The sequence below is a fragment of the Neomicrococcus lactis genome (genome assembly GCF_014200305.1).
Classification (GTDB): domain Bacteria; phylum Actinomycetota; class Actinomycetes; order Actinomycetales; family Micrococcaceae; genus Neomicrococcus; species Neomicrococcus lactis.
The window spans coordinates 2,527,065-2,584,735 of record NZ_JACHBL010000001.1; the positions used below are offsets into that span (position 1 = coordinate 2,527,065).

49 protein-coding genes, 1 tRNA gene, 2 pseudogenes and 1 riboswitch (2 of these 53 cut by a window edge) are annotated in these 57,671 nt (G+C 59.7%); of the genes and pseudogenes, 31 read left to right on the forward strand and 21 right to left on the reverse strand.

The window, feature by feature from the left end; translation table 11 throughout:
- On the reverse strand, nucleotides 1-978 hold the 5' portion of the coding sequence (locus BKA12_RS11480) for a ferredoxin reductase family protein (RefSeq protein WP_183643990.1). Its footprint begins 492 nt before the window's first position; 978 of the gene's 1,470 nt are visible here — the first part of the coding sequence; it begins with the start codon at nucleotides 976-978; the stop codon falls past the left edge of the window.
- Nucleotides 979-1,105: 127 nt separating this feature from the next.
- Here BKA12_RS11480 and BKA12_RS11485 point away from each other — a divergent pair, with 127 nt between their 5' ends.
- The 7 genes from BKA12_RS11485 to BKA12_RS11515 all read left to right on the forward strand — a co-directional run bounded on the left by BKA12_RS11485 (nucleotide 1,106) and on the right by BKA12_RS11515 (nucleotide 10,195).
- Nucleotides 1,106-1,870, forward strand: coding sequence for a GDSL-type esterase/lipase family protein (locus tag BKA12_RS11485; protein WP_183643993.1), 765 nt, complete (start codon nucleotides 1,106-1,108; stop codon nucleotides 1,868-1,870).
- A gap of 37 nt (nucleotides 1,871-1,907) precedes the next feature.
- Nucleotides 1,908-2,639 carry a VIT1/CCC1 transporter family protein gene (locus tag BKA12_RS11490; protein ID WP_246361688.1) on the forward strand — a complete coding sequence of 244 codons (732 nt, stop codon included), beginning with the start codon at nucleotides 1,908-1,910 and terminating at the stop codon, nucleotides 2,637-2,639.
- Between the two features lie 140 nt (nucleotides 2,640-2,779).
- Nucleotides 2,780-2,879: riboswitch (glycine riboswitch) on the forward strand.
- Nucleotides 2,880-3,051: 172 nt separating this feature from the next.
- The gene (gcvP, locus tag BKA12_RS11495; RefSeq protein WP_183643998.1) at nucleotides 3,052-5,940 is read left to right on the forward strand and encodes an aminomethyl-transferring glycine dehydrogenase; all 2,889 of its coding nucleotides are present in this window, start codon (nucleotides 3,052-3,054) and stop codon (nucleotides 5,938-5,940) included.
- A 32-nt stretch (nucleotides 5,941-5,972) separates the two neighbouring features.
- Nucleotides 5,973-7,094 (forward strand): glycine cleavage system aminomethyltransferase GcvT, encoded by a 1,122-nt coding sequence (gene gcvT / locus BKA12_RS11500; protein ID WP_183644001.1) that lies wholly within the window; start codon nucleotides 5,973-5,975, stop codon nucleotides 7,092-7,094.
- Between the two features lie 32 nt (nucleotides 7,095-7,126).
- Entirely contained in the window at nucleotides 7,127-7,507 is a 381-nt protein-coding gene (gcvH, locus tag BKA12_RS11505) for a glycine cleavage system protein GcvH (protein WP_183644004.1), read from the forward strand.
- A 5-nt stretch (nucleotides 7,508-7,512) separates the two neighbouring features.
- Complete coding sequence (locus BKA12_RS11510; protein ID WP_183644008.1) at nucleotides 7,513-8,934, forward strand: L-serine ammonia-lyase; 1,422 nt, start codon at nucleotides 7,513-7,515, stop codon at nucleotides 8,932-8,934.
- A 25-nt stretch (nucleotides 8,935-8,959) separates the two neighbouring features.
- The gene (locus BKA12_RS11515) at nucleotides 8,960-10,195 is read left to right on the forward strand and encodes an MFS transporter (RefSeq protein ID WP_338087518.1); all 1,236 of its coding nucleotides are present in this window, start codon (nucleotides 8,960-8,962) and stop codon (nucleotides 10,193-10,195) included.
- Here BKA12_RS11515 and BKA12_RS11520 read toward each other — a convergent pair.
- Nucleotides 10,192-11,148: an L-lactate dehydrogenase gene (locus BKA12_RS11520; protein WP_183644011.1), complete on the reverse strand. Its 957-nt coding sequence runs from the start codon at nucleotides 11,146-11,148 to the stop codon at nucleotides 10,192-10,194. The two genes, BKA12_RS11515 and BKA12_RS11520, sit on opposite strands and share 4 nt — an antisense overlap.
- Nucleotides 11,149-11,264: 116 nt before the next feature.
- On the opposite strand from BKA12_RS11520, the gene BKA12_RS11525 reads away from it, so the two are divergent.
- Nucleotides 11,265-12,641 carry an FAD-dependent oxidoreductase gene (locus BKA12_RS11525; protein ID WP_183644014.1) on the forward strand — a complete coding sequence of 459 codons (1,377 nt, stop codon included), beginning with the start codon at nucleotides 11,265-11,267 and terminating at the stop codon, nucleotides 12,639-12,641.
- 91 nt (nucleotides 12,642-12,732) lie between these two features.
- Here BKA12_RS11525 and BKA12_RS11530 read toward each other — a convergent pair whose 3' ends face one another.
- A complete protein-coding gene (locus BKA12_RS11530) occupies nucleotides 12,733-14,397 on the reverse strand; it encodes an alkaline phosphatase D family protein (protein ID WP_183644017.1) in 1,665 nt (554 codons plus the stop codon).
- A 62-nt stretch (nucleotides 14,398-14,459) separates the two neighbouring features.
- Entirely contained in the window at nucleotides 14,460-15,980 is a 1,521-nt protein-coding gene (locus tag BKA12_RS11535) for an NAD(P)/FAD-dependent oxidoreductase (protein ID WP_246361690.1), read from the reverse strand.
- 243 nt (nucleotides 15,981-16,223) lie between these two features.
- On the opposite strand from BKA12_RS11535, the pseudogene BKA12_RS11540 reads away from it, so the two are divergent.
- Nucleotides 16,224-17,504: pseudogene (locus tag BKA12_RS11540) on the forward strand (IS3 family transposase).
- A gap of 862 nt (nucleotides 17,505-18,366) precedes the next feature.
- Here BKA12_RS11540 and BKA12_RS11545 read toward each other — a convergent pair.
- Nucleotides 18,367-18,567: a hypothetical protein gene (locus tag BKA12_RS11545; RefSeq protein WP_183644020.1), complete on the reverse strand. Its 201-nt coding sequence runs from the start codon at nucleotides 18,565-18,567 to the stop codon at nucleotides 18,367-18,369.
- A 456-nt stretch (nucleotides 18,568-19,023) separates the two neighbouring features.
- Here BKA12_RS11545 and BKA12_RS11550 point away from each other — a divergent pair, with 456 nt between their 5' ends.
- From BKA12_RS11550 to BKA12_RS12715, 3 genes and pseudogenes are all read left to right on the forward strand, one after another.
- On the forward strand, nucleotides 19,024-19,239 hold the full coding sequence (locus BKA12_RS11550) for a hypothetical protein (RefSeq protein WP_183644023.1): 216 nt from the start codon (nucleotides 19,024-19,026) through the stop codon (nucleotides 19,237-19,239).
- A gap of 155 nt (nucleotides 19,240-19,394) precedes the next feature.
- Nucleotides 19,395-20,036 (forward strand): annotated as a pseudogene (locus BKA12_RS11555) (IS3 family transposase); the annotation flags it as partial.
- Nucleotides 20,026-20,202 (forward strand): integrase core domain-containing protein, encoded by a 177-nt coding sequence (locus tag BKA12_RS12715; protein ID WP_416375713.1) that lies wholly within the window; start codon nucleotides 20,026-20,028, stop codon nucleotides 20,200-20,202. The pseudogene BKA12_RS11555 and the gene BKA12_RS12715, both read left to right, overlap by 11 nt.
- A 55-nt stretch (nucleotides 20,203-20,257) precedes the next feature.
- Here the strand turns inward: BKA12_RS12715 and BKA12_RS11560 are convergent, their stop codons facing one another.
- From BKA12_RS11560 to BKA12_RS11570, 3 genes are all read right to left on the reverse strand, one after another.
- The gene (locus BKA12_RS11560) at nucleotides 20,258-20,437 is read right to left on the reverse strand and encodes a hypothetical protein (RefSeq protein ID WP_183644026.1); all 180 of its coding nucleotides are present in this window, start codon (nucleotides 20,435-20,437) and stop codon (nucleotides 20,258-20,260) included.
- A gap of 157 nt (nucleotides 20,438-20,594) precedes the next feature.
- Nucleotides 20,595-21,980: an aspartate aminotransferase family protein gene (locus tag BKA12_RS11565; protein ID WP_221228091.1), complete on the reverse strand. Its 1,386-nt coding sequence runs from the start codon at nucleotides 21,978-21,980 to the stop codon at nucleotides 20,595-20,597.
- 14 nt (nucleotides 21,981-21,994) lie between these two features.
- Nucleotides 21,995-23,488 carry a CoA-acylating methylmalonate-semialdehyde dehydrogenase gene (locus tag BKA12_RS11570; RefSeq protein ID WP_183644032.1) on the reverse strand — a complete coding sequence of 498 codons (1,494 nt, stop codon included), beginning with the start codon at nucleotides 23,486-23,488 and terminating at the stop codon, nucleotides 21,995-21,997.
- A gap of 102 nt (nucleotides 23,489-23,590) precedes the next feature.
- Here BKA12_RS11570 and BKA12_RS11575 point away from each other — a divergent pair, with 102 nt between their 5' ends.
- Together BKA12_RS11575 and BKA12_RS11580 are read left to right on the forward strand one after the other, a co-directional pair.
- Nucleotides 23,591-25,252 (forward strand): PucR family transcriptional regulator, encoded by a 1,662-nt coding sequence (locus BKA12_RS11575; protein WP_183644035.1) that lies wholly within the window; start codon nucleotides 23,591-23,593, stop codon nucleotides 25,250-25,252.
- A 38-nt stretch (nucleotides 25,253-25,290) separates the two neighbouring features.
- Nucleotides 25,291-26,082, forward strand: a complete 792-nt coding sequence (locus BKA12_RS11580) for a gamma-glutamyl-gamma-aminobutyrate hydrolase family protein (RefSeq protein ID WP_183644038.1) — start codon at nucleotides 25,291-25,293, stop codon at nucleotides 26,080-26,082.
- Between the two features lie 252 nt (nucleotides 26,083-26,334).
- Here the strand turns inward: BKA12_RS11580 and BKA12_RS11585 are convergent, their stop codons facing one another.
- Together BKA12_RS11585 and BKA12_RS11590 are read right to left on the reverse strand one after the other, a co-directional pair.
- Complete coding sequence (locus BKA12_RS11585; RefSeq protein ID WP_183644041.1) at nucleotides 26,335-27,729, reverse strand: aspartate aminotransferase family protein; 1,395 nt, start codon at nucleotides 27,727-27,729, stop codon at nucleotides 26,335-26,337.
- On the reverse strand, nucleotides 27,726-28,202 hold the full coding sequence (locus BKA12_RS11590) for an Lrp/AsnC family transcriptional regulator (protein WP_183645088.1): 477 nt from the start codon (nucleotides 28,200-28,202) through the stop codon (nucleotides 27,726-27,728). Before BKA12_RS11590 ends, BKA12_RS11585 begins: the two co-directional genes overlap by 4 nt.
- 338 nt (nucleotides 28,203-28,540) lie before the next feature.
- Here BKA12_RS11590 and BKA12_RS11595 point away from each other — a divergent pair, with 338 nt between their 5' ends.
- The 8 genes from BKA12_RS11595 to rpsN all read left to right on the forward strand — a co-directional run bounded on the left by BKA12_RS11595 (nucleotide 28,541) and on the right by rpsN (nucleotide 34,371).
- Nucleotides 28,541-29,785 (forward strand): ABC transporter substrate-binding protein, encoded by a 1,245-nt coding sequence (locus tag BKA12_RS11595; protein WP_183644044.1) that lies wholly within the window; start codon nucleotides 28,541-28,543, stop codon nucleotides 29,783-29,785.
- Nucleotides 29,786-29,788: 3 nt separating this feature from the next.
- A complete protein-coding gene (locus BKA12_RS11600; protein ID WP_183644045.1) occupies nucleotides 29,789-30,958 on the forward strand; it encodes an ABC transporter ATP-binding protein in 1,170 nt (389 codons plus the stop codon).
- Nucleotides 30,958-31,929 carry an ABC transporter permease gene (locus BKA12_RS11605; RefSeq protein WP_183644047.1) on the forward strand — a complete coding sequence of 324 codons (972 nt, stop codon included), beginning with the start codon at nucleotides 30,958-30,960 and terminating at the stop codon, nucleotides 31,927-31,929. Before BKA12_RS11600 ends, BKA12_RS11605 begins: the two co-directional genes overlap by 1 nt.
- A 20-nt stretch (nucleotides 31,930-31,949) precedes the next feature.
- Complete coding sequence (locus BKA12_RS11610; RefSeq protein ID WP_183644049.1) at nucleotides 31,950-32,747, forward strand: ABC transporter permease; 798 nt, start codon at nucleotides 31,950-31,952, stop codon at nucleotides 32,745-32,747.
- A 137-nt stretch (nucleotides 32,748-32,884) separates the two neighbouring features.
- On the forward strand, nucleotides 32,885-33,370 hold the full coding sequence (locus BKA12_RS11615; protein ID WP_183644051.1) for a MarR family winged helix-turn-helix transcriptional regulator: 486 nt from the start codon (nucleotides 32,885-32,887) through the stop codon (nucleotides 33,368-33,370).
- A 286-nt stretch (nucleotides 33,371-33,656) separates the two neighbouring features.
- On the forward strand, nucleotides 33,657-33,893 hold the full coding sequence (gene rpmB, locus BKA12_RS11620; protein ID WP_183644053.1) for a 50S ribosomal protein L28: 237 nt from the start codon (nucleotides 33,657-33,659) through the stop codon (nucleotides 33,891-33,893).
- Nucleotides 33,893-34,060, forward strand: coding sequence for a 50S ribosomal protein L33 (gene rpmG, locus BKA12_RS11625; protein WP_071894794.1), 168 nt, complete (start codon nucleotides 33,893-33,895; stop codon nucleotides 34,058-34,060). Before rpmB ends, rpmG begins: the two co-directional genes overlap by 1 nt.
- A 5-nt stretch (nucleotides 34,061-34,065) precedes the next feature.
- Nucleotides 34,066-34,371 carry a 30S ribosomal protein S14 gene (gene rpsN / locus BKA12_RS11630; protein ID WP_183644056.1) on the forward strand — a complete coding sequence of 102 codons (306 nt, stop codon included), beginning with the start codon at nucleotides 34,066-34,068 and terminating at the stop codon, nucleotides 34,369-34,371.
- A gap of 120 nt (nucleotides 34,372-34,491) precedes the next feature.
- On the opposite strand, the gene BKA12_RS11635 is transcribed toward rpsN, so the two are convergent.
- Complete coding sequence (locus BKA12_RS11635; protein ID WP_183639812.1) at nucleotides 34,492-35,652, reverse strand: IS1249 family transposase; 1,161 nt, start codon at nucleotides 35,650-35,652, stop codon at nucleotides 34,492-34,494.
- A 512-nt stretch (nucleotides 35,653-36,164) separates the two neighbouring features.
- Here BKA12_RS11635 and BKA12_RS11640 point away from each other — a divergent pair.
- From BKA12_RS11640 to BKA12_RS11660, 5 genes are all read left to right on the forward strand, one after another.
- A complete protein-coding gene (locus tag BKA12_RS11640; RefSeq protein WP_271395329.1) occupies nucleotides 36,165-36,449 on the forward strand; it encodes an HU family DNA-binding protein in 285 nt (94 codons plus the stop codon).
- Between the two features lie 156 nt (nucleotides 36,450-36,605).
- A complete protein-coding gene (locus BKA12_RS11645) occupies nucleotides 36,606-37,253 on the forward strand; it encodes a copper resistance CopC family protein (protein WP_183644062.1) in 648 nt (215 codons plus the stop codon).
- A complete protein-coding gene (locus BKA12_RS11650; RefSeq protein ID WP_183644065.1) occupies nucleotides 37,253-39,490 on the forward strand; it encodes a cytochrome c oxidase assembly protein in 2,238 nt (745 codons plus the stop codon). The genes BKA12_RS11645 and BKA12_RS11650 overlap by 1 nt, the downstream gene beginning before the upstream one ends.
- A 15-nt stretch (nucleotides 39,491-39,505) precedes the next feature.
- Nucleotides 39,506-40,309: a hypothetical protein gene (locus BKA12_RS11655; RefSeq protein WP_183644068.1), complete on the forward strand. Its 804-nt coding sequence runs from the start codon at nucleotides 39,506-39,508 to the stop codon at nucleotides 40,307-40,309.
- A 144-nt stretch (nucleotides 40,310-40,453) separates the two neighbouring features.
- A complete protein-coding gene (locus BKA12_RS11660) occupies nucleotides 40,454-42,451 on the forward strand; it encodes an NHL domain-containing thioredoxin family protein (protein ID WP_183644071.1) in 1,998 nt (665 codons plus the stop codon).
- A 70-nt stretch (nucleotides 42,452-42,521) separates the two neighbouring features.
- Here the strand turns inward: BKA12_RS11660 and BKA12_RS11665 are convergent, their stop codons facing one another.
- From BKA12_RS11665 to BKA12_RS11705, 9 genes are all read right to left on the reverse strand, one after another.
- Nucleotides 42,522-43,637, reverse strand: a complete 1,116-nt coding sequence (locus BKA12_RS11665) for a hypothetical protein (RefSeq protein WP_183644075.1) — start codon at nucleotides 43,635-43,637, stop codon at nucleotides 42,522-42,524.
- Between the two features lie 6 nt (nucleotides 43,638-43,643).
- The gene (locus BKA12_RS11670; protein ID WP_183644078.1) at nucleotides 43,644-45,293 is read right to left on the reverse strand and encodes a helicase HerA-like domain-containing protein; all 1,650 of its coding nucleotides are present in this window, start codon (nucleotides 45,291-45,293) and stop codon (nucleotides 43,644-43,646) included.
- 19 nt (nucleotides 45,294-45,312) lie between these two features.
- Nucleotides 45,313-46,239 (reverse strand): AEC family transporter, encoded by a 927-nt coding sequence (locus tag BKA12_RS11675; protein WP_183644081.1) that lies wholly within the window; start codon nucleotides 46,237-46,239, stop codon nucleotides 45,313-45,315.
- Nucleotides 46,240-46,312: 73 nt separating this feature from the next.
- Nucleotides 46,313-46,386 (reverse strand) — tRNA-Gly (locus tag BKA12_RS11680).
- A 45-nt stretch (nucleotides 46,387-46,431) separates the two neighbouring features.
- Complete coding sequence (locus BKA12_RS11685; protein ID WP_183644084.1) at nucleotides 46,432-47,625, reverse strand: cation:proton antiporter; 1,194 nt, start codon at nucleotides 47,623-47,625, stop codon at nucleotides 46,432-46,434.
- 4 nt (nucleotides 47,626-47,629) lie between these two features.
- Nucleotides 47,630-48,112: a cation:proton antiporter regulatory subunit gene (locus BKA12_RS11690; RefSeq protein ID WP_183644087.1), complete on the reverse strand. Its 483-nt coding sequence runs from the start codon at nucleotides 48,110-48,112 to the stop codon at nucleotides 47,630-47,632.
- Nucleotides 48,113-48,141: 29 nt separating this feature from the next.
- Nucleotides 48,142-48,657 (reverse strand): SseB family protein, encoded by a 516-nt coding sequence (locus tag BKA12_RS11695; protein WP_183644090.1) that lies wholly within the window; start codon nucleotides 48,655-48,657, stop codon nucleotides 48,142-48,144.
- 67 nt (nucleotides 48,658-48,724) lie between these two features.
- A complete protein-coding gene (locus tag BKA12_RS11700) occupies nucleotides 48,725-50,047 on the reverse strand; it encodes a D-alanyl-D-alanine carboxypeptidase family protein (RefSeq protein ID WP_183644093.1) in 1,323 nt (440 codons plus the stop codon).
- A gap of 101 nt (nucleotides 50,048-50,148) precedes the next feature.
- Nucleotides 50,149-51,033 carry a M15 family metallopeptidase gene (locus BKA12_RS11705; protein ID WP_183644097.1) on the reverse strand — a complete coding sequence of 295 codons (885 nt, stop codon included), beginning with the start codon at nucleotides 51,031-51,033 and terminating at the stop codon, nucleotides 50,149-50,151.
- Between the two features lie 89 nt (nucleotides 51,034-51,122).
- On the opposite strand from BKA12_RS11705, the gene dcd reads away from it, so the two are divergent.
- Nucleotides 51,123-51,704: a dCTP deaminase gene (gene dcd, locus BKA12_RS11710; protein WP_183644100.1), complete on the forward strand. Its 582-nt coding sequence runs from the start codon at nucleotides 51,123-51,125 to the stop codon at nucleotides 51,702-51,704.
- Nucleotides 51,705-51,751: 47 nt separating this feature from the next.
- Here the strand turns inward: dcd and BKA12_RS11715 are convergent, their stop codons facing one another.
- Nucleotides 51,752-53,104 (reverse strand): MFS transporter, encoded by a 1,353-nt coding sequence (locus tag BKA12_RS11715; RefSeq protein WP_183644103.1) that lies wholly within the window; start codon nucleotides 53,102-53,104, stop codon nucleotides 51,752-51,754.
- Nucleotides 53,105-53,270: 166 nt separating this feature from the next.
- Between BKA12_RS11715 and BKA12_RS11720 the strand changes: the two genes are divergently transcribed.
- The 3 genes in view from BKA12_RS11720 to BKA12_RS11730 are tightly spaced (each overlapping or abutting the next) and all read left to right on the forward strand, a layout consistent with a single transcriptional unit that may run on beyond the window.
- Complete coding sequence (locus BKA12_RS11720) at nucleotides 53,271-56,249, forward strand: Na+/H+ antiporter subunit A (protein WP_183644106.1); 2,979 nt, start codon at nucleotides 53,271-53,273, stop codon at nucleotides 56,247-56,249.
- Complete coding sequence (locus tag BKA12_RS11725) at nucleotides 56,246-56,758, forward strand: Na(+)/H(+) antiporter subunit C (RefSeq protein ID WP_338087519.1); 513 nt, start codon at nucleotides 56,246-56,248, stop codon at nucleotides 56,756-56,758. Before BKA12_RS11720 ends, BKA12_RS11725 begins: the two co-directional genes overlap by 4 nt.
- Nucleotides 56,755-57,671 carry the 5' portion of a Na+/H+ antiporter subunit D gene (locus tag BKA12_RS11730; RefSeq protein WP_338087520.1) on the forward strand. The gene runs 778 nt beyond the window's last position, so only the first 917 of its 1,695 coding nucleotides appear in the window; its start codon is at nucleotides 56,755-56,757; its stop codon lies off the right edge, out of view. Before BKA12_RS11725 ends, BKA12_RS11730 begins: the two co-directional genes overlap by 4 nt.

Consider the following 57,671-nt stretch of genomic DNA (forward strand, 5'->3'; position numbering starts at 1 on the left):
TCCGGGCTTGACGGACCCAATGGCGGCGGAACCGGAACCGAGATTACGGACCGTGAATCGCAAAGAGTTGCCAGTCGGTGCTGCCGAAAGCGAGATGGGGTGCTGCTGCCACCACAAGTGCGGGGTGAAGAAGCGCCAGCGAAAAAACTGTCCGGACTCCGCTTCGAGCGAGCGCACGCCGGGGCCGGTCATGGTGACTGTCCAAGAATCCGGCACCGAATCGCCGGAGGGCAGCGCCCTCCACGAAGACACGGTCACGTCGGAGACTCGCAGTGATGCTTGGAAGCTGCGCACTAGCGGCAGGGCTATGCGGAACACCAAGATGGCGCTCGCGGTCAGCAAATAGGCGGTGATCCAGTACCAGCGGGAGATGGTGCCGGAAGCAAGCACGGATCCCATGCTGAACTGGTGCGGGATGGAGGATGCCACAGCGGCATAGGACAAGAAATGCACGCCCATCCAGAACTCGCGCGGAAGCTTACGCTTGACCACCACGAGTGAGGACACCACTACCAAAACGAACAGCGCCATGGACACGTACGCCCAGACCATGTCTTCAATGCCGATTAAGGACATGGTCTCCGTTATCGGATCCACGCCTTCGGAGAGGCCATAACCCACCGTGATTAGCAGGCCGTGCGCCAGCAGTCCGTAGAGCGATGGCTTACCCAGCTGGTTGTGCAAGCTGATGGCTCGGTCTAGGCCGATGGTTTGGTCCACCCACGGGATACGGGCCGCGAGCAAGAGCATGATGAGTACCATTTGCGTCGCGATCAGGCCGGTCAGGATGCCAAGTCCGGTGACGATGTCGCCTGCGGTGTGCCACTCGAGGGGTGCGCCGGTTGCGAGATAGAGGGCGGTGGGCGCGGCCACGGCGAAACCGAAAGCAAGCGCGAATTGCGTTTCTTGGGACGTACGACGACGCCGCTTGCGTCGGTAGTCCACCGTGGGATTCGTGAGGGTGGGGGAAAGGGTCATGTTTCAAGAATTCGCCTGGTTGCTATGACGAGGCTGTGAAGGGTGCCAGTCCTTCTTGTGCATCCGTGGTGGCGTCCACTCAGCCGGGGTGAACCACCACACACTCATCACGACGTAGGCTATGGGCGTGGAATTTGAGAATCGTTATGTAGCAATCGGGGACTCTTTTACGGAAGGCGTGGGCGATCCTGACGACTCACGTCCCAATGGAGTGAGAGGTTGGGCGGACCGCGTCGCCGAGCAGCTGTGTGCGAGCGATGACTCGTGGGGCTACGCAAACCTGGCGATCCGCGGCAAGAAGATCAAGCAAGTAGTTGCCGAGCAGATCGAGCCGGCGTTGGCGCTCAAGCCCACCCTCGTGACGATGTACGCCGGTGGCAATGACATCTTGCGTCCCCAAGTGGATATCGACGCGCTCATGGAAGAGTACGCGGATGCCGTGCGGCGACTTCGCGCATCGGGCGCTCAAGTAGTGCTCTTTACAGGCTTTGATTCGTCCGCTTCCTCCGTGTTCGGCAAGACCCGCGGCCGCACGGCGATCTACAACGAATTCGTGCGCGAAGTCGCGGAAGAGACCGGATCTGTGATCGCCGACTATTGGCGCTGGCGAGAATTTCGGGACTGGCGCTACTGGGCGGATGACCGCCTCCACATGGGCACGCCCGGCCATATGCTCATGGCCAAGAAGGTTCTCGAGGTGCTGGCACACGCGGATTCCATCGACACTCCTCACTTGGACGAGCGTCCGGCGAAGACGCGTCGCCAAGAACTCGCCGACAACGCACGGTGGACCAAAGAGTTTTTGGGGCCGTGGGTACACCGCCGACTGACGGGCCGCTCCTCGGGTGACGGGCTGAGCCCGAAATACCCGGAGTTGGTTCGCCTAACCTAGCTAGAAATGCATGTCCATCTAGTGGATTATGACTGTCATGGCTTTTGAAAACCCTGACACACTTCACGCTGGTGAAGCGCACGCAAATGGATCCCAAGCGCACAAGTTGAACTGGCTACGTGCCGGTGTGCTGGGCGCCAATGACGGCATTGTTTCCGTCGCCGCTGTGGTGGTCGGTGTTGCCGGTGCCACGACGGAAGCATCACCTATTATCTTGGCCGGTGCTGCCGCCCTAGTCGGTGGCGCCATCTCAATGGCGCTCGGCGAGTACGTATCTGTCTCCAGCTCCGCCGACGCCCAAAAGGCGTTGATTGAGAAGGAGAAGTGGGAACTCGCGAACATGCCAGAGCATGAGCTCGAGGAACTCACGCAGATCTACCAGGGCAAGGGCCTCAAGCGAGACACTGCCGAGCAAGTGGCTCAAGAGCTCACGGATCATGATGCGCTGAGCGCGCACCTCGAAGCCGAGCTGCACCTGGACGAATCGGAAGTCGTGTCTCCATGGCACGCTGCTTTCGCCTCCGCCGTCGCCTTCTTCGTCGGTGCTGCGCTACCGTTCTTGACTGCAGTACTCCTGCCAGCAGGTCTCAAGGTTCCTGTCACCTTTATCGCCGTGCTCGTGGCCCTCGCCATCACTGGCGCTGTCGGAGCCAAGCTGGGTGGAGCACGCGTGGTCCCCGCAACGCTACGCGTGGTGATCGGTGGTGCGCTCGCGCTCGCCGTCACGTACTTCATCGGTGCTCTCATCGGCAACAGCGGAATGGTCTAAGCGCAAAAGCCTGAAGCACAGCGTTATCAAGCTGAAAATCGCACTGGAGCGGCGGCGTCGTCCTTTATAAGACGGCCCCGCCGCTCCTTTGTTGCTTTCTTGTGAACGGCTTCACTAGAATCGCAAAAGCAGTATGCCTTTGATGCGCGGCGGGAGAGTTCCGCTCGAATCCACGGGCGGACGCCGAAGGAGCAAGTCCCTCCCCGGGAATCTCTCAGGCATCCGTACCGCCGCGAAGAGGCACTCCTGGAAAGAAGCGCCATAGAGCGCTCACCGACGGTGCAAGCCCCGGAATCCGCGTTGACATGTCATGCGCGGGTGAAGGGTGGAATCTCTCAGGTATTGGGTACAGGATGGGGAGGAACGGTCATTTTTTGGCCGTCATCGCCCGCCCAACCTAGGGAGATTTCGTATGACTCTCACCCCACACATCTCTGAGTTCACGATTGACCAGGACTTTTCCGCTCGTCACATCGGACCTCGTGAAGACGACGTCAAGCGCATGCTTGAAGTTGTTGGATACTCGACTCTAGACGAACTGGTGGACACCGCCGTTCCCCAAGGCATTCGCATGGAGGGGGACCTCCAGCTCCCCGAAGCGCGGACCGAAATGCAGGTTCTCCAGGACCTTCGCAACTACGCCAACCAGAACGTCATCAAGACTCAAATGATTGGGCAGGGCTTCTCCGGAACCCTCACGCCGCGCATCATTTTGCGCAAGGTGCTTGAAAACCCAGCTTGGTACACCGCGTACACGCCGTACCAGCCAGAAATCTCCCAGGGCCGCCTCGAGGCGCTCTTGAACTTCCAGACCGCCGTGCAGGATTTGACCGGTCTGCCGATCGCTAACGCTTCCATGTTGGATGAGGCCTCCGCTGTGGCCGAAGCCGTGCTGCTCATGCGCCGTGCCAACAAGAAGAAGGAAGCTGGTAAGACTGTCATTGACCAGGACGTCTTCCCGCAGACCCTCGCCGTGGTGAAGGGCCGTGCCGAAGCTTTGGGCTTTGAGGTTGAAGTTGCTGACTTGTCCCAGGGTCTTCCTGAGGGCGACATCTCCGGTGTGGTCTTGCAGCAGCCGGGCGACTCCGGCCGCATCATGGACTACAAGGCCATCATCGAAGCCGCTCACGAGCGTGGCGCTTTGGTCACGGTGGCTGCTGACATCTTGTCCCTCACCTTGATCAAGTCCCCAGGCGAGCAGGGCGCTGACATTGCAGTGGGCAACACCCAGCGTTTGGGTGTTCCGCTGTTCTTCGGTGGTCCACACGCTGCGTTCTTCGCTGTCCGTGACGGCCTTGAGCGTCAGATCCCGGGCCGCCTCGTGGGCGTTTCCAAGGACGACGCCGGCCGCCCTGCGTACCGCTTGGCGCTTCAGACTCGCGAGCAGCACATTCGCCGCGAGAAGGCTACCTCCAACATTTGTACCGCTCAGGCGCTCTTGGCCATCACGGCCTCGATGTACGTGGTGTACCACGGTCCAGCGGGCTTGAAGGCGATTGCTCAGCGCACGCACCAGCGCGCTCGCGCTCTGGCGGCATTGCTCGCTGAGCAGGGCATTGCTTTGGCTTCGGATACTTTCTTTGACACGGTTCGTGCCAAGGTTCCAGGCCGAGCTCAAATGATTACGACGGCGGCAGAGCACCAGGGCATCAACATTCGCTTGATTGATCAGGACACGGTCTCGATCTCTACGGATGAGTTGACCACGCTCGAGCACGTTGCCGCTGTGGCCGGTGCTTTCGGTCTGCAGAACGCTATTGAGAAGGTCAAGGAAGCTGCAGCTGGCGCTCGCGAAGGTGATGCACTGGGCGGACAGAACCGTGAGTCTGACTTCCTGACGCACCCGATCTTCAACTCGATCAAGTCTGAGACCCAGATGCTGCGTTACTTGCGCAAGCTCTCTGACCGCGACTTGGCGCTGGACCGCACCATGATCCCGTTGGGATCTTGCACCATGAAGCTCAACGCAGCTACCGAAATGGAATCCATTTCTTGGCCAGGCTTCGCGGACATCCACCCGTTCGCTCCAGAGTCTCAGACCGCTGGCTGGCGCGCGCTCATCACGGACCTCGAGTCCCGCTTGACCGCGATCACGGGCTACGCAGGCGTGTCCATCCAGCCAAACGCTGGCTCCCAGGGTGAGTACGCGGGCCTCTTGGCTATCCGCCAGTTCCACCTCTCCAAGGGTGACACCGAGCGCGACATCGTGCTGATCCCTGCCTCCGCACACGGCACCAACGCCGCGTCGGCAGTGCTGGCCGGACTGCGCGTCGTCGTGGTCAAGACCGCTTCTGACGGAACCATCGATTCTGCTGACCTCGACGCGAAGATCGCGGCGAACGAAGGCAAGATCGCCGCCATCATGATCACCTACCCGTCCACGCACGGTGTCTACGACGCCGACGTGACCGAAGTGTGCCGCAAGGTTCACGAGGCCGGCGGACAGGTCTACATCGACGGCGCCAACATGAACGCTCTCGTGGGCTTGGCACAGCCAGGCAAGTTCGGTGGCGACGTGTCCCACTTGAACCTCCACAAGACGTTCTGCATCCCTCACGGCGGCGGCGGACCAGGCGTTGGCCCAGTTGCTGTTGCTGAGCACTTGGTGCCGTTCCTTCCAGGCGCTGCTGCAGGCCCGAAGAACGGTCGCGAAGGCACCCCGGTGACGGCCACCACGTACGGCTCCGCCGGCGTGCTGCCGATCTCCTGGGCCTACGTTGCGCTCATGGGTGCCGAAGGCTTGCGTCAGGCCACCATGATGGCGCTGTTGAACGCTAACTACATCTCCAAGCGACTCTCCGAGCAGTTCCCTACGCTCTACACGGGCAACAAGGGACTGGTTGCTCACGAGTGCATCTTGGATCTTCGCGAACTCACGGCCAAGACCGGCGTGACCGCTGAAGACGTCTGCAAGCGTCTGATCGACTACGGCTTCCACGCTCCAACCCTCGCGTTCCCGGTTGCTGGCACGCTCATGGTGGAGCCCACCGAGTCTGAGGACTTGGGCGAGATCGATCGCTTCATCGACGCCATGATCGCCATCAAGGCGGAAATGGATCAGGTGCTGGCCGGAGACTTCACGGTGGAGGAATCCCCACTGCGCAACGCTCCACACACCACCCGATCCCTCATGCACGGCGAATGGGATCGCAAGTACACCCGCGAACAGGGTGCGTTCCCAGGCAACGTGGACTTCACGGACAAGTACTTCCCACCTGTGGGACGTATCGACGGCGCGTTCGGCGACCGCAACCTCGTGTGCGAGTGCCCACCGCCAGAAGCTTTCGACGAGACCAACTAACCCGGTTCCCCACGTTTTAGAAAGAGACAAACATGACTGCACAACAGACTGTTCTGCATGACGTGCATGCAGCGCTCGGTGCCTCGTTCACGGACTTCGGTGGCTGGGATATGCCGCTCAAGTACGGTTCTGAACTTGCTGAGCACAAGGCCGTCCGCGAAGCCGCTGGCGTCTTTGACCTCTCCCACATGGGCGAAGTTCGCGTCACTGGCCCGGACGCCGGAAAGTTCTTGAACTCCGTGCTCGCCGGTAACCTGGCCGTGATCAAGGTGGGTAAGGCCAAGTACTCCTTGATGACCAACGCTGAGGGCGGCATTGTTGACGACCTCATCACCTACCGCTTGGGCGAAGAAGAGTACTTGGTAGTGCCGAACGCAGGTAACGCCAAGACCGTTGCTGGCATCCTCGCCGAGAGCGTTGAGGGCTTCGACGTGACCGTCAAGGACGAGTCCGCTGACACCTCTCTCGTAGCCGTTCAGGGCCCGAACGCGGAAGCCATCTTAGTTCCGCTCGCGGGCGAAGGACAGGCCGAGACCGTGTCCGGCATGGGCTACTACGCCGCAGCTCCGGTCACGATTGCTGGCATCGACATCCTGTTGGCTCGCACGGGCTACACGGGCGAAGACGGCTTTGAGCTCTACGTCGCTAATGACAAGGCTGCTGAGCTGTGGAACGCCGTCTTGGAAGCTGGCAAGGAGCAGGGCTTGATCCCTTGTGGTTTGGCTGCTCGAGACTCGCTGCGCCTCGAAGCCGGCATGCCGCTGTACGGAAACGAGCTGTCCGCAACAGGCTCACCGTTCGAAGCTGGTTTGGGACCGGTCATTTCCTTCAAGAAGGAAGAGAGCTTCCCGGGCCGTGAAGCACTCGAAGCTGCCAAGGAAGCTGGCTTGGGAACCACCTCAGGTCGCAAGCTCGTGGGACTCAAGGGACAGGGTCGTCGCGCTGCTCGTGGCGGCTACGCAATTTCGCTGGATGGCCAAGAAGTTGGCGCCGTCACTTCTGGACAGCCCAGCCCTACTCTGGGATACCCTGTGGCCATGGCCTATGTGGACGTTGCTGCAGCCGAGCTGGGAACCGTCCTTGACGTGGACCTTCGTGGCAAAGCAGAGAAGTTCGAGGTTATCGAGCTTCCGTTCTACAGCCGCAAAAATTAAGTACCCAACCAACAATTCCTTCAGGAGCAAATATGAGCAAGGTTCTTTCTTCCCTCCGCTACTCCGTAGAGCACGAGTGGTTGGATAACTCCACTCCAGCCAAGGTCGGCATCTCGCAGGTTGCTGCAGACGCTTTGGGCGACGTTGTGTACGTTGACCTTCCAGAGGTTGGCGCACAGCTCACCGCTGGCGAGACTTGCGGTGAAGTCGAGTCCACAAAGTCCGTTTCTGACTTGTACTCCCCAGTGACCGGCACGGTCGTGGAGATCAACCAGGAAGCAATCGACAACCCAGGCATCCTCAACGAGGACCCTTACGGCGCTGGCTGGTTGTTCACGGTTGACGTCACCGAAGAAGGCCCACTGATGTCCGCTGCAGAATACGCTTCTGCAAACGGCGGAGATGTTGAGTAACCCCCATGGCAATTAGCGTTTTCGACCTCTTTACGGTGGGTATCGGTCCATCGAGCTCACATACCGTGGGCCCAATGCGGGCCGCCTACCAGTTCGCTACCGCGTTGGTTGCGGAAGAGGCTGGAGCGCGCCATATTGATCGGCTGGCTGGACTGCGAGTGGATCTGTATGGTTCGCTCGCAGCCACCGGCCGCGGTCATGGAACCTTCACGGCCGTGCTCTTGGGCATTGAAGGCTTCCAACCGCACCTCATCCTCCCCGAACAGGTGGATGAGCGCATTGCAGATATCGAAGCGGGCAAACCGCTGCGCGTCTGCGCTGAACTGGGACACCGCAAGGACATCCAGTACGGCGTCCCAGACATGATTCAGCACCCGCTGACCGTTCTGGCGCGCCACACGAACGGCATGAAATTCCAAGCACTTGCCGAAGACGGCAGCGTGCTGGTGGAAGAAACGTACTTCTCCATTGGCGGCGGTTTCATTGTCAAAGAAGGCGAAGAAGACGCCCCCGCCAACGAAATCGAAGAGGATCTCAAGCAGATCCCGTACCCGTTCCGCACCGCCAAGGAACTCCTGGGCCACTGCCGGGACACCGGCTTGTCCATCTCGGAAATCATGATGGCCAACGAGGAAACCTTCCGTTCCAAGGAAGAAATCCGCGAAGGCTTGTTGCATATTTGGCAAGTCATGGAGGACTGCAAGGATTCCGCGCTCAAGCGCGACGGAATCCTGCCCGGAGGACTCAAGGTGCGTCGTCGTGCTCCCGAATGGCACGAAAAATTGCGCAAGGAAGACAAGGACCGGGACCCCAAGTATTGGCAAGAGTGGGTGAACCTCGTAGCGCTCGCCGTGAATGAGGAGAACGCCACCGGCGGCCGCGTGGTCACCGCGCCCACCAACGGCGCCGCGGGAATCATCCCGGCCGTGGGCTTCTACGCCACGCACTACTCGCCGGGCATCAGCTGGGCCACGAAGGAAGACAAGCAGGACGTGGTGGTCAAGTACTTGCTGGCCTCGGCCGCTATCGGCGTGCTGTACAAAGAGCAGGCTTCCATTTCTGGCGCCGAAGTGGGCTGCCAGGGTGAAGTGGGCTCGGCTTCCTCGATGGCGGCAGGCGGACTCGCGGAAATCCTCGGCGGCACCCCCGCGCAAGTGGAGAACGCGGCCGAAATCGCCATGGAACACAACCTGGGACTCACGTGCGATCCCATCGGCGGCCTGGTCCAGGTCCCGTGCATCGAGCGCAACGCGATCGCCGCATCCAAGGCCATCAACGCCGCGAAGATGGCGCTCATGGGCGACGGCGACCACCGTGTATCCCTCGACGAAGTCATCATCACCATGCGGGAAACCGGCAAGGATATGAGCGACAAGTACAAGGAGACCGCTATGGGCGGCCTCGCCGTTAACGTCGTGGAATGCTAAACGCTTCGAGGACGTTGTCGAAAAAGTGAATAATTCAACTTCAGGAGTGGCCTCTCGCGGGCTACTCCTGACCCTTTTGTGCCTCATGGGCGCCGGCCCGCTGCTCAACTACGGTCTGAGCACCACGTCCTCGCTCATCATTGATGATCTGCATATCACCGAGTCGCAGTTTGGATTGCTCGCGAGCATCGTGTTCGCAACCGCTGCGCTGTCAAGCGCTTGGCTAGGCAAAGTCGCCGACCACATGACGTTGCGCCGTCAGCTCTGGCTGATCTTCGGCGGAACGATGGTGGCCTTGGTGATCGCGGCGCTGTCACACTCCTATTGGCTGGTGCTCGTGGCCGCCGTCATCGCCGGCCCCACGCAAGCGATCTCCAACCCCACGACCAACAAGATCATTTCCCAATACGTCCCGGCGGAGAAGCGTCCAGGGTGGATCGGCGTCAAACAGTCCGGCGTGCAGGCCAGCCAGCTCTTCGCGGGGATCTTCTTCCCGCTCGCTGCACTGGTTGCGGGCTGGCAAGGCGCCATGGTTCTGGGCGCCGTGGTGGTTGCGTGGATGCTGTGGTTTGGCTTGCGGCAATTGCCGTCCGCGGCTCCCGAAATTTCTGTGAAGAACGACGCCGCCGCGTCACCTCTCGCGGCGAGCGCTTCAGGACGCTTGCCCTCCTTTGTGTGGTTGTTTGCGGCTTTCTCGCTCTTGTCCGGGCTGGGTATGCAAGCCACGAACGTTTACTTGCCGTTGTTCGCTGTGCGAGAGCTGAACTTTACGTTGGTGCTTGGTGGTCTGGCGGCCGGCTTGTCCGGCCTGATTGGCGTGGCTTCGCGCGTGTGGTGGGGCCGGCGCATGGCTACTGGCGGAACCGCCGGAGTATTGCTGTTGTTCATTGCACTTGGGGCCGTTGCAGGTGGCGCGAGTTTCTGGGCGGCGAGCGAATTCCGTCTTCCCGCACTGCTGTGGCTGGGCGTTGCCTTGCATGGTGTTACCGTCCTCGGCGCCAACGTGGTGGTGATGTCCGGCGTTATGAAGTACGTCCCGACCGAACGCGTGGGCGCTGCAACTGGCATTGTTTCCATGGGCATGTACACGGGCTTTGCTACAGGTCCGTTCCTCATGGGACTCCTGTTGCAATCCACATCCAATTTCACGGTGGGCTGGCTTGCCGTGGCGGGATGCTACGTCCTCTGTGGTGTGGTGGCGTTGGCGCTTATTCGCTCGCGGCGTCGTCGTATGGCAAGTGCTGAAGCGAGCGCACGCTAGCCAACCGCAACTTTCCCATATGCGTCCGTGACTGCCTCCGCGGAAGCGAGCAAGCGTCGTCGTTCTTCATCACCCCACGGCGTTCCCGCAACCGGAATGGCGCCCGCTGAACCCACACGGCACGGGACAGAGAGCGCCGCGCCACTGACGCCCTGATAGTCAGTGAGAACTGTTGAGACGGGCAGGATGGATCCTTCATCGCTCAGGATGGCTTCGACGATCCGCGCGCCGGACAGTCCAATCGCATAGTTGGTAGCTCCCTTGCCACGAATGACTTGGTAAGCGGCGTCGCGGACGTCAGTGGCAATGTGGTCCAGTTCCGCAGGGGAGAAGCGGCTCCCGTCAGGGTTGACCCAGTCCAGGATGGGCGACTGGCCGATGGTGGCGGATCCCCAGAGCGGAAACTCACTGTCTCCGTGTTCGCCCACAATCAGCGCGTGAACGCTCGACGTGGAAACGCCCGCCTTCTTCGCAAGCAGCCAGCGTAAGCGGGAAGTGTCCAAAACCGTGCCGGAAGAGAGGACACGTTGCGCGGGAAGCCCCGTGGCTTCTTGGGCCACCATGGTGAGGACATCACACGGGTTTGTCACGAGCACATAGATGGCATCCGGTGCGCGTTCAATCAGCTGGGGCATCAAGGACCGGAGCATCGCGGCGTTGGTGGCCGCTAGGTCCAAGCGCGTTTGACCGGGCTTTTGCTTGGCGCCGGCGGTAATGACCACCACGTTTGCGCCGGTGAGGACGTCAATGTCCGTGCCGCCAGTGATGTCACTCGAGCCAGTAAACTGCGTTCCGTGCGCGAGATCAAGCACCTCAGATGTCACTTTGGGGGCGTTGATATCAAAGAGCTGCACGTGGCGAGCGGAGCCTCTGATCAAGGCGGCGTAGGCCAACGAGGCGCCCACACTTCCGGCGCCCACAATGCCAAGCGTGGAGTTTTCGATCTGCGTCATAGTCCCCAGCTTGGCACATTCCGGTTACGACCGGGTGAACAGTGCGAATATTGTTTTCAGCAAGCGTGGTCTGAACCGCTCAGGTTTAGGCTCTTTCCTTTCCCCAAGGAGTCACCGTGCCGGTCAATGGCAATGTTTCATTTTGGTTCACGCAGACGGGTCTGCCCGTCGCCGCCAACGAGCTCGCGGGTAATGCGACCGCGGATGTGGTGATTGTGGGAGCGGGATACACGGGCTTGTGGACCGCCTACTACCTCAAGAAAGCGCGGCCGGAGCTGACCATTCGGATTCTGGAGTCGCGCTTCGCTGGGTTTGGTGCTTCGGGGCGCAACGGTGGCTGGCTGGCTAACACGATTACTGGCGGGCGCTTGGACTATGAGAAGCAGTATGGTCATGAGAAAGTGGCGCGTTTTCAAGAAATCCTGAATGAGTCCATTGACGAAGTCATCGCGGTGACGCAGCGCGAAGGCATCGACGCGGACATCGTCAAGGGCGGCGAGCTCTTGGTGGCGCGCAATCCGGCGCAGCTCGCGCGGCTCGAGAGCTACTTTGCCGAGGCTCAGCGCTGGCCAGAGGACGCGGTGCTTTTGGATGCTTTGCAGACGACGGCGCGCGTCAACGTGGCAGGCGCCGTGGGCGGCATGCACATTCCGTATTGCGCGCGGATCCACCCGGCGAAACTTGTGGTGGGTTTGGCGCGAAAAGTACGCGAGCTTGGCGTCCACCTTTATGAAAACACCACCGTCCTGGAAATCAAGCCGGGGGAGGCCGTCACGGACAAGGGCACGGTGCGGGCACCGCGTATTTTGCGAGCCACGGAAGGATTCACTGCCAATCTGAAGGGGCTGCACCGGGAGTGGTTGCCCATGAACTCCTCGATGATCGTCACGGAGCCGCTGACGCCAGAGATGTGGGACCAGATTGGGTGGGACGGCAAGGAAACCCTCGAGGACATGGCACATGCGTACGTGTACCTCCAGCGCACCGAGGACGGTCGTATAGCCATTGGCGGACGAGGCGTTCCATACCGGTTCGGTTCCAAGACGGACACGGACGGCACCACTCAAGACAGCACCATTGAGCTGCTCAACGGAATTCTCGTGGACATGTTCCCGGCGGTTGCTGGGGTTCGGATTGATCACGCGTGGTCCGGTGTTCTGGGCGTCCCACGGGACTGGAAATCAACGGTCTCGTATGACCCGGAAACTGGGCTGGGCTGGGCTGGCGGCTATGTAGGCACGGGCGTTACGGCAACCAATCTTGCCGGCCGGACGCTCCGAGACCTCGTGCTGGGGGAGCAGACCGAGATCACCACGCTTCCCTGGGTTAACCGTAAGGTCCGCAAGTGGGAAGTGGAGCCTTTGCGATGGGTGGCGGTGCAGGCCATGTATGCCATGTATTACCGTGCAGACACGGCAGAAAAGAAGAGCGGACATCCGCAAACGGCACTCCTTGCCCGAGTCGCGGACGCGGTATCCGGACGCGGGCACTGAGTGCCGCAGTGCGTGCCACAGTGCCTATCACAGTGAACAGGTAGTTTGAGGGGGAAGCGTGCGCGGCTCTACGCCGCGCACGCTCTCATACTTAGCGCTCGCGTGGCAATACGTTCGTGTACTGCACGTCACCGTTGGCGTTGACGAGCTTCACCGTGAACGTGGAGCCGTCGCCGGCTACGTCAACCTGGCCGAAGAACTGCCATTCGCCGTTGCGCGGTGAACCCATGACGGGGCCAGCCTTTTCGAAGACAGCCTTAGGGCCGAAGGTCCCATCAAGCTTGTTCGGGCCGAATGCTCCAGCGTTGATGGGGCCCGCAACGAACTCCCAGAACGGTTTGAAGTCCTTGAACGCTGCGCGCTCAGGGGAGTAGTGATGAGCCGCGCAGTAGTGGACGTCGCCGGTCAAGAAGACCACATTCTTGATGTCGTCATCCTTGATGGCCTTGAGCAAGCGAGCCAACTGGAGTTCGCGGCCTAATGGCTTGCCGTTCTCCGCATTGGAGATGGACTCTTGGCCCTTGCCATCAGGAACAATCAAGCCGAGCGGAAGATCGTTGCCGATCACCTTCCACGTTGCCTTGGACTGACGCAGACCCTTGATGAGCCACTGCAGTTGAGTCTCGCCGAGGATATCCGTCTCGTGCGTTTCCAAACCATCGGTGTTCGCACCCTTGAAGGTACGCATGTCCAACGCGAAGATATCCAAGTGCGCGCCGCGCTCAATCTTGCGGTAGATACGGTCAGGCTCAAAGCCTGTGCCGCGGGCCAACGCCTTGGTATCCGCAATTGGCATGTATTCCTGCCATGCGCGACGGCCGCGAGCAGCCAGCGTGTTGACATCGCGAACGGTGTAGCGAGGATCCTCAAGGACTTCGCCGGCCCACCAATTGTTGGTGGTCTCATGGTCATCCCACTGTGCGATGACCGGAACTTCGGCGTACATGGCGCGCAGGTTCTCGTCCATCATGTTGTAGCGGTGGCGGCCGCGGAATTCATTGAGGGTTTCGGCTACCTTGGAGACTTCCTCCGTTACGAGGTTGTGCCAGATGTCGCCGTTCGGTTCTTTCATGGTGGCAGAGATCGGGCCGTCAGCGTAGACGGTGTCACCGGAGTGCAAGAAGAAATCAGGCTTCACTGCGTGCATAGCCGCGTAGCCGCGCATGCCCCCGATCTCAGTGTTGATGCCGTATCCCTGGCCAGCTGTGTCCGCCGTCCACACGAAGCGCTGGGCCGCGGTTTTAACTTCGAGGCCCTTTGCGTTGCCCTTGAACCGGCCGTTGCCGATTCCGGCACCTGGTGCCGTGGTAAACGATCCCTTCTGGACCTCGCCCATACGGCCGTTTTCGTCCTCAAAAGAGAAAGACACCTCAAAGTGCGTGTTGGAGGGGAGATCCTTAGCCATGATTTTGGCGGTGTGGTCAGTCGCGTCTGTGACCCAGCCGGAAGTCAAGCGGATGGCGCGGGCGAAGCGGCCGCGAAGTGCGGAACCGTCTGCGTCGAGAACACGGAGGGTGGCATGCAGGCGCCCCGTGCCTGAGGTGCGGGCCCACAAGACTGCGGATTCCGAAGTGACATCACCGGTGGCAACGCGGGAAGGCAGGGTCAAACGACGCGAGACGAGGGACGCGGCGCCGGTGTAGGGGGAGGCGAGAGCGGGAGATGAGGCGGCAATCGCGCCAGACGCGGCGACTGCGGACGTGATCAGGGCGGACTTTACAAGGGTGCGGCGGTCTACGCCAGAGAGATTGTTCACCGCTTTAGTCCACGCCTTCAGGGTGGCCAGAGCGTAAAGCTCAGGTAAATTTCGGGCGACGCTTAGGAATCAAACCCCATGCCCACCGCGTCCATGGCCTTGAGCCACAGCCCTCGCTTGCCCTCGCGACGATCCGCTCTCACCATAGCTGCGGTGGTGATTTTAACGCCGGTCCAAGCGATGGGTTCTGGCGGGAAGGGGATGGGCTTCTTGCGTACCATTTCCAACTCCGTGAGTTTCGTGCGCTCGCCGGATAGCAGATCCAGCATGACCTTCGCGGCAAAGCGCGTAGCTCCCACGCCGAGGCCCGTAAATCCGCCCGCGTACACCACACGACCACCAAACGAGCGATCAAAGAAGGAGAAAAAGCGGCTGCACGTATCGATCGCGCCGCCCCACGCGTGCGAAAAGCGCACGTCATCGAGGTCTGGGAAGAGTGCCGCGAAGTGCTTCGCCAATTTCAGGTACGTTTCTTCTGAATTCAAGTATTCGCTGCGCATGGCCCGCCCGAAGTGATAGACGGCGTCGTACCCTCCAATCAAAATCCGGAACTTGCCCTCCGCATCCAGCGTGGGGCGCACGTAGTGGAAGCGGTTATTGAGGTCGGCGAGCCCCTCCATTCCGGCCCAGCCCACGGCCGCTCGCTGCGCATCCGTGAGCGGCTCCGTCATGAGCGCGTAGTCGTACACGGGGACCGTGTAGAGGCGGTTCCGCCGAATCAGGTTGGGGAAGATATTAGTAGCCAACGCAACTAGGTTGGCATGCACCGTACCGTTGTCAGTATCCAGTACGACGACGCTGCTCGCCTCCCCATCACGACGTTGCGTCGCGGGGGACTCACGCAGGTGACGCACTGGGGTGTGTTCGAATATGCGCACACCGAGATCCAGACATACGCGCTTGAGGCCCCACGCGAGTTTGGCGGGGTGCACCATCACGGTGCCGGTCGCGTGGAATGCGCCAACATAAGCGAGGGGAGTGTTGATGCGGGCGCGGGCTTCCGGGCCGTCCAAGAATTCGGGGCCGTGCTCGGATGGTATGACGTCGGACGGCTGGGCTTCGTCTTGGAGCCACTGAACTTGGTGTTTTTCGGTGGCGATTTCCATCATGCCGGAATGGGTGAGATCGCAGTCGATCTTGTAGCGCTCGATCGTTGCTACGAGCTCTTCGAGATTCTCGTCGCCCAACTCAATGAGGCGTTCGTTTTCCTGAGGAAGGTGCTTCTCACCGTTGGATTCTCCATGGGTGATGGATGCTTCGCAGAATCCGCCATTGCGGCCGGAAGCAGCCCAGCCGCATTCGGCGGCTTCAAGCACAACGACATCACGTTGGGGATCGCGTTCCTTGGCAATGAGTGCCGTCCAGAGCCCGGTGTAGCCGCCGCCCACCACGGCCAGATCCGTGGTGATGTCCTCGAGAAGGGGATGTTGCGCGGCCGGTTTGTCGGGATGATCCAGCCAGTAGACGGAACGCTTGGCGCCCGCCAAGTTTCGCTCCGCATGCGAGTCAGGGATTAAACGTTCAGCGCGGTCAAAGGAGGTTTCCCTGTTCTTTGACCGCGCTGAATCTGGCTGAAACATCATCACTAAATACTAGCCATTTATGATGTGGTTCACGGGTGCGAGGTTGGCCTAGCGCTCGTTGGTCTTGTCTGTGATGGGGTGCTACGTGTCGGCGCTGTGGGAAGTGACTATTTGTTATTGAATTGCGATCTTTCGCGTATTGTGTGGGGCGACTGCGGTCTATAGGTTGAGCGTATCTGTTGTGATGGTTGAAGCGTCCTAGGTTTGATGCCGCTCCTGTTTGAGTCTAGGAGAATGAGCAGTATGTCTAAGATCATCGATCCGGAAGTGAAAGCGCGCGCCGTGCGTCTTGTCACGGAGCACTCGCCGGAGTATCCGTCGTTGACGGCCGCGGTCACGGCTGTAGCGAAGCAGCTCGGTGTGGGGAAGGAGTCGTTGCGTCGTTGGGTGATCCAAGCCCAAGTCGATACCGGCGAACGCGGAGGCGTCACAACGAACGAGCAGTCTGAGATCAAGCGGCTCAAGGCCGAGAACCGGCGGCTGCGAGAAGACGTGGCAATCCTTCGAGCGGCAACAACTTTCTTCGCGGGGGAACTCGAGACCCGCAACCGTTGATGGCTGCGTTCATTGATCAGATGAACGCAGCTGGGTTCGCGGTCGAGTCGATCTGCCGGGTCTTGCGCGAGCAGGGGATACCAGATCGCCGCGAGAACCTACCGCTACTGGAAACAGGGTGCGGTGGCGGCCAGAACGATGACCGACGCGCTCGTGGTCGACAAGGTCCGCGACCTGGCATGGACCACCACTGCGTCCGGGCAGCGCACGATGACGCCCGAGGGCCTCTACGGTCGGCGGAAAATGACCGCACTGGTGCGCCGTCAGCCCGGTTTCGTGAACGCTTCCGCAGGGGCTGTTGATCGGGCGATGACCCTTCTGGGGCTCGCTGGGGTACGCCGGGACAAGGGAATCCGCACCACGATACCGGGCAAAGACGGCACTCGGGCCGGTGACCTGCTCGACCGGGATTTCACCGCCCCACGGCCAGACCACACCTGGGTCATGGACTTTACCTACGTGAGGACCTGGGCAGGATTCTGCTACGTCGCGTTCATCGTTGACGTGTTCTCGCAACGCATTATTGCCTGGCATGCCGCTACCAGCATGCACACGAATCTGGTGCTCATCCCATTACGGATGGCTGTATGGCAGCGTGAGCGAGAAGGCCACCCGATCCAGCCCCGTTCGTTGCGGGCCCACTGCGATGCCGGGTCCCAGTACACGTCGCTGCGCTACACCGAACGCCTTGCGCTCGAGCAGATCCAGCCCTCGATCGGGGCCGTCGGGGACGCTTACGATAATGCGCTCATGGAAAGCATCAACGGCCTCTACAAGGCCGAGTGCATCCGCACCACGATCTTCCACTCAGCTCCTTACAAAACCCTCGCCGACGTCGAGTACGCCACCGCCGGCTGGGTCGATTGGTACAACAACCGACGCTTCCACTCCAGCTTGGGATATATTCCCCCTATGGAGTTCGAAACCGCCCACTACGCGACCTTCAACCGAGAGCCGCAACCCGCATGAAAGCGGCAAAAAACCTAGTGCGCTTCAGTTGGATCTACTCATCAACAAGGAGACCAGACAAGGCCCGGGGTCGATTAGCCGCCACAATAGCAGGCGTATTTATTCCAAAGTATGCGGGAGTATTTCTCCGGGGTGCATCGGGAAGGCTGAGAGCTGTTGGGGGCGTGGTGGACGGAGTGCGTGGCTATTTGTATAGCAACGCAGTTCAAACCGCATTTGAGGGTTCCAGGAAGGCGAGAAATCCACGGAAGGGAAGTGGTAAATGGTATAAATCGCAGGTTAGAAAGATTCAATCGATAAAACCAAAAATACGGAGCTATCGTGCTTACGCTTTTTGAAATGACAGTATTCGGCAGTCTTCTATTGGTAGTAACTTACTTTGTTACCATCGCTTCCCTTCTTCTTGACATGTCGTCTCGAAAATATGGGCAGGGGCAGTATTCGTGGCTTGAATTTTCGGTGATGCTCTCAATGGGTTCGATAATTCTTCCTTTAGCCGTTTGGTTGCGTCAAGAAGTGGAATTTGGATATGCCCTTCCGTACTTCTCGTGTGGATTGCTTGGGCTGCTATTGATGACTGGTTTTCGGCCGCTAACGGCACCCTATTCGTTAATTGAGGAGAAAGGTCAAAATAGACATAGTTTGTGGTCCCGAATACGAGGCAACCTGGTTGCTTGCTGGGTTACATCAATTCTTCTCATGTTCGCCTACTCGGCTATTTATCCACAAATTACGGGGGTAACACCTGTGCGCCCTTTCTAAAAGTAGGGACTAAACCGTGAACCGTCCCGGGAATTATGCCGCCTGTTTCCTGGCGGCGTCGTCGGGTAACTTGCCAATTTGTTGATCACAATATGTCTGCTCAAATTCCTCTGCGGTTTGGTGACCAAGGCGGAATGGAGGCGTTCGTTGTTGTACCAGTGGACCGCTCGAAGACGATCTTCACCACGTCGGTTTCGGTCTTCGGCGCCCCAGCTCGAAATGGTGAATCCTTCGCGACGGCCTCGTTCTTGAACAGCCCCATCACCGTCTCGGCAGCGGCATTTTCATGGGCATCAACCACGCTGCCAATGGAGGATTGCGGGCACTCAATACACCTCTACTGAGCTCAAAGATGTCTTGTCACAGGCTGGTATGAGGGGATCTATCGGGACGGTGGGCGAATCCCTCTTAACCGGCTATTCCGCTCCTGATCCCTTGAAACGACACGCCGCGACGCCGAATGTTCGCAGCATCGGTGGGTCGCGGATGCAACCTGTGTCGCATGACGGACAAGAAAATCCTGCGGCTCGAGCGGCGTGATGGTGAGTGGGTACTCGCGGGTGAGGACGCGGTCCGGTTCGGGCTGGTAGACGACTACCTCGCGCATCTACTGGATCGGAACTACTCGCCGGCTACGGTGAACCGTACTGGGTTTGGTAGACACTCATGATTGATCGGAGAATGAGTTATGCCCAGTGGAGTGAAGTACGACACAGCGTTTCGGGAGCGTGCGGTCCGGTTGTTGCAGGAACGGCGCATGGAGTTTCAGGAAGAGTTTTTAGCGGCTTCGGTCCGGCAGGTTGCTGGCGTGATGGGGATGTCGGTTGTCTCGTTGCGTGGCTGGTTACGCGCGAGTGTTCCGGGCCTGCCAGGCGCGGTGAGTGTGGATTTGGCGAGCGAGAATCGCCGGTTGAAGCGGGAGCTTGTTGAGGCGAAGCGGGCGAACGAGATTCTGCGTTCGGCAGCGTCTTAATCCGTAAACGGTGCTCGAGGCCCCACGGGGTTGATCGTGAAATTCATTGATCAGTTTCGGGATCGTTACGCCGGTCTTGCCGATCTGCACGGTACTGACGCGCCATGCTGGTGTGAAGATCGCCCCGAGCACCTACTACGGCGTTCAAGTCCCGACCAATAAGCGCCAGAACTCGACGTGAGACTGAGCTTGTGCCGGTTGTGAGGCAGCTGCATGAGCGTCATTACGTGGTGTATGGGATTGTGAAAATGTGGCATGCACTCAAGCGTGAAGGCCATGTTGTGGGTCGTGATCACGTGGCTCGATTGATGCGGTTGGCTGGTGTGCGTGGGGTGGTTCGGGGAAGGAAACCGGTGACCACGGTCTGTGATCGGGACGCTGTAAGGTTTCCTGATCTAGTCAAACGCGGCTGGAATGTCACCGAGTTGAACACCGTCTGGGTGGCTGATTTCACCTATGTGCGTGTCCCGTCAGGTTTTGTGTATGTCGCGTTCATTACCGATGTGACCTCGCGCAGGATTCTGGGCTGGAATGTTGATAGTTCACGGCGCACCCCGTTGGTGACCACGGCATTGAATCATGCCTTGATGGTGCGCCGCACGGGTGGTCAACGATTTAGCGTCAAACGCCTCATTCACCATTCAGATGCCGACACTCAATACACGTCCGCCGAGCTCAAAGATGTCTTGTCACAGGCTGGTATGAGGGGTTCAATCGGGACGGTGGGCGACACGCTAGATAACGCGTTGATGGAATCCAAGATCGGTTTGTATAAGAGAAGAACTCATTCACGCGAGGAAACGGAAAGTATGGGGCTCTGTACAAGAAGTCGAAACAAGCACCGCACAGTGGGTGCACTGGTTCAACACCATGCGCGTGCACTCGAGCATCGGGTACCAAACGCCCACCGAATTCGAGAACAACTACAACCAACAAACCACGCCTGAAACCCTCAGTGCGTGAACACAAACTGTCTACCACACCCAGTACGGTTCATTACGAGGGCGCGTTTTAGGATTTATGACTTGTCGCGAATCTTCTCGTCGCGGCGAATCTGGCCAATTTCTTTATCCGCGGCTTTGGAGCGCTTCATGCAGCCGGCAATGAACGCCTTGATGACAAGTACTAGCAATACAGCAATGGCGATTGCTGCGATCAAAGTGACTACTTCGATCAAGTGCCACGAGTTCAGACTCATGTTTTACCCTCATCCCCCTGAAATCTTGAGATTCAGGGTAACGGCTGCATGAGGCATCCGTCGAGAACCCTTCTCGATACTCCTAAACTATTGAAGGCGCGGTCCGCGATAATTCGGTCCGCGCCTTCAATCAGCCTCCAGCTCGCAGTGAGACGAACTAACTCACGTACTTGTCCGTGACTTCGAGAGCTTCGTCGATAGCGTCGAGTGCTTGTTCTAAAACCTCGTCCGGAATATTCAGCGCCGGCACCACGTGAATGCGGTTGAAGTTCGCGAACGGGAGAATGCCCTTAGCTTTGAGGGCGCCAATGAGTTCGTTCATTTCAGGGCTGGAGCCGCCGTAAGCGGCCATGGGTTCCTTGGTCTCACGGTTCTTCACGAGCTCGATCGCCCAGAAGACGCCCGCGCCGCGTACATCGCCAATGGATGGATGGCGTTCCATCATTTGAGCCAAGCGCGGACCAATGATGTCTCGACCCAAGCGTTCGGCGTTTTCGATCATGCCCTCTTCTGCCATGACGCCGATGGCGGAAACGGCCGCAGCACAAGCGAGCGGGTGACCCGAGTAGGTGAGTCCGCCTGGGTACACGCGATCACCGAAGGTCTCGAAGATGGCATCCGACATTGCCACGCCGCCTAGCGGAACGTAGCCGGAGTTCACGCCCTTTGCGAAGGTCAAGAGATCAGGCGTGATGTCCCAGTGGTTAATCGAGAACCACTTTCCGGAACGGCCAAAACCGGCCATGACCTCGTCCGCGATGAACATGATGCCGTGCTTTTTGGTGAGTTCGCGAACGCCCTCAAGGTACCCGGCCGGCGGCATGTAAATACCGGCCGTTCCCGGGATGGACTCCAAGATCAGTGCCGCGATGTTCTGCGCGCCTTCAAGAACAATCATGTCCTCAAGGTGGCGCAAGGCGCGTTCCGTCTCTTCGGCCTCCGTGGTGGAACCAAAGTATGAGCGGTAGGTGTACGCGGGCATGAAGTGCACCACGCCGGAATTGCCGTAGTCGTTAGCCACGCGGCGAGGGTCGCCCGTGACGTTGACGGCCAGCTGCGTGCCGCCATGGTAGCTGCGGTATGCCGACAACACTTTGTAGCGGCCGGTATGAAGCCGCGCCATGCGAATGGCGTGCTCCACGGCGTCAGCTCCACCGTTCGTGAAGAACACGTGGTTCAGATCGCCCGGCGTGCGCTCGGCAATTAGGCGAGCCGCTTCAGAACGCGCAATGTTCACATGCTGCGGGGCGATGGTGCAGATCTGTGCGGCCTGCTCCTGGATCGCTGCCACGACCTTGGGGTGCTGGTGCCCAATGTTGGTGTTGACTAGCTGGCCGGACATATCGATCAGCTTGTTGCCATCACCGTCCCACACGTAGGAACCCTCGGCCTTAAGAATCGTCATGGGCTTGAACGGGCCCTGAGCCTGCCACGAGTGGAACACGTGCTCGCGGTCCAGCTCATATGCGCGCTTGCCGGCCTCGATGAGCTCTGCGGACACCTCGGTGTCCGTCAAAGTATCTGGGGTGAGATCCGTAGTCATCTGTTCAGTCCTCATTAATCGTTCTGCGGGAAGCCCAAGTTGATGCCGCCGTGGCTTGGGTCAAGCCACTTGGTGGTGACTACCTTGCCGCGCGTGAAGAAATTGACGCCTTCCATGCCGTGAGCGTGGGAATCGCCGAAGAGCGAGTTCTTCCAGCCACCAAAGGAGTAGTACGCCATCGGCACCGGAATAGGCACGTTGATGCCTACCATGCCCACTTGAACCTCGTTCTCGAAGCGGCGAGCTGCGCCACCGTCGTTGGTGAAGATCGCGGTGCCGTTGCCGTACTGGTTGGCGTTGATGAGGGCCAAGCCTTCGTCATAGCTTGGAACGCGAACCACGGACAACACGGGACCGAAGATCTCGTCCGTGTAGATGCTCATCTCTGGCGTGACATGGTCAAACAGCGTGGGGTTCAAGAAGTAGCCCTCGCCGTCCGCGTCTGGCGTAGCCTTGCGGCCGTCTAGCACCACGGTTGCGCCGGCGGCCTCGCCAGCGTCAATGTAGCCGGACACCTTGTCGCGATGCTGCGAGGTAATGAGTGGTCCCATGTCGCAGCCACGCGTACCGTCGCCCACCTTGAGGGTCTTGGTGCGCTCGGCAATCTTCGCCACGAGCTCGTCCGCGACGGACTCCACAGCAACCACTACGGAGATGGCCATGCAGCGCTCGCCCGCAGCACCGTAGCCGGCGTTGACGGCGGCGTCGGCGGCGAGGTCAAGATCGGCATCTGGAAGCACCAACATGTGGTTCTTCGCGCCACCCAAAGCCTGCACGCGCTTGCCGTGCGCGGTGCCGCGCTCGTAAACGTACTTCGCAATCGGCGTGGATCCCACAAACGAGACCGACTGAATCTTAGGGCTCTCCAAGAGCGTGTCCACGGCTTCCTTGTCACCGTGCACCACGTTGAAAACGCCAGCCGGAAGGCCAGCCTCTTCCCACAGCTTCGCCATCCAGTTCAGTGCGGACGGGTCCTTTTCGGACGGCTTGATGACCACGGTGTTGCCGGTGGCAATAGCTAGCGGGAAGAACCACATCGGCACCATGGCCGGGAAGTTGAACGGGGAAATGATGGCAACAGGGCCCAAAGGCTGGCGAATCGAGTGCACGTCGATCTTCGTCGAGGCATTCTCGGTGTACGCGCCCTTGAGAAGGTGCGGGATTCCGCATGCGAGCTCTACGACTTCCTGGCCGCGGGACACTTCACCCAATGCATCGGCGAGTACTTTGCCGTGCTCGCGCGTCAAGATCGCGGCGAGTTCATCCTTGCGAGCGTTCAAAAGCTCGCGGTAAGCGAAGAGCACCTGGACGCGGCGCGCAAGAGAGGTGTCGCGCCATGCGGGGAACGCGGCGGCGGCAGCGTCGATCGCCTGTTCAACCACGGCCTTGCTGGCTAGCTCAACTTGCCCAATGACTTCGCCAGTTGCGGGGTTGTGAATATCGCCCAAGCGCGCATCCGCTGCCGGTGCGGTGAGTTCTCCGTTGATCCAGTGAGTAAGGGTGTTCACGCTATTCCTCTCGATAACAACTTCTCTTTCCTCGATTGTTTCGTGGCCGCGCTCACACCGATACCCACAACTTGTAAACAAAATCCGACTAATATTGACAACATGCAAACAATTGCCTCGATTTTGGCGCTCGATACCGTCATGAGAGGCGAACCAGAGCTCCTCCTGGGCTCGGAAAGACTCAACGACCCCGTGCGTTGGGTTCACGTCGCCGGCACCCGCGACCTCACCGGTCTCCTCCAAGGCGGCGAACTTGTGCTCGCGACCGCCGCCATCGCCTCGCCAACTGCCGCGAGCGCTCGCAATTTTCTGGAAGCCCTTGCGCAAGAGGGCGCGGCAGCTCTGTTCGTCGAGGCGCCGGATTCACGTCCTGAGTACGACGACGCAGCTCGGCTTCTTCAGAACGCCGCGGCCCAGGTGGGGGTTGAGTTCCCGGTAGTTCAGCTGCACCGGGAAGTGCGGTTCGTGGAGATCACGCAAAGCGTGCATGAACTGATCGTGGCCGAGCAGTTCAGCAAGGTTGAACGCGCCCGCCAACTTCATGAGGAGTTCATGAATCTCAGCGTGAGGGGCGCCAGCCAAGAGGACATCGTGGAAGCCGCCGCTCGGCTGGTGGGTGAGCCCGTGATTCTTGAAGATCGTCAGCACAGGGTGCTGTCATGGTCAGCGAACTCGGACCGTGCGCTAGAGCCGTGGACCCGCCACGAACCACTCGAAGAGGTCGCCCTCGAACTTCATTGGATCCGCAGCGATGTGGGAGTGGGCGGTCACCACTGGGCGCAACTTGTCATTCCCCTGCAGGAAGCGACGAACCATCGTGATGAGGAGTGGGCGTCGGATGCTGTCTTGGTGCTCGAGCGCGCGGCCCAAGCCTTGACTATCAGCCGGCTGGCTGGCCGTGACGAGCGAGCAGTCGTGCAGCGTGCACGATCAGCCTTCCTCAGCGACGCGGCTACCACCGCGGGACTCAGCGCCGTGCGCCGTCGTGAACTCAACGTGCGCGCGCAAGCCCTGGGTCTCGGAAGTGCACAGCGGTACTTGCCTGGCGTCGTCGTACTCAAAGAGGAAATACCGCAAGCCGCCGAACATCCCTCGCGACGCTATGCGCCGGGGGAGCGGCAGAACCAAGAAATTGAACTGATTGAGCACCTATACCGCACCGCCGCAGCACGACGGATTCCATTGCTGGCGGCCACCACCACCAGCGGTCAAGTAGGGGTTCTGGTAGGTCTTGGCGCGGTCGCGGAGGGTACCGCTGCCCGTGCCGCGGAAGACCAGACGCTCGCTGAGATATTTGCGTCCGTGGATATGACTGCCCTGCGGATCGGGGTGGGGGATAGTGCTGTGGAAGCAGTCGACGCCGCCGCTGGACTGGCCGCCGCCGCGAAAGTGGCACACACGGCGGCCTCGCTCATCTCCCCAACGCACTCGTTCTACAGGACAGTAGATTTGCGGCTGCACGGATTGCTCTCGCAGCTCGCTGAAGACCAGCGAGTGGCGGATTTCGTGGAAGCGGAACTGGGCGCGCTACTGCATCCCGTGGATGAGCCAGCGCTCGAACTGCTCACCGCGTTCATTGAAGCCGGCGGAAACCGCTCGATTGTGGCACGCGAAAAGTTCTTATCCCGGCCAGCCGTGTATGCCCGGCTTGCGCGCATCGAAGAGCGGTTAGGGGTGTCCTTGGAGGATGCCGCCTCGAGAACCTCGCTACATGTGGCGCTGCTGGCCAGAGAAATCAGCGATGGACGAACATCACCTTCATGATTCCCAGTCAGAGCGCAACTCCGGAGTAACCTATCGGAATGGATGAGAATCGAACGCCTCTCGAGGTTCACCCAGTGATTGGGCTGTCCTACGCGCGCTCCGCACCTTCCTATTCGGACGAATACCGCAGCCAAATCATTGAGTTGGCCGAGCGAGTCCAGAGCTACCTTTTGGCCGGTGGCGCCGACGTCATCATGCTGGACGCAAGCGTTGACGGTGTGCCGGACATGCACCGACTCGACGGCGTGGTGGTCATGGGTGGCGGCGACGTCGACCCGGAGCTCTACCACTCCGAAGGCGACCCATCGATCTCCTTTGTGGACGCAGCCGCGGACCGTTTTGAATCCTCGTTGATTCGCCGAGCCGTGGAAAGTTACACGCCGGTCCTTGGAATATGTCGCGGCATGCAGGTCATGAACGTAGCTTTCGGCGGAAGCCTCATTGAAGATTTGGGTGCTGAGTCTATGCACCGGTCCGGTTCTTCGGAGACGTCCATGGTGGATCATCCGGTGCAGATCGTGGAAGATTCCTTGCTGTTTTCGCTGATGCGGACGCCGGAAATTCAGGTGCGCTCTTCGCACCACCAAGCCGTGCAGCGGCTCGCGAACACTCTTCAAGTGAGTGCGTGGGCTGAGGATGGCGTGGTGGAAGCGATCGAAGCGAAGCACCAGCCCGGCGTGGAGACGCCGTGGGTGCTCGGCGTGCAGTGGCATCCCGAGGATAAGGGCACCGTTCCAGGGCAGCTTGAGACGCTGACTTCGGCGTTAGTGAAGGAAGCGGAGCGCAATCAGCTGCGCAAGAGCGACTTGATGAGCGCTCAGAGTCACTAGGATTCAGCTGTTTTTTCGTGTGTTTTCGTGGGGGCTATAGCTGTAGCCCCCCGTCTTTTGTGCGGCCCAAATCAGTAGTACAAACCGCGACTTTAAGAAGTAACGGCGACGGTAATCCAAGCCCTCAAAGGTGCTTAGGAAACCGTCGCCGTTAGTCCGCAGAATGGTTGTGGTCACGCTGCGAACGTCCGACTCGCGCAGGGTCTCGCCCGAACACGCGCCGGAAGTATTTAGTTGAACGAAATCTAGTTATTAGATCTTAGTACTTGCTTCGGTCAACACGCTACGCAGGATGCCCTCAATCTCGTCAAACTCCTTTTGACCGATCGTGAGTGGCGGCGCCAACTGGATGACGGGGTCGCCACGGTCATCCGCGCGGCAGTACAAGCCGGCGTCGTAAAGTGCGGTGGACAGGAAGCCGCGGAGCAAGCGCTCCGACTCGTCGTCGTTGAACGTTTCCTTGGTTTCCTTGTCCTTCACAAGCTCGATGCCGTAGAAGTAGCCTGCACCGCGAACGTCGCCAACAATCGGCAGATCCAACAACTTGGACAGCGTTGCCTTGAAGGCATCCGCGTTGTCCTTGACGTTCTGGTTCAGGCCTTCTCGCTCCATGATGTCCAGGTTGGCCATGGCAACCGCGGCAGACACTGGGTGACCGCCGAAGGTGTAGCCGTGGTAAAACGTGGTGTCGCCCTTGGTGAATGGTTCAAAGAGCTTGTCAGAAGCGATCATGGCGCCGATAGGGGAGTAGCCGGAGGTCAGGCCCTTGGCGCACGTGATGATGTCCGGGGTGTAGCCGAAGTCAACGCAAGCGAACATGGAGCCGATGCGGCCGAAGGCGCAAATGACTTCGTCAGAGACCAAGAGGACGTCATACTCGTCGCAGATCTCACGCACGCGCTGGAAGTATCCGGGAGGTGGTGGGAAGCAACCGCCTGAGTTCTGAACTGGTTCCAAGAACACGGCCGCTACGGACTCGGCGCCTTCGAACTCGATGGCTTCGCGAATACGCTCTGCCGCCCAGATGCCGAAGTCCTTCTCGTTGTCTTCGAACTGCTCCGGAGCGCGGTAGAAGTTGGTGTTCGGAACGCGGAAGGTGCCGGGAACCAAAGGCTCGAACGGCGTCTTCATACCCGGCAAGCTGGTGATGGCCAAAGCGCCCTGAGGGGTGCCGTGGTAGGCGAGCGCACGGGAAATGACCTTGGTCTTGCCCGGCTGACCCTGAAGCTTCCAATACTGCTTAGCCAGCTTGAATGCGGACTCCACGGCCTCGCCGCCACCTGTTGTGAAGAACACGCGGTTCAGGTCCCCAGGAGCGTAGTCAGCGAGACGTTCGGCCAAGTCAATGGCAGGTTCATGGGCGTAGGACCACAGTGGGAAGAAGGACAGCTTCTTGGCCTGCTCTTGAGCAACGGCGGCGAGCTCTTCGCGACCGTGACCCACCTGAACTACGAACAAACCGGACAGGCCATCGATGTAGCCCTTGCCCTTATCGTCGTAAATCATGTGGCCTTCGCCGCGCGTGATCACGGGGACGTTGCCGCCGCCCACGATGCCGCTGTGGCGAGCCATATGCATCCACAAGTGGTCGCGAGCGGCCTGTTGGCGGTCCGTTCCCTTGGGAGTAGTGCTGTTGGACGTTGTCATGGTGTACCCCAGTTATAGATTTGTTTGCGGAGCGAGAGATACATGAAGGTCTCAGTCTCTCGAACGTTTTTGATGGCTCGGATTTTGTGGATGATGTCCAGCAGAGCGTGGTCGTTTTCGCACACCACTTCCGCGAGGACATCGAATTTGCCGGCCGTCACCACGCAATAGTCAACGGCTGAGAGTCTTGCGATCTCGTCAGCTGTTTCAACCATGTCGCCCGAGCAGCGCACGCCGATCATGGCGTGGCGTGGGAAGCCGAGTTGGAGTGGATCCGTCACGGCCACGATCTGGATCACCTTTGAATCAAGAAGCTTTTGGACTCGTTGACGCACGGCGGCTTCGGAAAGACCAACGGCCTTGCCGATGGACGCATAGGAGCGACGGCCATCTTCTTGAAGGTGGCCAATAATGTCTTTACTCAGGTCATCGAGCGGGAACCGATCCGCCGCGAATGACTCCGCGTACTCGATACGCGCCCCGGGCGCTGCCCGGTCGCCGGCTTCACTTGCCACGCGCTATCTACCTCCTGGAAATCTGAGATGTGTCTCGAGCGTAGCGAGAAAAGTTTCCAATGGAAAGAGGAAAACGTCATCCAATTCTGAGACGTGCAACGGATTTCGTCGTCGTAACAAAAAATTAACACTTAAACTATTGTCACGGCCCCGTAGTGCTGGCATGATTCTTTTCGATCTCCCGTTGCGTGGCGTCACCAAGAGTTCGTGAAAAAGTTGGCGAAAATGGTGGCCGCCGCAAGACGCCAGATACCGTCCGTTCCCAAGGTTCGGCCCAGCTATTTAGGAGTCCACACATGACCACGCGACGCCCACTCGATCAGCATCCAGATCCGCGCATTCGTGCCATCATCAAATCCCAAATGAACCGACGCTCTCTCCTCTTGGGCGCTGGCGGGCTTGGACTTGCGGGAATGCTCTCCGCGTGCGGTACTTCGGGATCCGCGTCCAATTCCTCTGCTACCGGATCAGCAACGGCCGCGGGTCCATCTGCTGCAATTGACAAGTCCGCAACGGAAAAGACCGTTTCATGGGCCAACTGGACCCTCTACTTGGACTATGACGAAACCACGAAGTCCTACCCATCCCTTGCCGAGTTTGAAAAGCAGACCGGCATCAAGGCGAATTACGCCGAAGACATCGATGGCAATGACTCTTACTACGGCAAGGTCCAGGCGCAGCTCGCTGCAGGCCAAGACATAGGCCAGGACATCATCACGCTCACTGACTGGATGGCCGGCCGCGTGATCCGCCAGGGCTACACCCAAGCGTTTGATCTCGCCAACATTCCAAATGCCAAGAACCTTCGTTCCGCACTCCAGAATGTGGACTGGGATAAGGGTCGCAAGAACTCGTTGACGTGGCAGACCGGCTTTGCTGGCATCGCTTGGAATAAGGAAAAGATTCCGGGCGGACTCAAGACGATCGACGACCTGTGGAAGCCAGAGCTCAAGGGTCGTGTTGAGGTCCTCGACGAAATGCGCGACACCATGGGTCTGCTCATGATGGCCGACGGCGTAGACATCGCAGGTTCTTGGGGCGACACCGAATTCGATAAGGCGCTCGAGACTTTGACGAAGCAGATTGACTCCGGCCAGATCCGCCAGGTCAAGGGCAACTCCTACAAGGAGGACCTCGTCTCCGGCGATGCGCTGGCAGTCATTTGCTGGTCCGGCGATATCACCCAGCTCAACTTTGAGAATGACGACAAGTGGGAGTTCGCCATTCCGGAATCCGGTGGCACCCTGTGGAGCGACAACATGATGATTCCCATCGGTTCGCAGCACAAGAAGAACGCTGAAGAGCTCATGAACTACTACTACGATCCCGAGGTTGCTGCGACCGTGGCCGCCTACGTGAACTACATTTCACCGGTTGAAGGCGCCAAGGAAGCCATGGAAAAGGTTGATCCTTCGCTTGTGGACAACAAGCTGATTTTCCCATCGGACGAAGACCTCAAGCAGGTTCACGCGTTCCGCAGCTTGACCCCTGAAGAAGAAACCAACTTCGGCAACAAGTTCCAGACCGCGATTGGCGTCTGATAGATGAGCCACACGTCACCAAGTACGGCCGCCGTCTCGATCGTCAAAGATCCCGGTAAAGACGGCGGCGCCGATCTCCACCTTCAGAATGTCTCGAAGCGCTTCACGGACTTCACTGCCGTTGATGATTTGACGCTGACGATTCCTGCGGGCTCGTTCTTCGCCTTGCTGGGGCCTTCGGGCTGCGGCAAGACCACCACTTTGCGAATGGTCGCAGGACTGGAACATCCCACGTCAGGCACCATTTCGATTGGTGGCGAGGACGTCACGCAGTTGCCTTCGCACAAGCGTCACGTGAACACCGTGTTCCAGTCATATGCATTGTTCCCGCATATGAACATCCTGGAGAACGTCGCGTTCGGATTGAAGCAGCGCAAGGTGAGGAACGCGCAAGAGCTCGCCAAAAAGGGCCTTGAAATGGTGGAACTGGGCCATTTGGCGGCCCGCAAGCCAGTTCAGCTCTCCGGCGGTCAGCAGCAGCGCGTGGCCTTGGCCCGCGCACTCGTGAACCGTCCGGCGGTGCTCTTGTTGGATGAGCCGCTCGGCGCGTTGGACATGAAGCTTCGCCGTCAGATGCAGGTGGAGCTCAAGGCTATTCAGACGGAAGTTGGCCTGACCTTCGTTCACGTCACTCATGACCAGGAAGAAGCCATGACCATGGCGGACATCGTCGCGGTCATGAATCAGGGCAAGGTCGAGCAAATGGGCGCACCCCGCGAGCTCTACGAACTTCCCAAGACGGCCTTCGTCGCCAACTTCCTCGGCAAGTCCAACCTCATGAAGGGTCACGTTGCGGAACAGCGCGACGACCTGTTGGGCGTGGACATTGCCGGCTCTCGTGTGTGGGTTCCGGCTTCCCGTACGACGACGCAGGCTGGCGATATCGTGGTCGGCGTACGTCCCGAGAAGATGCGGATTGGGCACATGGGGGAACTTGATATCCCTGCAGACCACAATCAGCTGACCGGCACCATCATCGACGCTTCCTTCACGGGTGTCTCCACCGAGTATTTGGTGGACGTTCCAGGCGTCGGTGTCCTTGGAACCTTTACCCAGAACCTTGGCCAAGATACCGGCCAGCGCGGTGACAAGGTCGCCCTGTCCTGGGAACCGGAGTTCTCCTTTGGTCTCGACGGCGACGATGACACTACCGCAGGTATTGAGGGCGCGTGATGAGTGACATCAACACCGTGAAAGGTCCTGACGTTAGATCAGACTCAGCGGGGCTTCGGAAGTCTAAGAAAGACGATGACTTCCGGAGTCCAGAAGAAATTGCGGCCGAGAAGAAGCGTGGTCGAGTAGGTCAGGCGCTGGTGCTCCCGGGCTTCATCTTCTTGTTGCTCTTCTTTGCGGCCCCCGTCGTCGTCATGCTCGCCATGTCGCTTTACACCAAGCCGCCAGGGGCGGATATTGGTGAGTTCGCGCCAGCGTTGCAATTCAGCAACTATGCCGACGCTATTTCGCAGTACTGGGAACCGCTCCTGCGCTCCTTCGGCTTTGCAGCGATCGCCACGATTCTTGCTCTGCTGATTGGCTATCCCATGGCTTATCTCGTGGCCGTGAGACTTCGCGCGCACCGGCTCTTGTCTTCGATTTTGCTGGTTCTTCTCATTGCGCCTTTCTTCTCTTCCTTCATTTTGCGTACGCAAGCGTGGAAGCAGATCTTGGCGGATGAAGGTCCCGTGGTTTCTATTTTGCGTGCCATCGCGATTCTTCCGCCAGATGGGCGACTCACGGCATCGGCGGTGGCAGTGGTTGCAGGTTTGACCTACAACTTCTTGCCCTTCATGACCCTACCGATTTACGCGAGCCTCGAACGCATGGACACCCGCCTCATCGAGGCTTCGGGCGACCTGTACGCTTCGCCGTTTACGACGTTCCGTAAGGTCACGTTGCCGCTGTCCATGCCGGGCGTTTTCGCTGGCACCTTGTTGACCTTCATCCCGGCCTCCGGTGACTACGTCAACGCAGCGATCTTGGGCAACAACCGGGATACCACCATGATCGGTCAGGTCATCGACTCGCGGTTCTTCCGCATCGTGGACTACCCCACGGCGTCGGCGCTCTCCGCCATTCTGATGGTGGCGATCCTGATCCTTGTGATGCTCTATATCCGCCGCTTCGGCACTAAAGATCTTTTCTAAGAAAACTTCCAGGAGAACTGATGAAATCGAACATTGGTCGATGGATCATCCCGATCCTCGGGGGTCTCGCCTTCGTATACCTGCTGGTGCCGATCGCGTACATCTTTGCCTTTTCGTTCAACGACGCCGGCCGTACCAACCTCACATGGCGTGGCTTCACCCTCGAGAACTGGCAGAATCCCTGCGGTGCGCCGCAGATCTGTGAAGCACTCGGAAATTCGTTGCAGGTGGGCATCGTGGCTACGATTGTCGCCACCATCTTGGGTACTTGCATTGCATTGGGTCTGGTGCGCTACAAGTTCAAGTTCCGCAACACAGCGGACCTCTTGATCATCCTTCCGCTAGCCACTCCAGAAGTGGTGCTTGGTGCCTCGCTCTTGGCCCAGTTCCTCAACCTCGGTTGGGACCTCGGCTTCGTGACGGTGGTCATCGCTCACATCGTCTTCTGCATGTCCTTCGTAGTGGTGACCGTTCGGGCACGTGTTTCCGGTCTGGATCCGCGTCTGGAAGAAGCAGCTGGAGACCTGTACGCATCGCCCCTGAAGACGTTCTGGAAGGTCACCTTCCCGCTCTTGCTTCCAGGCATCGTCGCCGCGGCGCTCTTGAGCTTCGCTATGAGTTTTGACGACTTCATCATCACCAACTTCAACTCTGGCAACTTCGATACGTTCCCGAAGTTCATCTACGTGGCAGCTGCTCGCGGTATCCCAGCCCAAGCCAACGTGATCGGTTCGGCGATGTTCATCGTGGCTCTGCTGATCGTGGTGATCGGCGAAGTAACGCGCTACCGCCGTGAAAAGGCGCTGACTTCCAAATAGGAGTGAGCTAGGAATTAGCGTGAGATGGGGTGGTCACATATACGGTGACCACCCCATCTCCGTGACATCCACCACGAGATGTAACACTGTAAGTGCGATTTTCCAGTGAATAAGTGAAGTTGTGAGATTATTAGCCCATGAGCGAACCACGGTGGCTGACCCCGCAAGAGCGCGAAGCGTGGCTTGCTGTACTCGCGGTGACCATGCATCTGCCGAGCAAGCTGGATTCTGACCTCCACACGCACGCGCGCATCACGTTGTTTGATTACAACGTGATGGCCATGCTGTCTGAAGCAGATGATCAGGCGTTGCCGATGAGCGAATTGGCTATCCGCACCAACGCGTCGCTCTCTCGGTTGTCTCACGTGGTGAAGAAGCTCGAGAAGCTCGGTTGGATGGAACGGACGCAGTCCGACGTGGATGCTCGCGTCACCATGGCGCACTTGACCGAAGACGGCTTCGCGCGGCTCGAGGAGCTCGCTCCTCACCACGTTGAGTCCGTTCGAGACTTGCTGTTCGACAAGCTCGAGAATGAAGATGTGCTTGAATTGGCTCGCATTGGGCGCAAGATCACACGCTCGCTTGCTCCAGATCACTGGATTTTCCGGGAAGACTCGGTTTGAGCTACACGGGCTTAATGCTCTAAGATGGTAAGGCGTTAAGTCGCGTCAACTTGCTGTGTCCTTTGGACTTGCGAAGGCGCGGCAACCCGTACATCCGAAATCGTCGGCGCCCCGAGTAGGGAAAAATGCTCGAATAGCTGATGAGTTCACCGTGTTTTCGCGCTTGAGGCGCTTCGGCTGGTTCTCACCCAGCCTGGTTTCCTTCAACGAAGTCGCAGTAAACGGTGTCACAACTGGATTGGCGGGGTTACCCGTCAATTATTTACTACTACTTGGAGGAGTGATCATGGCAGCTGTATGCCAGGTGACTGGTGCAGTTCCGGGATTCGGACACAGCATCTCCCACTCGCACCGCCGCAACAAGCGTCGGTTCGACCCAAACATTCAGAAGAAGCGTTACTTTGTGCCGTCTTTGCGCCGCAACGTGACCTTGACCTTGTCCGCTAAGGGCATCAAGACCATCGACGCCCGTGGCATCGATGCTGTTGTTGCAGAACTTCTCGCGAAGGGTGTGAAGCTCTAATGGCAAAGGACAAGGACGTACGTCCCATCATTAAGCTCAAGTCCACTGCGGGCACGGGCTACACCTACGTCACGCGTAAGAACCGTCGTAACGACCCTGACCGTATGGTCTTGAAGAAGTTCGATCCCGTGATCCGTAAGCACGTCGAATTCCGAGAGGAGCGCTAAGAACAATGGCTAAGAAGTCCAAGATTGCTCGTAACGAGCAGCGCAAGGTCATCGTTGAGCGCTACGCCGAAAAGCGTCTTGCCCTCAAGAAGGCTCTCATCGATCCAAACTCGACCGATGAGCAGCGTGAAGAGGCTCGTTTGGGCCTCCAGAAGCTTCCTCGTAACGCTTCGCCGGTTCGCCTTCGCAACCGCGACGCCATCGACGGTCGCCCACGCGGTACCTTCCAGAAGTTCGGCATCTCCCGTATTCGCTTCCGCGATATGGCTCACCGCGGTGAGCTTCCGGGCATCACGAAGTCTTCTTGGTAAGCCCTTAGCAGGCTAACCACGTCGAAAGGCTCCTCCTTCGGGAGGGGCCTTTTGTTGTGTTTCCGAGCGCACTACTGGGGTTATAGGACATAAATGTGTGTCTGGGTCGGGCGTGTCTTTTTAGGAGGCGCGGCCGGCCCATCCTTTTCGGTGCCAGAGTCCTTCGTTTGCGTTGAGTCCTGTTCCGAGTTCTGCGGGTCCGATGTGTTCCTCGATTTCTTGCGTGTAGGCGACGGGCTCGTAGTGTTCTTTTTTGATGAGTTGGTGGGCTGGTGCTGGGTTCTGGGAGTGCTTGTAGAGGAACCATTCCACGGCTCGTTTAGCGTGCTCAGGGGTCAGTCCGCGATGGTTGCGTAGAAGATTGCGTAGCTGCGCGTTGATGCCTCCTTCGATCCTGTTCGTTGTTGATGAGGCGTTCCGTGAGCGGTGCTCGTCTTTGAGATAGGTGAACAGGACTTCTTGTTGGCTGGCGCGCTCGAGGAGTTGGTAGGCCTTGCGTAGCCGGTCGTGTGTGAACCACCAGCGCTGGTGCGGCCTCACGCTTTGCGGCAGCGAACCACGGTGGTGCGAACGGTAGGTTTTCTCGTTCAGCATCTGGTGATGTTTTCCGTGCCACTGGTTGAGTGCAAGTAGCCATGCACGCGCTTGATCCTGGCTCGTGATCCGTGTCAGGGCAAGGGAAATAGCCCGTAGTTCGCGGCCCGCGGTCGTGCGGGGGCGCATCGTGATCAGCACGCGCACGTTGCGTTGAATATGCACCAGGCAGCGTTGAACAGGGGTCTCGGGCCAGCAATGTTTCAGCGCGGATGCCAGCCCGGAACCACCATCAATCACGACCAAATCTGGTGCGGGGAAACGAGTTAGGAGCTGTTCCCACGCCACGCGTTTTTCCGTGTCACACCATTGATAACCGATGACGTGTTCGCCAGCGATCGCGATCAAGCAACACCAGGAACCGAGATAGATGCCGTCGAGCTGGACTTCCGGATAGATCTCTCCGGTGACCTCGATCGCGGGAGTAATGTTCCAGCACCAGTGTGTGGAGCGACGAAACGAGCGTGGATCCACGCCCTGAGCGACTTGGGATTGAGTCTTGTTTCCCAGCAGCCATTCCAGGAATCGGGAGAGCTCGTGGCGTCGACGCACGTCGACGCGTTGTATCCGTTCAGAACTACTCGCGCCACACGATTTACAGCGATACCTGGTAGCTCCAGCACTCGTGGAACCGTTCCTTTTCAGCCCGCCACCACACAGGACGCATAAACGCTCGTTGTCAACCACGCTTCCCGAATAAACAACGAAAAGTATGCCAACACCCGTTTAGCCGCGCCGATAAAGGCAACCAAGCCCCATCAGACACACTTTAATGTCCTATAACCCCACTACTGTGTACATCGCCAGGCGCAGCACCGCATGCGCGTCTGACCGCATTCCCGCTTTCCGGATGCCCTCACGGGGAGGGTCCTCGAGGTGTTTCCCACCCCCATGCGTCGTGAATGTTGCGTGAACGTCGTCTCAGCGCCAACGTTGGCGCAACAATCACGACGGTCAGCGACAAAAGGCGCCTGCAGGCAACTTGACGACAGCCAGTCAAATGAGAATTATCCGCAATAAGGGCCGAAAGTGACCAAAAAAGCGCCCTGAACCTGCGGAAAACCAAAGAAATTGGCTGTTTTCAGCGAAAATCGGGCGTGTCTCCTGTGAAGTGCTGGTAGTTTCTGACTCAGAAGTCCTCGTAACCGCGGGGCATCCGGGTCATCAGACCGGGAACGATCAGTCCAGGAGGACACATAGTGGCTATGAATCGTAGCGAACTCGAGGCAGCCGTCGCGAAGAAGACGGGCAACAGCCAGACTGCAGTCAAGGCCGTACTTGACGCCGTATTCGACGTTTTCGTCGAGCAGGTCTCGCAGGGCGAAAAGGTTTCCATCCCAGGTTGGCTCGCCGTTGAGCGCACCGAGCGTGCAGCTCGCACCGGCCGCAACCCACAGACCGGCGAAACCATCCAGATCCCAGCTGGCTACTCGGTGAAGCTCACCGCTGGCTCCAAGCTCAAGGCTGCTGCTTCCGGCAAGTAAGCCACAGCTCCCGAAGGGGAGTCTTTCCGAAGGACGTCGCGTTGTATGCGCGACGTCCTTCTTTTTTGCCGATTTTCGACCTCGCGTAGAATTGACGGACGACTGCGCGCGGTCTCGCGGCGCGTCAGAACATAGTTGGGTGTTGAGGAGTTTTTCATGGTGCAGGCAGCGTCCGCAGGCCGTCTAGGCAGGGTTCTACGTCAGCTGGCGGCGATTGCGGCCATTGCATTCGCCGGAGCCATGGTTGCTCCGGGAGCTTTCGCCCACGATCAACTCATTGGCAGCGACCCCGTTAACGGTTCCACGGTCAAGACCGCCCCGAATGCAATCGTCCTGATGTACAGTGCTGAGCTCAAGAACATTGGCACCTCGGTTGTGCTGCAGGATGCGCAGGGCAAGAAGTACGACGCCGTAGCTGCCGCCTCCGGAGCGAACCTGACGGTTGGGGTTCGGGATGCGTTGGGCGCTGGAAACTACACGCTCGAGTGGCGCGTCGTCTCGAGCGATGGACACCCGATCGAGGGAACCACGGCTAACGGCCAAGCCATCACGTTCAGCGTGAGCGGCGGTGCGGCTTCCTCGTCCGCTGCAAGCTCCGCCGCTTCTGAAACGGGAACCGCCGGCACCTCGGCATCTAGCTCGGCACCGGCAAGCTCTGCCTCTGCTTCCAGTGCTGCGTCTAACCCCGTTCAGGAAGCCGCGCAGAACTCCGGCGTGAGCCCGTGGCTGATCGGCATTGTTGCCGGTCTGGCTGTCATCGCGGCTGTCGCTACCCTCATCGCCAAGAACCGGAAGCGTAATTAGTGCCTCGCAAATCATGGACGGTTGCACTTGCGGCCGTCATCTTTGGAATCATCGTCACCGCGGCATCCCTGGTGCTGAGCGGCGGCTCGGCGCCAGCAACGCTTGGTGATCCGGGCCCGCTGACGCGGTGGGGACTTCCCATTGCAACCTTCGTGAACCACGCGGCCATGGCGCTGACCATCGGCGCACTCGCGTTCGGGGCGGCGATTGTTCCGCGCTCCACCAAACCTATTCGTGCACGGGCGAGCGCTCGCGTCGTCGTCGTTCCTGAATCCAAGCCGAAGGCCGCTGCCAACGTAAGTAGCGCGGCGACACAAACCGCAACCGAAGCTGGTTCTCAGATCGCCGGTGCGGAGGCCGCCGCGAAGGACAACGACTTCCGCGCAGAAATTCCTGCCAAGTCCACCGATGGCGGCTCCGTCCACCCAGCGTTCGACGCCACCATGGCAGTCGCCGGATACGCCGGCGTCACGTGGACCGTGGCAGCGGCGGCGACTCTTGTGCTGATGTTCTCGAGCGTCTCCGGTCTTCCACTGAGCGGTAGCTCGACCTTCACCGCTGCGCTCGTGGACTACATCTTCAACATTTCACTGGGCCAAGCGTGGGGATGGATGGTGCTCATCGCAGCCGTCACCGCTTCGCTGGCCTTTGCCGTTCGTGGACCCGCCTGGATCGCGGCCACCGCGGTACTTGGCACCGCAGGAATCTTGCCGATCGCACTGACTGGCCACACGCAAGGCGGCAACGACCACTGGGGCGCCGTCAACGCGCTCGGTCTGCACTTGCTCGGCGTGTACTTGTGGGCGGGCGGCATCGGCACGCTCGCGCTCATTTCCCGCAGCCTTCAGGGGCAGGCTCCTGGACGCTTCACGGACATCAAGAACAAGGCTCAGCGTCCCCTGACGGCCGGTTTGGTGCTCAAGCGCTTCTCTGACATCGCATTCGTGGCCATTGTGGTGGTGACGCTCTCGGGCATTATCAGCGCGTGGATCCGCATGGAGCGATTTGAGGATCTCTTCACGCCCTATGGCGGACTCGTCATCACCAAAGCGCTGCTCACGCTGGCTCTCGGCATCCTTGGCCTCATGCACCGCACGCGCGTGATCGGAAAGCTCAACGCAGGGGATAGCACCCCGCTGGCTTCGGCCTGGCGCCTGATCTTCGCTGAAGTCCTGGTCATGGCCGCTGTCATTGGCGTGGCAGCTGTGCTGGGCCGGACGGCGACTCCTGTCCCGCAGGAACTTCCGCCAGCTGCATCGCCGGCACGTATTCTGACCGGCTACGACCTCCCGCCGGCCCTCGGCATTGGCGAATGGTTCACGGTCTGGCGCTGGGACTGGCTCTGGGTCGCCGTCGTCATCTTCCTCGGTGTTGCCTACGCCAAGTGGATGCACACGCTCTCGAAGCGCGGTGACTCTTGGAACATTGGCCGCGCTATCTCGTGGTACGTGGGCTTGGCGCTCTTGACCTACGTGACCAGCGGTTCGCCTGCGGTCTATGGAATGGTGCTGATCTCGATGCACATGGTGGCGCACATGGCGCTGACAATGGTGGTCCCGATCTTCCTGGTGGTGGGTGCCCCGATGACATTGGCACTGCGGGCCATGCGCCCTCGCACGGACGGAACGCGTGGACCGCGCGAATGGATGCTGGCCTTCATTCACTCGAAGTACTCGCAAGTCGTCACGCACCCGCTCTTCGCGGCAGCGAACTTCGCCGGCTCCATCATCATTTTCTACAACACGGACCTCTTCGGTTTCGCGTTGCGTGAGCACGTGGGCCACGAGCTCATGAATGTGCACTTCTTGCTTACGGGCTACATTTTCGCGCTGAACATGATTGGCATCGATCCGCTGCCAGCGCGCTTGCCGCACCCGTTCCGCTTGATTCTTCTCATTGCCACCATGGTGTTCCACGCGTTCTTCGCGGTGTCCCTTATGAACTCCAACATGCTTTTGCAAGCAGACTGGTTTGGCTCGATGGGCCGTCCGTGGGGAAGCCCGCCGATGGAGGACCAGCAGCTGGGCACAGCGGCCATGTGGGGCATTGGCGAAGTGCCTACGCTCTTCTTGGCGTTGGGTGTGGCCATCGCGTGGCTGCGCTCTGACACGAAAGCTGCCAAGCGCGAGGACCGTCGCGCTGACGCCAATCACGACGCTGATTTGGAAGCGTACAACCGCATGTTCGAGCAGTACGCCGAACATGACCAGACCATCGATCAACGGCGAGGACGCTAGGCGATGCACCCACACATGAAGCCCACCTCTCACGTGCACCGTCTGCGGACTGGCGCCGTCGTACTAGCCCTCTCGCTCAGTCTTGCGGCGTGCGGAAATTCCGGGAGCGATTCCCAGAACGACGCCGCCAACTCGGCTCACGCCGCGGCCTCGGCTTCGAAGTCCGCAGCGAGCGCCAGCAATGATGCGGTCGTGAACTCGCGCGCTGGCGTGGCCGTTTCCACCGGAATTTCGCAGGCTGCGAGCTTCGGTTTCAACACCGCGCGCGGCGCGACGGCTGAAGAGCTGGCCGAGCTGCGCAAGCCGCCGACGGACGCCATGAAGGGCGTCAACGTTATTCCGGATACGTGCAAGCAATCCGTCGAAGACTTGAACTGGTCACCAGCGCAGAGCAGCGATGAAGCGGCCCGCACGGACTTCGCACAGAACAGCACGATTGTCACGGGATCCGTGGAGGTCGCCAAACTTCAGGATGAGAAGTCCTTCGCTGCGTATCAGGCCGCCGTGGAGAACCTACAGACCACGTGCCGGTCGATTTCTTTGTCTATCGTCTCGGAGAAGTCTGCCGACACGTACCCGTTCACCGCGGTCAAGCCTGCAACGAAGGCGGATAGCTCCGCCGACGGCAAGGTCGACTCCGCCATCCTGTGGACGCGCGGCCGCATGGACCAAGACATCCGGCAGCAGTCCTTGGTCCTGGTGGGCCAGAAGGACGGCTACGTTGCGATGGTGTCCTTTGTGGGACTAGACAAAATCACGGATAAGCAGTTCACCGAGATGGCGCAAGCGATCCTGAAAGCAACGCTCGCCGGGCTCTAAGCCGCGATTCTTTTTGGGGGAGCCGCGGAACAATTTCGAGGCTCTTCGAGTTAGTGAGTAGTGAATCGTCACGCGAAACAATTCCACTGCACTTTTCGCACATAATGGACGGACAGCAGACGTCAGCCGACAGCTAGGAGCATCATGACGACCACCGACAATCTTCGCAGCACTTCCCGCGTACGAGCCTCAGCGCTCGAGGGTCGCAACTGGCTCAACACCGGTGGTAAACAGCTGAATCTGGAAGATCTCCGCGGCAAGATCGTCCTCTTGGACTTCTGGACGTTCTGCTGCATCAACTGCTTGCACGTGCTGGACGAATTGCGTCCGCTCGAAGAGAAGTACCGCGACGTCCTGGTGACCGTGGGCGTGCACTCCCCGAAGTTTGAACACGAAGCTGACCCGGTAGCGCTTGCCGCCGCCGTGGAGCGCTACGAAATTCACCACCCGGTCCTCGATGACCCAGAGCTCAAGACGTGGCAGTCCTACGCGGCACGCGCGTGGCCAACCCTTGTGGTGGTGGATCCTGAAGGCACCATCGTGGCGCACTTGTCCGGCGAAGGTCACGCGAACGGCCTCGAGGTCCTCGTGGAAGAGCTCATTGCCGAGCATGAGGCCAAGGGCACGCTGCACCGCGGTGACGGTCCCTACGTTGCACCTCCAGCCCGCGAAGGCGACCTGCGCTTCCCTGGCAAGGTCGTGGCGCTGCGCGACGGAGGCTTCCTCGTGGGCGACTCCGGCCACCACCGCATCGTCGAGTTGGATCAGGACTTGCGCACGGTTCGCCGTGTGATCGGCGCCGGCATCAAGGGTTTCGCTGATTCGCCGAAGGATTACGACGCCGCTGGATCGCCTCAGGGTGCAGGCTCGGATCAGTCCGGTGTTGATCAGTCCGGTGGAGCGCAATTCAATGAACCTCAAGGCTTGGCCCTCCTCCCGGAGGATGTGGCAGCCAAGGTGGGCTACGACGTCGTAGTGGCCGATACCGTCAATCACCGCCTCCGCGGCATTTCCCTGGCAACGGGTGCCGTGCGCACGCTCGCTGGAAACGGTGTGCAGCGCTTGCTGGACACCGAACAGGCTCGCAAGGAAGCTCCCGGAATCGGCGTGAACTTGGCCGAGGGTCTGGCTGCTGGCGCGCTTGAGGTTTCGCTGTCTTCCCCATGGGACGTGGTGTGGTCTGAAAAGGCACAGCGCGTGATCGTGGCGATGGCTGGCACGCACCAGATCTTCTCCTTTGATCCTGTGTCCGGGGCCGTGGCGGTCTTTGCCGGTTCCGGTTTGGAAGGCCTCGAGGACGGCGCTGCCGAGACCTCGTGGTTCGCGCAGACCTCCGGCTTGGCCACTGATGCGGCTGGCGACATCTGGTTGGCCGACGCCGAGACCTCGGCGCTGCGTGTTTTGCGTGTGGGCGACGACGGCGCTGTGACGGCCGTTGAGACGCTCGTGGGTCAGGGACTGTACGACTTTGGCTTCCAAGACGGCGCAGCCACTGACGCTCGCTTCCAGCACCCTCTGGGTGTGACGGTGCTGCCGGATGGTTCCGTGGCTGTTGCTGACACCTACAACGGGGCTGTGCGCCGCGTTGATCTTGCCTCCGGCGAAGTTTCCACGCTGGCGCGTGGATTGGCTGAGCCATCCGACGTCTTGTTGGACGATTCCGTGGACGGCGAGCCCGTGCTGTTGATCGTGGAGACCAACCGCCACGAACTCGTGCGCATCCCGTTGCCTAAGGAAGCGCTGCGCGTGGATGAGGGTTCTGCCCAGGTCACGCGTCCTCGCACGCCCGTGGCAGCTGGCGAGCACCAGCTCGTGGTGCGCTTTGCCGCTCCGAAGGGCCAGAAGCTCGATGACCGATGGGGCGATCCCACGCAGCTGAAGATTTCCTCGTCGCCCGAGAACTTGCTCGTAGAAGGCGCTGGAACGTCCGTGGGCCTGACGCGCACGCTCGTCTTGAACCCCAATGTCCCCGAAGGCGTTCTGCACATCACCGCCCGTGCGGCAGCCTGCGATGGCGAGCCAGGCGGAGAGATCCCAGATCACGCAGCATGCCACTTGTACCAGCAGGACTGGGGCATCCCCGTGCTCTTGGCTGAGGATGGCGCCACCGAGCTTGAGCTCGATCTGCGCGGCGTGAACTAACCGAAGCTCTTTCGGGAAGCACCAACTTCACAGACCTAGGACCTTGGGGGCATGTGCCCGGTGAGGGGTCCTAGGTCTTGTTGTTGGGGTCGTAATCGAACGCGTCCGGGGTGACCGTCACGCGGTTGCCGTTGACCGTCACGGCCGCTGAGAACTCAAACGGGTCCTCTTCTTGGACCGTGGCACGTTCGCCTGAATCCAGATCCTGCTCTTCCAGTGCAATCTTCGCCCGGCCATGGAGCCGTTCCACTTCCCAGCCCTTCGGCGTCAGGGTCACCTCTGCCTCGGGATACTGCAGGATCTCCCACTTGATGGTGGAGGAGCGCACGCGAGCGTTCGTGTCATAGTTCATGGGGCAACCAGCCGGCTTCAGCACTTGGCGACTAGCGCACTCGTCCAAGTAGCTCTTGAGCTGGGCGTCAATGTAGTCAGAGAGCGAGTCGCTGGCCTCTGCGCCCAAAGAAATCTTGGGTGCGGCTTGGTCGAAGCTCGTGATGGCCTGTTGCTTCTGCGGACCCTTGATGAACTTGGTCTCGTAGGACGCGTTCACCATTGCCGGAGGCAGCACGGGATAGCTTTGTGCTTTCCATGCTGGACCGCCGTCCTTGGGCTTGCCGCCGTCAGCGGTCAGCGGGGATGCCGAACCGTTGACGTCCACTTGAGGCGAATACTGAGCCTGCACTGTGGCGGTGGGCAACGTGACCGGAACGAATTCCCAATGGTCGAAGAACAGCCAATCCGTCCTCGTCTTCTGCAACCTAAACGTGGTCTGTTGCTCGGTAGACCCCATCTTGTAGGTCGCCGTCACCGTGCGCTGATCTGGGTCAGAAGCGCTTCCAGCCGTCACGAAGTCGAGGTTAGAAGTGTCGAGTCCTTTCAGGGACGCCTTGAATGGCTCGCCGCTCAATAAGACCGCGTCCCCGGTAGGAACTTTTGCCTTGAGAAGTCCCAAGACACGATCACTGCGGCCCGACTGCAGCAACTCAAAATACTGAGATACCTGCCTCTCCGGGCCAAAGTAGGTCTGATTCACGCTAGTGATAGCAATCGTCGATCCAGCGATCGACAGCGCGCAGGCTCCCGCCCAGAACCACGGACTCTTGAGGATGTTGCTCTTGGGAGCGCGTGATTCCGGGGGAGCGGACGCCGAGACTTCGGGGGACTCTGCTACTGAATCTTCCGTCATGCAGGCCTAGCGACGGCGGCGGCGCGTGCCGAAAATGCCACGCAAGAACTCGCGGCCCAGCTGGTTCGCGACATCGAGAGCTACGTCCATGACCACGTTGTCCTGCTTCTTCGGGCGAGACTTGGGAGCCTCTGCCTGTGGTGCGGGCGCTTCTTGAGGAGCCTGCTGCGGAGCCGGAGGCACCGAGGCGGGACGGCCCAGAATGTCTTCTTCGATGCGACGCGCCTCGTCCTGAACGCTTCCGGCGGGCTGGCCCTGAGCGTTGGGAGCTTGAGCCGATTCGCCCGTAGCAGGAACACTCGCGGCGGCACCATTGAGCTTCTCGAACGCCGAGACGCCATCTACGGCGGTGCCGTATTGGCTGAGTAGGGGTGAGGCCTGGACGGTGCTCGTGACGATGGTTGCGTCTGATGCGCCCATCTGGGAACGAGGCGTCCACATCTTGGTCCAGGCCACCGGGGTTGGCGCACCGGACTCGTTCATGACGGTCACGATAGCCTCACCGGTACCGGCCTGCGTGAGGGCCTCTTCGAGGTCGTAGTCAGAGGTCGGGAATGTGGAGATGGTCTGCTTGAGAGCCTTTGCATCATCCGGCGTAAAAGCGCGCAGTGCGTGCTGAACGCGGTTGGCGAGCTGGCCCAGTACGTCCCCGGGAACGTCCTTCGGGGTCTGGGTGACGAAGAAGATGCCAACGCCCTTGGAACGGATCAAACGCACCGTGGTCATGATGGACTCAAGGAACGCGTTGGATGCGCCACGGAAGAGCAAGTGAGCTTCGTCTAGGAAGAACACAAGCTTTGGCTTTTCAACGTCGCCGACTTCTGGGAGCTCCGAGAACAAGTCTGCGAGTAGCCACATCAAGAAGGTCGAGAACAACAGCGGCTTCTCGAGAAGCGTCGAGAGCTCAAGGCTCGAGATGACGCCGCGGCCGTCAGGTGCCTGACGCAACAGCTCTGCTGTGTTGAATTCCGGCTCGCCAAAGAACTTTTCCATGCCCTGAGCTTCCAGAGTGATGAGCTCACGCAGGATGACGCCAGCCGTCGCCTTGGACAGTCCGCCGAGGTCCTTGAGTTCGTCCTTGCCCTCGTCGCTCGTGAGATGAGAAATCACCGCACGGAGATCCTTGAGGTCAATCAGCTCGAGGCCCTTCTTGTCCGCGTAGTGGAAGATGAGCTGGAGGCTGGACTCTTGGGTTTCGTTGAGTTCAAGAATGCGGGCAAGAAGAATGGGGCCAAAGCTCGTGATGGTGGCACGGACAGGAATGCCGTTGCCGTCGCCGCCGAGGGCAAAGTACTCCACAGGGTAGTTCTTGGCTTCCCACTGCATGCCCACGCTCTGGGTGCGCTGCAACAGCTTTTCGCTGCTGGTCCCCGCAGTGGAGAGGCCCGTGAGGTCGCCCTTGACATCAGAAACGAAGACAGGAACGCCCGCTTCAGAGAGCTGCTCCGTGAGCACCTGGAGGGTGATGGTCTTGCCCGTACCTGTAGCGCCGGCTACCAAGCCGTGGCGGTTCATCATGCCGAGTGGCAAGCGTACAAGGGCATCCGGATATACCTGGTCCTCAACCTTTGCAGCGCCCAAGACAATGGACGGCTCGGTGAAGGTGTAGCCGGAACGGATCTTTTCTACGTGATCTGAAGCATTGGTCGTAGCCATGCGACTAGCTTACTTTTCTTCACTGAAAAATCACGGCGACCGCGACCATTGCGGGAATCGCGCCGATCGTGGTGATGAGAACGGTGTCCTTCGCCAAGGTCACGCCCTTGTTGTAACGAGAGGCATTGACGAACACGTTCTGCGCGGTGGGCAAGGATGCCATCACAATCGCCGAGAGCAACAATTCCCCCTCCAGACGGAAGATGAAGGCGGCGATGAGCCACGCGACGATCGGATGAAGGATGAGCTTCATGGCGCTCGCCACGAGGACGTCTTTGTTGAACGGGGAGCTCTTCGCGAGCGGTCGAGAATCCACCAAGGAGATGCCAAACGCGATCAGCATGGCAGGGATCGAGGCGCCCGCAATGAGGTCGATGGGATCCTTCAAGACCTGCGGAATTTCTACTTGCATCAACGCCACCGCGAGGCCCGAGAGGGAACCCACAATCATGGGGTTCCGGAAGGACTGGCCAATGATGGACCGCAAGGTTGTGGGATTCTTGCTGGTGGCAGCATCCAGCATGGCAAGGTTGATCGGCGTCAGGATCGCGAGCTGAAACAGGATCACGGGAGCCGCGTGGCCGATGTCGCCGAGGACATAGATGGCGATCGGCATACCGAGGTTCGCCGAATTCACAGTAGCCGCAGACATGGCGCCAACGGTTTGATCAGCCAAGTTCCGCTTAAACCACCACTTGGTGGTCAGGATATAGATGCCCATGATGAGGAACGCGCTAATGAGCGCCACCCACAAGAGTGGACCCAGGACGGACAGCGGATCTGACTCAGACAGCGTCTTGAACAACAAGGCAGGGGACGCGACGAAGAACGTCAAACGATTCAGGGTAACCCGAGCATCAGGGCCAAGAATGCCTTTCTTGCCAACGAAGAAGCCCACCAAAATGACGGCCCACACCACGGCAAATCCGGAAAATACCCCGAGCACTTCAACATCCCTTTCCCTGGCGGTGCAACACGAAGCACGGCACGCAACATCAGCGATTATCAAGAATTGGATGTGGAGCAGGCGACGGGAATCGAACCCGCGTGTCCAGCTTGGGAAGCTGGCGCTCTACCATTGAGCTACGTCCGCAAGTGCCCGCCGTCCGTTCGTGACAGCGGGCTTGACCAGAATAGCCTAGCCAGGAGCCTTTTTTCCGGTGGCGCGCGGACGCCCATAGCCCACCTTCTGGGCTAGCGGCTCGGCGAAACGGGCGATGATGGGACCCATGATCGCCAGCAGCATCACGTAGGCGGTAGCTAGTGCCGCGAGTTGCGCGGGGACCGCTCCTGAGGACACACCCAGGCCGGCGATGATGATCGAGAACTCGCCGCGAGCCACCAGCGCAGTACCAGCGCGTATCTGGCCGAGCTTGGCCACGCCAGCTCGGCGGGCCGCCCAACCGCCGGTAAAAATCTTCGTCACCGTAGTGATGATTGCCAGCAATAGCGCTGGAATGAGAACTGGGGGCATCGCCGTCGGATCCGTATTGATACCGAACAACACGAAGAACATCGCCGCGAACAAATCCCGCAACGGCTCCAAGACGCGCGTAGCCGAGTGGGCCGTGGCGCCGGAAATAGCAATGCCCAACAAGAACGCGCCGACCGCGGCGGAAACCTGGAGGCTTGCCGCGATGCCCGCCACGAGGAGCGCCGCGCCAATGAGTTTGAGCAGGAAGTTTTCGCGATCCTCGGAATGGAGCATCCGCGAAATGAAAGCGCCGTAGCGCAGGGCCAGCACCAACACCAAGGACACGGTCAGCAGGGCGACGCCCACGGCGCGCAGTCCGCCGAAGAAGCTCACGCCTGCCAACATGGCCGTCAGAATTGGCAGGTAGACCGCCATCGCGAGGTCTTCGATCACGAGGATCGATAGGATGGTGGGAGTCTCGCGGTTACCCAAGCGGCCCAAGTCACCCAGAACTTTGGCGATGATGCCAGAGGACGAAATCCAGCTCACGCCGCCCATAACGACGGCCGCTACGGGACCCCACCCCAGCATGAGCGCAAGCACCGCGCCCGGAGTGAAGTTCAGGACAAAGTCCACAATTCCGGCGGCCCACGTCTGCCGCAGGCCCGTAACCAGTTCTTTCGCGGTGTACTCGAGGCCCAACATGAGCAGCAACAGCACCACGCCGAGCTCGCTCGCGATATGCCCAAATTCTTCAATGCCAGTGACCGGTATGAAGCCGCCGTGACCGAAGAGCAGGCCGCCCACCAGATACAGCGGCACTGGCGAAATGCCCATGCGCGCGGCTAATCGACCCAGAACTCCAAGACCTAAGAAAATGGCTCCGAGTTCAATCAGGACAAGGGCGGTTGGGTCCACAGAGTCAGCCTTCGTGCAGGATTTGCGAGGCAGCCTTGATGCCGCGAGGGGTTCCCACTACGACGACGACGTCCCCGGCAAGCAGGTCAGTTTCCGGCCCAGGGGAGGGAATGACGTGAGCGCCGCGTACTAACGCCACGATCGAGACGCCGGTGCGGGTACGCAAGCGGGTGGCCCCGAGATCCTGCGCTGCATACGGGCTTTCGCGCGGCAATACGATTTGTTCTGTGCTGAGGCCCGCGAGGCCGCTTTGCTGGTTGGAAAGGTGCTGCACGAGCTGCGGTGCACCCAAGAGTGAACCGAGAGCGGCAGCTTCCTCCGTGGTCAGGGGAATTTCGGCGAGTGATGAATCTGGATCATCCTCTTGAGAGATCAGCAGATTCATTTCTCCGTTACGAAATTGGAGAACCCCCACCCGGCGACCGTTCGCCACCGTGATTTCACGGCGCGATCCGATTCCGGGTAGGGGCGTTTCTTCTACATTCATGCGGCCAGTGTATGCCGACCGCGCGTCACTTACGCGTCGGTGGCGTTTTGCGAGCCGTCCGGCTGGAAGTCCTGGCGGATTCCTGCAACGCCTTCTTCGCTGATTTCGAAGCCCAGCTCGAAGCCTGGGTTCAGCACCATGCCAGCGTTCTGGAGGTTGTCCACGACAGCCGCACCTACGACCTTGACGGCGAAAGGAGCCTGTTCAATGAACGTCGGTGGAATGCGGGTGGGGTGGGAGAAGAGTGCAATGACGTGCTTGCCGGCAGCGTTCTCCAACATCAATGGCGTCACGTTATCCGTCTCCGCAGTGACTTCGTCACGGGAGAGGAAGAAGATCTCGGACTGCAAGAAGGTGCCGATGACTTGGCCCGCGAGGGAATCATCGTGCTGGCTACGCTCAAGCAACGACTCGAGTGGCGTCAACGGCTGCGTGCCGTCGGTAGCCGACTCGGCAGCAGGCTGAGTAGGTGCGGCTGCCTGGCTTCCGCCGAAGAACTCGGGGGGAAGTGCGGCAGGGTTTGGGGACTGTGGCGTTTCGCTCATGTCTCCAGCCGATCACGAGTTGGTGCTCAACGCAACATGAACGCGCTAGATTCCGTCAAAGAGCGAACTACTTGGCGAGCTGACCCGTACCCACTACTACTCCCGTGGCGAGGCTCGTGGCACCGCGTTGGTAGTAGTAGATGGTGCTGCCTTTTTGAGCCAAGTACCCTGACGTTCCCGGCCCAGAAGCCCCGTTGACTCGGCGCACATTCGTCACGCCACTCAACCGGCCGTTAGTGCTGGTAGCGCTCGCAGACACCGTTCCCGTGCCGCTACCAAGATAGGCGACGGTCGCGGCTGGAGTGCTCACGAGTAGGTCCACAGCGCGGTCGTTGTTCCAATCAGCCGCGCTGATGCGCGCAGTAGTGGCGACCGTTCGAAGGATGGTCGGAGAACCGGCCAAGAAGTATCCGTTGCGCGAATACTTGCGCACCTTGCCGTCAGCACCGCGCACTGCGAGTTCTGGCAAGGCCCGCGAAGTCACGAACTTAGCAGCGACGAAGTCCGTCCCCGCGAGTCCGCGCGTGATCATGATGGCGGTCCCGAAGCCGCCGTATCGATTCCCGAGCAGGACGTACAAACGGCCAGCACCACTCACCCACATGACATCCAGAATGCCGTCGCTATTCCAGTCCACGGATTGCACTGCCGAGTTGCCGGTTCCCATACGGCTGACCACCGTCGTTGCGGCGCCCCACGTTCCATTGAACGCTGATGGCGAGGCCAGCAAATTGCCGGACACCACCCGAGTCAAAGCCGGGGTGTTCGGGATAGCCCGGCGAACGCCGTCGTAATAGTGCTCCAGGGTAGGTACGGCGAGCGAGCGCAATTCGAGTGCCCGTTTCACGCCCACATAGCGCAGGTGCCACGGTTCATACATGTAGCCCGTGGTGGCTTCGTAGCCCTTCGGGTAGCGAATCACGAAGCCGTAGCGATACGCATTGGCTGCCACCCATTTACCGGCCGCGGTGTCACCAAAGCAGGCAAGAAAACCGCAAGTACCGCTTGCGAGCCCAATATCCGCAGTGAGGCCGGTCTGATGCTCCGAATAGCCAGGCTTGGCGGAGATCCGGTTGGCGTACGTGACGCCATATTTCGCGACGTAGCTGTTGTAGAGCGAAGCCTGTTCGGAATATGAACGGTACGCCGAGGTCACGCGCAGGCTGTGACCCGCGGCTGTAGCGCCCGCAAAAAGTTTCTGAAGTTGGGTGCTCGTGACGGAGCGCAGCTTCCGGGTGGTGCCGGGATAAGTCACCAGATCTGGTGGCACATAAGTCAACGGTGACAACGGATGCGTCTTGTTGACTAGGACTTCTACGTTATTGGGATCCCGAATAATGGTGGCCGCCTGAGCGGGCGGCGTCAGCGTCAACGTGAGCGCGAGGCTCACGAAAACCGCCAAAACTGTTGAAAGAAGAGTTGGTTTCTGGGTGGTTCTGCGCTCGATTTTCCCCCGCATACATCAAGTCTAGATGCCGCCGGAGGACTTTTCTAGAGAGTGTTGAGAAACTCTTCGAGGGAGCCTTTGCCGGATTCCACGTAGGTGCGCGCATTCTCCACGCCGATGTAACGCAAGTGCCACGGCTCGAAGTTGTAGCCCGTGACGGCGACTTTGTCTTGCGGGTAACGGACAATGAATCCGAACTCGGCGGCGTGATCGGCTACCCACTGACCCCCGGGCATCTCACCGAAGCACCGGTGCAGGCTGCACTGCCCGTTGCTGTAACCAATGTCCGCCGCCAGCCCCGTTTGATGCTCGCTGGTGCCAGGGCGCGCCGAAATCTTCTCGGCGTACGCTGCTCCGTACTTGTTGGAATAACGCGTAAAGAGGTTCGCTTGCGCGTTGTAGGACCGGTATCCACTCTCAATGCGCAACGAATGCCCAGCCTGCGCTGCCGCGTTCAGCAATTCTTGAAAGTGGTCCGCAGCTTCCTTCACGAGGGTCTTGCCGGGAGCCAGTGACACGAGGTTTTGAGGCTTGAATTCCTTGGGCTCGAGCGGCAGATCCTTGCGCACCAAGACCAACAGCGGATCCGCACTAGCGTGCACTTGGGATGCGTCAAAGGTGCTGTCAGGGCCACCTTCGGCATGCTCGCTCGCGCTAGCGGCGGGGGATTCGGTTCCGGAATCCGTTGTGGAAGACGACGACGCAGCTCCAGTGAGTGGGGCCGTTGCGGTTGTCTGGGACGCGGCAGAGTTTTTCGCGATGGCTTGCTCGAGGGCCGTTTGGGCGGAACTTCGGGCTGCCGTGAACGCCGCCGTGACCAAGATGCTGAGCACCAGCAGGGCGATGCCAATGACAATAACCCCACGCTGCGTGAGATGCAGGGGCAACGAGGGGGAAGTGTCTTTGCGGTATCTGGCGCGACGTTTCATGGGAATCAAACTCAGTGTAGGTAGTCACGAATGAACCCGGTACACACCACGCTTAGTGTGAAGTGAAGCGTTGGCGGTATTTTGGATACGTGCTGCTTTCAGATCGCGATATTCGTACCGAGCTTGACTCCGGACGCGTCCAACTTGACCCTTACGATCCTCAGATGATCCAGCCTTCGAGCGTGGACGTCCGCATTGATCGCTGGTTCCGTCTTTTCGACAACCACAAGTACGCGCACATTGATCCTTCAGAGGATCAGCCTGAGCTCACGCGCCTTGTAGAAGTGGACCCCAACGAGCCGTTCATTCTGCACCCCGGAGAGTTCGTGTTGGGCGCCACGTATGAGCAGGTCACGCTGCCAAATGACATCGCTGCGCGACTCGAAGGTAAATCCTCGTTGGGCCGTCTTGGTCTCTTGACGCACTCCACCGCAGGCTTCATCGATCCTGGGTTCTCCGGACACATCACCTTGGAGCTCTCCAATATGGCGACGTTGCCCATCAAACTGTGGCCGGGTTCCAAGATTGGTCAGTTGTGCTTCTTCCGTTTGTCATCCGAAGCCGAGACGCCATACGGCTCTGGAGATAACAAGAACCGCTACCAAGGACAGCGTGGACCTACGGCTTCCCGTTCCTACATGAACTTCCACCGGACCATCATCGAGTCCTAACTCGGTCCGCTGGTCACTGCATTTCGTGCGCTAGAACTGTTCGCGTCCTAGCGTTGCTGGTGGGCGCGAGCGTGTGCCGGTGCCTTCACCGGAAGCAGCAACAGGAAGCCCGCGGCCAGCACCACCATGATGCCCAAGATTCCGTAACGCTGCGCGCCGCCATCCGGAAAGAAGTTCAAGGCGATGGCAACTGCTGCGGTGAAGAGGGACGGCGCCAAGAAGCTTACGGCGCGGCCGGTGGTGGCATACAGACCAAAGAGCTCACCTTCGCGGCCGCTCTCTGTGAGACGGGCAAGGTAGGCGCGAGACGAAGACTGCGCTGGTCCCACGAAGAGGCACAAGAACAGGCCGAAGACCCAGAAGCCTGCGGCTCCGGGGGAGAAGAACACTCCCAGACCGGCGATCAGTAGGCCGATCAGGGATCCCAGAATGACCTTCTTGGGGCCAATACGGTCATCGAGCCAGCCGCCGAACATCGCGCCAAGAGCGGCGACGACGTTTCCAACAATCGCGAAGATGATGACCTGAGACAGCGTGAACCCGAAGGTCACGGAGGCAATAACGCCGCCGAACGTGAAGACCGCGGCAAGACCGTCACGGAAAATGGCCGAGGAGATCAAGAACCAGACCGTGTGGCGATCCGTCTTCCACAAGTGAGTCACATGACGGAAGAGCTGTTGGTAGGACGCGAAGAATCCCACGCGCTCTTTGACGATGCCCTTGTTCTCAGGGACCGCGAAAAGTACGGGCAACCCGAAGATGAAGATCCAGAGTGCGCTGAAGATCGCCACTAAGCGGAGGTTGAGGGACTCTTCGCTCGAGGAGCCCCACCAGTCCACCACCGGCTGCACGAAGCCGAACAGTACGATCGCCAGCGCCACGATGCCGCCGAGGTAACCCATGCCCCAACCGAAGCCGGAGACTTGGCCGATAGTTTTGGGCGTAGAAATTTGGGTGAGCATCGCGTTGTAGTTGACGCTCGCGAATTCGCTGAACACATTGCCGGCTGCGATCAGGATGACGCCCATGAGCAAGAAGTTTGGAGACGGGTAAACGAAGAAACACAAGGCCGTCAGGGCTGCGATGAGGAAGGTGTTCACTCCCAGCCAAAAGCGACGCCGCCCACTCGAATCCGAGCGCTGGCCGATCACTGGAGCCAGCAAGGCGATGAGGACGCCAGCGATGGAAATGCCGGCGCCGAGGACCGCCGAGTTCTGATCTTCATTGCCGAACAGCGAACTGGTCAAATACACCGTAAATACAAAGGTGGTCATGACCGCGTTGAAGGCCGCGGACCCCCAGTCCCATGACGCCCATGCCCAAACTTGCTTCGTCAGAGTGCGCCGAGAAGGAACGATGTTTGCTGAGAATTCCGGCTGGTTCGCCGCGGAGAGGCTCATAGGTTCAGCCTAGTCAGTACCCGCGAGAAATTGCGCAATATTAGTGCTTTCGTCAAAGTGATTGCCCTCCAACTGTTAAGGTAAAAGGAAGGCTATTTCTCTCCCGATCGTTCCCGTAACGGGGTTTGACTGCTGCTACCTGCCCGGACTCATCATTGGAGAACACGTGCTCTTAGTGCTCTTTTCCCTCTTTGCGGTAGCTCTCCTGGCGCCGCTGATCTTTAGGGTGATGCGCCGCGCCACGTTTTATGTTCTCGCTGCAGTCCCTGCCATGGGATTCATCTGGCTACTAGCAAACTTTCCGTCGTTCATTCACGCGGATCAAAAAGCTCTTATCGATGCGCCGAACGCACCACCCTCGGAAGTCTTCGAGTGGGTTTCCGTACTCAAGCTGGAACTCGCCTTCCGAATGGACGCCCTTTCGGCAATCCTGTGCCTTCTGATTCTGGGCGTCGGCGCCTTGGTGCTCTTCTACTGCGCGCGCTACTTCAAAGACAACGAGCCCAACATCGGCACGTTCGGTGCGCAGCTCTTGGCGTTCGCCGGCGCGATGTTTGGCCTGGTCACGGCCGATGACCTGATTGTCCTTTTCATCTTCTGGGAAATCACCACCATCCTGTCTTACCTCTTGATCGGATACGCTCGCGAACGCATTTTCGCTCGCCGTTCCGCGCATCAAGCACTGATCGTCACCACGTTTGGTGGACTAGTCATGCTGGCAGGCCTCGTCATCTTGGGACAATCGGCAGAGACCTACCGGATCTCCACCATCCTGAGCCGCGCTCCGGAACTCATCAACACGCACGGCCCGCTGCTCGACATCGCGATTCTGCTGATTCTCGTGGGTGCCGTCAGCAAGTCGGCCCTTGTACCGTTCCACTTCTGGCTCCCGGGTGCCATGGCAGCCCCAACCCCCGTGTCCGCATACTTGCACGCTGCCGCGATGGTCAAAGCCGGTGTGTACCTCGTGGCTCGACTGGCGCCGTCGTTCTCAGAAACCCAGTATTGGCACCTGACCGTACTGACGCTGGGACTGTGGACCATGCTGGTAGGCGGGTGGCGCGCGCTGCGGCAGACCGATATCAAGCTGGTCCTCGCCTACGGAACCGTGTCCCAGCTGGGCTTCCTCATCCTTGTGGTGGGATCCGGCTCGGCGAATGCGGCGATGGCGGGCATCGCCCTCATGCTGGCGCACGGTCTCTTCAAAGCCGCGCTGTTCTTGGTAGTGGGCATCATCGACCACCAAGCCGGAACGCGTGACTTGCGAGAGCTTTCGGGACTGTGGCGGAAAGCGCCAAAGCTCTTTGTGGTGGCGCTTCTCAGTGCCGCTTCCATGGCAGCCGTTCCGCCGATGTACGGATTTGTGTCCAAGGAAGCCGTCTACGAGACGTTCGTTCACGAGGCCTCGACCGGCCCGCTGGGTCTGATCATGCTGATCGGCATTGTGGCCGGCTCCATGTTGACCGTGGCCTACTCGGCGCGCTTCATGTGGGGCGGCTTCGCCGCGAAGAAGGACGTGCTGCCCACCAAGTTCAAGCCGGTTCCATGGCTGTTCTTGTTGTCCCCAGCGATTCTGACGGTCTTCACCGTGGTCATGGCATTCATCCCTGGCGTCTTTGAAGACATCATCAAGCCATACGCTTCGCTGTTCCCGGCCTCGGACCACCCGATCCACTTGGGGCTGTGGCACGGCTTCACCGTGGCGTTCTGGCTGTCTTTGCTCACGCTCGCCGTGGGTGCGTTGCTGTTCTTCCTCCGCGACGGTGTGAACTCTTGGCAGGACAAGCTCTACCCTCTCTTGGACGCGGAGAAGTTCTACCGGTTGACCATCGGCGGCCTCGACGAAGTCGCCGTCTGGGTCACCGGCCGCACCCAGCGTGGTCAGCTGTCCTTCTACTTGGTCATCATTTTGATGGTGGCCGCCGTGGCACCGGGCATCGTCATGCTCCGCCTCGGCATCGCGCCACTTGGCAACATCACGGGGTTCGATTCGCCCGCGCAACTGATCATCGGCGCCTGTGTAGCCGTCGGTGCATTCGCCGCGATCTTGGCCAACAAGCGATTCCTTGCCGTGCTGATGGTGTCCGTGACCGGTTACGGCATGTCCATCTTCTTCGCGCTGCAAGGTGCGCCGGACTTGGCGCTCACGCAGTTGCTCGTGGAAACCATCACCCTCGTGGCGTTTGTATTGGCGTTGCGAGTGCTGCCTCCGGAATTGGGCAGCAACAACTCGGCGATCCCCAAAGTCATGCGCATTGTGGTGTCCGTGCTCTTCTCGGCGGTCATCATCATCGCGACGATCGCAGCGATGTCCGCGCGCGTTCATGCCCCCGTCTCGCTGGAATTTCCGCAGCTAGCCTACGAGGGCGGCAACGGCAAGAACGTGGTCAACGTAGCGCTTGTGGACTTGCGCGTCTGGGACACCTTCGGTGAAATCTCGGTGCTCGCTGCCGCCGCAACCGGCGTCGCCAGCTTGATCTTCGTGATGAGCCGCGGAGACCGCAAGCGTCGGGCCACGGATGTGGAACCAGGCGTGGTGGGCCGCGTGCGTAAGCATGGAACGTCGAAAGAGCAGGCCGCCGCGCTCTCCGTGGCGCAACGCTTCATGAACTCCACGAGCGATGAATGGCTTCTCGCAGGACGCACGCTCGCCCCGGAACGCCGTTCCATCATCTTCGAAGTGGTCACGCGACTGATCTTCCACACCATGATCTTGGCGTCCCTCTACTTGCTGCTGGCCGGCCATAATGCGCCAGGCGGTGGCTTCGCGGGTGGTCTCTTAGCTGGCCTTGCCCTCACGGTGCGGTATCTGGCCGGTGGGCGTTTTGAGCTCGCCGAAGCGAGCCGCGTGAGCGCGGGCACCTTGCTGGGCGTCGGTATCGCGATCGCTGTGATCTCCGGGCTTGCACCGCTCTTCTTTGGCGGACAGGTCTTCGAGACCACTGCTCTCGAGTTCTCGCTTGGCATCTTCGGCGAGCACAAGTTCGTCACCTCCACCATCTTCGACATCGGCGTGTACATCGTGGTGCTGGGCCTAGTGATGGACGTGCTGTCCTCGCTGGGATCAGAGATCGATATGCGGCTGGATAAGGAAGGCGGGAAAACATCATCCAACCCCATCGTCACGTCAGGAGGTAGCAAGTGAGCATCAACATCACCTTGCTGGTGGTCTCCGGCATCCTCATGGCGTGCGGCGTCTATTTGCTCTTGGAACGTTCATTGACGCGAGTGCTCTTGGGCATTGTGCTTATGGGTAACGGCGCCAACCTGTTGCTCTTGACCGCGGGAGGCGCTCCCGGACTCGCCCCGATCTACCAAGAAGGCGTGGCCAGTACCGCGTATTCGGACCCGTTGCCGCAAGCGCTGGTCCTCACGGCCATCGTGATCACGTTCGCCGTCACGGCGTTCGTCTTGGCACTGATCTACCGCGGATGGGTCTTGGCACGCCAAGACGATGTCGCGGATGACGCTGAAGATATTCGCGTGGCAGAACAGCCGCACTTTGACTTTGAGGAAGACTCCGAAGTGCCAATTGAAACCACAGAATTTACAGAGGGCGCCGAGACCTTGATCAACCACCCGGCTGAGGCAGAAGAGACGCCTGGACGAGTCAGAGTCCGCAACGAGTCAAAGGACGGAGGCAGCGCACAGTGATTTTCGATGCCATTGTCTTCGCACCACTCGCGGTCATGCTCCCGCTCTTCGGTGCCGCCCTCGCCTTCGCCTTCCGACGCCGCCGTCAGGCGCAGCGCATCCTCACCATCACGGCGCTCTCACTAACCTTGGTGGTGGAGAGCTTCCTACTGGTGAGTGCTTACCAGAACGGCGCGGAAGCCGTGCTGATTGCGCACTGGGCACCGCCGTTCGGCATTTCCTTGGTGGTGGACGAATTCTCCGCGCTCATGCTGGTGGTTTCCAGCTCCGTGAGCCTTGCGGTGTTGCTGTTCTCCACGGGGCAGGGGGATACGGACTCGGACCAAGAAGGTCCTATGTCGATCTTCCACCCCACCTATTTGATCCTGATCGCGGGCGTTTCCAATGCGTTCCTCGCGGGTGACCTCTTCAACCTCTATGTGGGCTTTGAGATCCTCTTGACCGCGTCCTACGTGCTCTTGACCATGGGCGGCACGGGACCTCGCATCCGCGCGGGCATCACGTACGTGGTGGTCTCGGTCATTTCCTCGATGCTGTTCTTGCTGGCCATCGCCATGATCTATTCGGCCACCGGCACGGTCAACATGGCGGATCTGGCGATCAAACTCGGCGAGCTCCCGCAGAACACGCAGACCATGCTGCACATCATGTTGCTGGTGGCGTTCGGCATCAAGGCCGCCGTCTTCCCGCTGTCCTTCTGGCTTCCCGACTCCTACCCGACGGCCCCGGCTCCCGTCACCGCGGTGTTCGCCGGCTTGCTCACGAAGGTGGGCGTCTACGCGATTGTTCGTACGGAGACGCTGCTGTTCCCGGGCGATAGTCTGAACATGATGCTCATGATTGTGGCGTTGTTGACCATGATCGTGGGTATTTTGGGTGCCATTGCCCAGGCTGAGATCAAACGTATGTTGTC

Bases quoted from the DNA above. Each gene is read 5' to 3' on its own strand.
- BKA12_RS11490 (WP_246361688.1), top strand. From the start codon at position 1,908: ATGGCTTTTGAAAACCCTGACACACTTCACGCTGGTGAAGCGCACGCA.
- gcvP (WP_183643998.1), top strand. From the start codon at position 3,052: ATGACTCTCACCCCACACATCTCTGAGTTCACGATTGACCAGGACTTT.
- gcvT (WP_183644001.1), top strand. From the start codon at position 5,973: ATGACTGCACAACAGACTGTTCTGCATGACGTGCATGCAGCGCTCGGT.
- gcvH (WP_183644004.1), top strand. From the start codon at position 7,127: ATGAGCAAGGTTCTTTCTTCCCTCCGCTACTCCGTAGAGCACGAGTGG.
- BKA12_RS11510 (WP_183644008.1), top strand. From the start codon at position 7,513: ATGGCAATTAGCGTTTTCGACCTCTTTACGGTGGGTATCGGTCCATCG.
- BKA12_RS11520 (WP_183644011.1), bottom strand. From the start codon at position 11,148: ATGACGCAGATCGAAAACTCCACGCTTGGCATTGTGGGCGCCGGAAGT.
- BKA12_RS11535 (WP_246361690.1), bottom strand. From the start codon at position 15,980: ATGATGTTTCAGCCAGATTCAGCGCGGTCAAAGAACAGGGAAACCTCC.
- BKA12_RS11550 (WP_183644023.1), top strand. From the start codon at position 19,024: ATGGAGTTTCAGGAAGAGTTTTTAGCGGCTTCGGTCCGGCAGGTTGCT.
- BKA12_RS11560 (WP_183644026.1), bottom strand. From the start codon at position 20,437: ATGAGTCTGAACTCGTGGCACTTGATCGAAGTAGTCACTTTGATCGCA.
- BKA12_RS11565 (WP_221228091.1), bottom strand. From the start codon at position 21,980: ATGACTACGGATCTCACCCCAGATACTTTGACGGACACCGAGGTGTCC.
- BKA12_RS11575 (WP_183644035.1), top strand. From the start codon at position 23,591: ATGCAAACAATTGCCTCGATTTTGGCGCTCGATACCGTCATGAGAGGC.
- BKA12_RS11580 (WP_183644038.1), top strand. From the start codon at position 25,291: ATGGATGAGAATCGAACGCCTCTCGAGGTTCACCCAGTGATTGGGCTG.
- BKA12_RS11585 (WP_183644041.1), bottom strand. From the start codon at position 27,729: ATGACAACGTCCAACAGCACTACTCCCAAGGGAACGGACCGCCAACAG.
- BKA12_RS11595 (WP_183644044.1), top strand. From the start codon at position 28,541: ATGACCACGCGACGCCCACTCGATCAGCATCCAGATCCGCGCATTCGT.
- BKA12_RS11600 (WP_183644045.1), top strand. From the start codon at position 29,789: ATGAGCCACACGTCACCAAGTACGGCCGCCGTCTCGATCGTCAAAGAT.
- BKA12_RS11605 (WP_183644047.1), top strand. From the start codon at position 30,958: ATGAGTGACATCAACACCGTGAAAGGTCCTGACGTTAGATCAGACTCA.
- BKA12_RS11610 (WP_183644049.1), top strand. From the start codon at position 31,950: ATGAAATCGAACATTGGTCGATGGATCATCCCGATCCTCGGGGGTCTC.
- BKA12_RS11615 (WP_183644051.1), top strand. From the start codon at position 32,885: ATGAGCGAACCACGGTGGCTGACCCCGCAAGAGCGCGAAGCGTGGCTT.
- rpmB (WP_183644053.1), top strand. From the start codon at position 33,657: ATGGCAGCTGTATGCCAGGTGACTGGTGCAGTTCCGGGATTCGGACAC.
- rpmG (WP_071894794.1), top strand. From the start codon at position 33,893: ATGGCAAAGGACAAGGACGTACGTCCCATCATTAAGCTCAAGTCCACT.
- rpsN (WP_183644056.1), top strand. From the start codon at position 34,066: ATGGCTAAGAAGTCCAAGATTGCTCGTAACGAGCAGCGCAAGGTCATC.
- BKA12_RS11645 (WP_183644062.1), top strand. From the start codon at position 36,606: ATGGTGCAGGCAGCGTCCGCAGGCCGTCTAGGCAGGGTTCTACGTCAG.
- BKA12_RS11655 (WP_183644068.1), top strand. From the start codon at position 39,506: ATGAAGCCCACCTCTCACGTGCACCGTCTGCGGACTGGCGCCGTCGTA.
- BKA12_RS11660 (WP_183644071.1), top strand. From the start codon at position 40,454: ATGACGACCACCGACAATCTTCGCAGCACTTCCCGCGTACGAGCCTCA.
- BKA12_RS11665 (WP_183644075.1), bottom strand. From the start codon at position 43,637: ATGACGGAAGATTCAGTAGCAGAGTCCCCCGAAGTCTCGGCGTCCGCT.
- BKA12_RS11670 (WP_183644078.1), bottom strand. From the start codon at position 45,293: ATGGCTACGACCAATGCTTCAGATCACGTAGAAAAGATCCGTTCCGGC.
- BKA12_RS11690 (WP_183644087.1), bottom strand. From the start codon at position 48,112: ATGAATGTAGAAGAAACGCCCCTACCCGGAATCGGATCGCGCCGTGAA.
- BKA12_RS11695 (WP_183644090.1), bottom strand. From the start codon at position 48,657: ATGAGCGAAACGCCACAGTCCCCAAACCCTGCCGCACTTCCCCCCGAG.
- BKA12_RS11705 (WP_183644097.1), bottom strand. From the start codon at position 51,033: ATGAAACGTCGCGCCAGATACCGCAAAGACACTTCCCCCTCGTTGCCC.
- BKA12_RS11715 (WP_183644103.1), bottom strand. From the start codon at position 53,104: ATGAGCCTCTCCGCGGCGAACCAGCCGGAATTCTCAGCAAACATCGTT.